Source organism: uncultured Paracoccus sp., from assembly GCF_947496875.1.
Taxonomy (GTDB): Bacteria; Pseudomonadota; Alphaproteobacteria; order Rhodobacterales; family Rhodobacteraceae; genus Paracoccus.
Genome location: NZ_CANMEH010000016.1, coordinates 1 through 52,455, shown reverse-complemented (window position 1 = coordinate 52,455; position 52,455 = coordinate 1). Strand labels below are relative to the sequence as shown.

Genomic DNA, 52,455 nt, shown 5'->3' with positions numbered 1-52,455 from the left:
AGCCCGTGGCCAGGACCAGAACCTCGGCGCGGATCTGCACCGGGCCTTCGGGCGTCTCGACCACGGCGGTCTTGCCGGGTTCCGCCGGGAGGGTCCGCGTCGACGATGACCGTATCGATGCCGAGTTGGCCGGCGCGGATGGCGCAGACATAGCCCCCGGGTCCCGCGCCGATGATGAGCAGCCTGCATTGGATCTCGCGCGTCTCAGCCCTCCACGAAGATCAGCGCCGGGGTCTCCAGCAGCTCCTTCAGCCGCGCGACGAAGACCGCAGCCTCCCAGCCGTCGATGACCCGGTGGTCGAAGCTGCAGGACAGGTTCATCATCTTCCTGGGCTCGAAGGCGGCGCCGTTCCAGAACGGCCTGACCGCCAGCCGGTTCACGCCGACGATGGCAACCTCGGGCACGTTCAGGATCGGCGTGGTCGCGATCGCCCCCAGGGGTCCCAGAGAGGTGATGGTGATGGTCGAGCCGGAAAGCTCGTCGCGCCTGGCGCTGCCGTCCCTGGCGGCTGCGGCGAGCCGCGCGATCTCGCCCGCGGCGGCGCGCAGCTCCAGCGTCTCGGCATGGCGCAGAACCGGCACCATGAGGCCAGAGGGCGTCTGCGCCGCGATACCGATATGGACGGCGCCAAAGCGGCGGATCAGCCCTGCGTCTGCATCGTAATGCGCGTTCAGCATCGGCTGCTCGCGCACGGTACGCACGATGGCGCGGGCGAGGAACGGCAGAAGCGTCAGCCTTGTCTGCTGGGTCGACGCGTTCATCCGCGTCCGCAGCTCCTCGACGGCGGTGGCGTCCACCTCCTCGACGATGGTGATGTGCGGGACCTGGTTGGCCGCCTCCATCCGCTCGGCGATCTTCCGGCGCAGGCCGATGACCCGAATTTCCTCGGTGCTGTATCGGGGCGCGGGGCGGAAGGCGCCGCTCGACACTGCGTACAGCGGCGCCCGGCCCGACCAGCGAGCGAACGAGCGAACGAGAGGAGAGGAGAGGAGAGGAGAGGAGAGGAGAGGCGCACGTCCTGCGGGGACACGCGAACCTCATTTGTGCCTGCACCGACATCCTTGCGGAACCTATTGGGGGGCTAACGGGCAGCCATGCCGCGGACATCTCCCGGCGCGCCCCTGGCTGTTGGGGAGCAACCCGCGCGTCCTCGGCAATGTCACCGCCAGCCTCCTCCAGCGCATGGATGGTCACACTTGCAGGGTGGCGATGGCGTTGCCGCGTGGCCACTCGGCGGCCGGCCGCTTTTGCCAGGTCGATCCGCAGACTTCAGGATCGGATCGAGGGCTGAAGCAGCTCAGCTGGCACAAGCGACGAGCAGGTCATCGTGAAAGCACTCGCCTCGCTGCTCATGCGCTGGACGAGTCTGCGCGCCGCGCACACCCAGTGACGTGTGGAATAGCGTGGCTGGGCGCTCGCGATGCATGCCCGCTCAACTGGATGAGCCATGCGGGGAGCGACAAAAGACTTCGCAGTTGGACAAGAAGGTCGACGAGATTGACCATCGTCTCGACCGCCAAGCAGCAAAGTCGCGGCAGGCAAGAGAAGCATCCCTACGCGTAGGTTCGTCGCTGGGATTGCGACCCAGAGGAGAACTCCGCACCCGGACAATGCGGTCCACCCGCCATCTCGGCTACGTCCTGATCGGGGGGATAACCTGGGGGGACAGATCCCTGACCCTCCGATATTTACCCATCGCACACCAACACTTACACGTATGACATGGTGCGGTCGAGAAGACTCGAACTTCCACTCCGGTTAAGGAACAGCGACCTCAACGCTGCGCGTCTACCAATTCCGCCACGACCGCAATCCGTGGTGCCGCTGACATAGCGAGCCTGCCCCGACTTGAAAAGATCTATTCCGCAGCCGCCCGCTCGACCGGGTCGTAGTTGAGGACCGGGGCCAGCCAGCGTTCGGTCTCGGCGACGCTCATCCCCTTGCGGGCGGCATAATCGTCGACCTGATCTGCCTCGACCTTGGCGACGCCGAAGTAGTACGCCTCGGGATGCGCCAGATAGAGTCCGCTGACCGACGATCCCGGCCACATCGCCATCGACTCGGTCAGTTCGACGCCGGTTGCCGCCGTCGCGTCGAGCAGGTGGAACAGCGTGTGTTTCTCGGTGTGGTCCGGCTGGGCCGGATAGCCGGGCGCAGGCCGGATGCCGCGATAGGGTTCGCCCACCAGTTGCTGTGGCGTGAAGGCCTCATCGGGCGCATAGCCCCAGTATTCCCGGCGCACGCGCTGGTGCAGCAGCTCGGCCAGCGCTTCGGCGAAGCGATCCGACAGGGCCTGGACCAGAATGGCCGAGAAATCGTCATGCGCGTCACGGTAGGCCTGAACCCGCGCCGTCTCGTCCCCCGCCGTCACCACGAAGCCGCCGACCCAGTCGGGCTGGCCGGCAGGCGCCACGAAATCGGCCAGCGCGACGTTGGGTCGACCTTCTCGCTTGGTCACCTGCTGACGCAGGGTGTGCAGGACGGCTCGGGTTTCGCTGCGGGTCTCGTCCGTCCACAGGCGGATGTCGTCGCCGTCGCGGTTGGCGGGCCAGAACCCGACCACGGCCCGCGGGGTGAACCACCGTTCGTCGATGATCCGTGTCAGCATTGCCTGCGCATCGGCAAACAGGGTCCGCGCGGCCTCGCCCTGCACGGGATCGTCGAGCAGCTTGGGATAGACACCCTTCATCTCCCAGGTCTGGAAGAACGGAGTCCAATCGATATAGGCGGCAATCTCGGCAAGGTCCCAGTCGGGAAGCGCACGGGTTCCCGTGAACTGCGGACGCGGCGCATCGTAGGACGACCAGTGCAGTCGCACCGCGTTCTGACGCGCGGCGTCCAAGGACAGCCGCGACCGGTTGTCGTCGCCGCGCTTGTAGCGCTCAGCCATTTTCTGATATTCGCCCCGTATCTCGCTGATGTAGCTCGCGTTGTCGTTTGACAGCAGGCTCGAGACCGCACTGACCGCGCGGCTGGCGTCGGTCACGTAGACGGCCTGGCCCCTGTTGTAGCGGGGATTGATCTTGACGGCGGTGTGGATGCGGCTTGTCGTGGCCCCCCCGATCAGCAGGGGGATGTCGAAGCCGCCCCGCTCCATCTCGGCGGCGACATGGACCATCTCGTCGAGGCTCGGCGTGATCAGTCCCGACAGTCCGATGATGTCCACCTTTTCGGCGACGGCGGTTTCCAGGATCTTGGTCGCCGGCACCATCACGCCCAGGTCGATGATCTCGTAGTTGTTGCAGGCCAGCACGACGCCGACGATGTTCTTGCCGATGTCGTGCACGTCGCCTTTCACCGTCGCCATCAGGATCTTGCCGGCGGAACTTGAGGCTCCGTCCAGCTTTTCGGCCTCGAGATAGGGAAGCAGATGGGCGACGGCCTGTTTCATGACGCGGGCGGACTTGACCACCTGCGGCAGGAACATCTTGCCCGCGCCGAACAGGTCACCCACGACGTTCATGCCGGCCATCAGCGGCCCTTCGATCACGTGCAACGGACGCTCGGCGGCAAGCCGCGCCTCTTCGGTGTCCTCCTCGATGAACTCGGTGATGCCGTTCACCAGCGCGTGTTCCATGCGCCTGTCGACCGACCATTCGCGCCAGGCCAGATCCTTCTCCCGCCCCTTGGCGCCGCCTTCGCCCTTGAACCGTTCCGCAAGCTCCAGCAGGCGCTCGGTGCCGTCGGCGCGCCGGTTGAGAACGACATCCTCGCAGGCCTCGCGCAGCGGCGGATCGATCTGGTCATAGACGGCAAGCTGACCGGCGTTGACGATGCCCATGTCCATGCCCGCCTGGATCGCATGATACAGGAACACCGCGTGCATGGCCTCGCGGACCGGCTCGTTGCCGCGAAAGCTGAAGGACAGATTGGAGACGCCGCCCGAGACATGGACATGCGGCAGCAACTGCCGGATCCGGCGTGTTGCGCCGATGAAATCGACGCCGTAGTTGTCGTGTTCCTCGATTCCCGTCGCCACCGCAAAGATGTTGGGGTCGAAGATGATGTCCTCGGGCGGGAAACCGATCCCGGTCAGCAGATCGTAGGCGCGGCTGCAGATTTCGACCTTGCGGGTTTCCGTATCCGCCTGCCCCCGCTCGTCGAAGGCCATGACGACGACGGCTGCGCCATAGCGGCGGCACAGCCTCGCCTGATTCAAAAAGGACTCCTCGCCTTCCTTCAGGCTGATGGAGTTCACGACCGACTTGCCCTGCACGCATTTCAGCCCCGCCTCGATCACCTCCCATTTCGAGCTGTCGATCATCACCGGTACGCGGGCGATGTCGGGCTCGGCCGCAATCAGGTTCAGAAAGGCGGTCATGGCCGCGGCGCTGTCGATCAGCCCCTCGTCCATGTTGATGTCGATGATCTGGGCGCCGTTCTCGACCTGGTCGCGCGCCACGTCCAGCGCGCCCGCATAGTCGCCGCTGGTGACCAGCTTTCGGAACCGGGCGCTGCCGGTGACGTTCGTGCGCTCGCCCACATTGACAAAGGGGATCTCGTCGGTCTTGACGAACGGCTCCAGCCCCGAAAGCCGCAGCCGCGGCGTGATGTCGGGCACCTGACGGGGCGCCTTGTCCGGGACGGCGGCGGCGATCGCGGCGATATGGTCGGAGGTCGATCCGCAGCAACCGCCCACGATGTTGACCAGCCCCTCATCCGCGAATTCCGCAATCTGGGCGGCCATTGCAGCGGCCGATTCGTCGTATTCGCCCATCTCGTTGGGCAGCCCGGCATTGGGGTAGGCACAGATCAGGGTGCCGGCCACCTCGGACAGCTCGGTCAGATGCGGCCGCATCGCGCTGGCCCCCAGCGCGCAGTTCAGCCCGACCGTCAGCGGTTCGGCATGGCTGACGGAATGCCAGAAGGCGGTCGGCGTCTGACCCGACAGGGTGCGGCCGGACAGGTCCGTGATGGTGCCCGAGATCATCAGCGGCAGGCGGCGCCCGCCTTGTGCAAACACCTCTTCGGCGGCAAAGATCGCCGCCTTGGCGTTCAGCGTGTCGAAGATCGTCTCTATCAGGATCAGGTCCGCGCCGCCGGCGATCAGCCCGTTGATCTGCTCGGCATAGGCCTCGCGCAGCTGGTCGAAGGTCACCGCGCGGAACCCGGGGTCGTTCACGTCCGGGCTGATCGACGCGGTGCGGTTCGTCGGCCCCAGCGCGCCGGCGACCCAGCGCGGCCGGCCGTCCTGCGCCGTCGCCTGGTCCAGCGCCGCGCGCGCCAGCCGTGCGCCCTCGCGGTTCAGCTGGAACACCCGCTCCTCCATCCCGTAATCCGCCTGCGCGATCCGGGTGGACGAGAACGTGTTGGTTTCCACGATGTCGGCGCCGGCCAGCGCGTAGCGCAGGTGGATGGCCTGGATCGCCTCGGGCTGGGTCAGGTTCAGCAGGTCGTTGTTGCCCTGTTGCGGGTGATCGGTGTGAATGTGGCAGGCGCAGCCCCCGGCGCGGTTGGCGTCGCCCACGAAGTCTTCCTCGCCCAGCCTCAACTGCTGGATCTGGGTGCCCATCGCACCGTCCAGGATCAGGATTCGGTCGCGGGCGGCGGCCCGGATGGCCTGGGCCGCGGGGGCAAGGGGCAGTGTCATGGTCGGTTCGTCCTTTCGCGGGTGCCGCCTTATACCCCCGGCCGGCACATAAGGGAAATTCATGTTCTTCACCGAAAACATGCGCGCGGCTCATGCAGGCTTGCGCGACCGCTACGCTCCCGGCAATCGGGTCGGATGATCGAATGGACGTCCCGGCCCGCCCTGACCCCCTATCCCGACGCCGTTGCCGCGATGGAGGCGCGGGTCGCCGACATTCTCGCTGGCCGGGCGCCCGAGGCCGTGTGGCTGGTCGAACACCCGCCGCTCTACACGGCCGGCACCAGCGCCAGAGCCGCCGACCTGGTCCAGCCGGACCGCTTCCCCGTGTTCGCAACCGGACGGGGCGGGCAGTTCACCTATCACGGCCCGGGCCAGCGGGTCGTCTATGCCATGCTCGACCTGAACCGGCGCGGGCGCGACGTGCGGTCTTTCGTCGCGGCGCTCGAGGGCTGGGTGATCGACGCGCTTGCCGAGTTCGGCCTGCGTGGCGAGATCCGCGACGGTCGTGTCGGCGTCTGGATCGCCCGCCCCGAAAAGCCCGCCCTGCCCGACGGGTCGATGCGCGAGGACAAGATCGCGGCCATCGGCGTCAAGCTGCGCCGCTGGGTGAGCTTTCACGGGCTGGCGATCAATGTGGAACCGGACCTGTCGCATTACGCGGGCATCGTGCCCTGCGGCATTCGCGGGCACGGCGTCACCAGCCTCGTCGATCTGGGCCTGCCGGTCACCATGGGCGATCTGGATGCCGCGTTGCAGGCGACCTTTGCCGCGTGGCTGGACCCGGACAGTCGGGCGACCGCGAAATGGGACGCTGACGAAGTTGTCAGGACCTAATCCGGCTTGTAACCGTTATACCCTGCACATATCCCGGACGGCGAGGGAAACGACCCCTTGCCCCCACTCCGACGGTTGAGAGGACATCATGATGAAGACCAGCATTTTCGCCACGTTCGCCGCGCTTGCCCTGGCCCTGCCCGCTGCCGCGCAGGACGGCGACGCCGCCGCCGGTGAAAAGGAATACAACAAGTGCAAGGCCTGCCACATGATCCAGGACGATGACGGCGAAGACATCGTCAAGGGTGGCAAGACCGGCCCGAACCTTTACGGCATCGTCGGCAGAAAGCCGGCGTCGCAGGAAGATTTCAAGTACGGCGACGGCATCCTCGAGCTGGCCGAAAAGAACCCGGACATGGTGTGGGACGAGGCTTCGCTGGCCGAGTACGTCACCGATCCGGCCGCCTATCTGAAAGAGAAGACCGGCAACGACAAAGCCAAGACAAAGATGACCTTCAAGCTGAGCAAGAATCAGGCCGACGTGGTCGCGTTCCTCGCGCAGCACTCGCCTGAGGCCGGCGAGAACGGCGATGACGACGACAACGGCGACGACGATAATGGCGCGGCCGCGGCCCCCGCAGCCGACACCCCGGCCACGGACGCGGATACCGCCCCGGCGTCGAACTGATCCGTCTTGCCGGTCGCCCCGACGGGGTGACCGGGACGATGAGCGCCACATGATCGACCCCCGGGTGCCCTGCACCCGGGGGTTTTCTCTTGCCCGAACGGTCCGACGCATTGCCCGGCTGGAATTCGTCGGCTAACAATCGTGAAAGTCCCGCGGCGCTGCCAGCCGGGCTGGCGCTGATTCTGAGGAGAGCATGACATGGCTGACGCCGCCGTTCACGGCCACGGTGAGCATCATGACACTCGCGGGTTCTTCACCCGCTGGTTCATGTCCACCAACCACAAGGACATCGGTATCCTTTACCTGTTCACCGCAGGCCTGGTCGGCCTGATCTCGGTGTCCTTCACCGTCTACATGCGCATGGAACTGCAGCACCCCGGTGTGCAGTACATGTGTCTGGAAGGGGCGCGGCTGTTTGCCGACGCGGCCACCGAGTGCACGCCCAACGGGCATCTGTGGAACGTGCTGATCACGTATCACGGCGTGCTGATGATGTTCTTTGTCGTCATCCCGGCACTGTTCGGCGGCTTCGGCAACTACTTCATGCCACTGCATATCGGCGCGCCCGACATGGCATTTCCGCGGCTGAACAACCTGTCCTACTGGCTGTATGTCTGCGGTGTGGCGCTCGGCGTCGCCTCGCTGCTGGCCCCTGGGGGAAACAGCCAGCTCGGGTCGGGCGTCGGCTGGGTGCTGTACCCGCCGCTGTCGACCACCGAAAGCGGCTACTCGATGGATCTGGCGATCTTCGCGGTTCACGTGTCGGGCGCCTCGTCGATCCTGGGGTCGATCAACATCATCACCACCTTCCTCAACATGCGCGCCCCGGGGATGACCCTGTTCAAGGTGCCGCTGTTCGCATGGTCGGTGTTCATCACCGCCTGGATGATCCTGCTGGCGCTGCCGGTTCTGGCCGGGGCCATCACCATGCTGCTGATGGACCGCAACTTCGGCACCCATTTCTTCAATCCGGCGGGCGGCGGTGACCCTGTGCTGTACCAGCACATCCTGTGGTTCTTCGGTCACCCCGAGGTCTACATCATCATCGTGCCGGGCTTCGGCATCATCAGCCACGTGATCTCGACATTCTCGCGCAAGCCGATCTTCGGCTATCTGCCGATGGTGCTGGCGATGGCGGCGATCGGTGTCCTGGGCTTTGTCGTGTGGGCGCACCACATGTACACGGCCGGGATGAGCGTCACGCAGCAGGCCTATTTCATGTTGGCGACCATGACCATCGCGGTGCCCACGGGCATCAAGGTGTTCAGCTGGATCGCGACGATGTGGGGCGGCTCGATCGAGTTCAGGGCGCCGATGATGTGGGCCTTCGGCTTCCTGTTCCTGTTCACCGTCGGCGGCGTGACTGGCGTCGTCCTCGCGCAAGCCCCGCTGGACCGGGTCTATCACGACACCTACTACGTCGTGGCGCACTTCCACTATGTGATGTCGCTGGGTGCGGTGTTCGCGATCTTTGCCGGGGTCTATTACTGGATCGGCAAGATGAGCGGGCGGCAGTATCCCGAATGGGCCGGCCATGTCCATTTCTGGATGATGTTCATCGGGTCGAACCTGCTGTTCTTCCCGCAGCACTTCCTGGGACGCCAGGGCATGCCGCGCCGCTACATCGACTACCCGGTGGAGTTCGCCTACTGGAACAACATCTCGTCGATCGGTGCCTACATCACCTTTGCGTCGTTCCTGTTCTTCATCGGCGTCGTGTTCTACACGCTGTTCGCCGGGCGTCGGGTCACCGTGCCCAACTACTGGAACGAACACGCCGATACCCTTGAATGGACGCTGCCCTCGCCGCCGCCCGAACACACGTTCGAGCAGCTTCCCAAGCGCGAGGACTGGGATCACGCGCACAACCACTGAGCCGCGTCGACATTGATGCAAGCGGGCTCCGGAGCAATCCGGGGCCCGTTTTCCGTAAGCACCCGAACGGGGGACCACCGAGCCACATGCCCTATGCATGGCACGACACCAGCCCCACCGACCGGCGGCTGATGATCTGGCCTCACCGGTCGCTTCCCGTCACCGGCTTCGTGTGGGTGATGGGGCTGACGGCGCTGGGGCTGGCGCTGCCCATGCTGGCTGTCGTGGGCAATGCCGTGCTGTGGGGGCTGCTGCCGTTTGCCGTGCTGGTTGGGGCCGGGCTGTGGATGGCGATCCGGGTCAACAACCGCGCCGGCCAGATGCACGAGCTGGTCGAACTGACGCCGGACCGAATTACGGTCACGCGGCACGATCCCGGTCGCGCCGACCGGCAATGGCAGGCGAACCCCTACTGGGTCCGCCTGTCGCTGCGCAGCAAGCCGGTCGAGGATTACCTGACCTTGACCGACGGCGGCCGCGAGATCGAACTGGGCGTCTTTCTGGCGCCCAAGGAACGACGCGCGCTGCGCGACGACCTGACCCGCGCGTTGGAAACGCTGCGCAGCTAGAGGCGGACTGGCCTGGCCGGTCTGGGGCGCGGCGCCATCCCGACGCCTGACCCCGGCCGTGACCGCCTTAAGCCACGTTCAGCGCGTGGCCGACCTGACCATCTCGATCGTCTCCTTGCCGATCCGGGACTCCATCTCGGCGTAAACGCTTTCGAGCTCGGCCATCCATGCCTCGCGCTCTTCAGGCGTCTGCTCGTGCACCTCTGTCGTACCCGCGTCGCGGATCGCCTGCAGCGCGGCGGCATTCTCGTCCTGGGCGATGCTGTTGGCATACTCGCTGGCGTCGACCATCGCGCGATCGAGCTGTTCGCGCACATCGTCCGGCAGGCCGTCCCAGAACGCCTTGTTCACGATGACCGCATAGCCGATGTAGCCGTGGTTCGACACGGTGGCGTGTTTCTGAACCTCGTGCATCTTCTGTGTGTAGACGTTCGACGGGGTGTTTTCGGACCCGTCGACGACCCCGGTCTGCATGGCCTGGTAGACCTCGGAAAACGCCATCACCTGGGGAACGGCGCCCAGCGCCTGGAACTGCGCCTCCAGCACCTTAGAAGACTGGATCCGCATCTTCTGTCCCAGGAAATCCTCCGGCATCCGCAGTGGACTATTCGCCGTCATGATCTTGAAGCCGTTGTCCCAGTACGCCAGCCCGGTGATCCCCTTGGGTTCCAGCTTGGCCAGCAGCGCGTCGCCCACCTCGCCAGAGGTCACCTTCTGCAGCGCCGTGCGATCCGGGAAGATGTAGGGCAGGTCGAACACCTCGAAGTCCCCGACGCCCAGTGGCCCGAACTTTGCCAGTGACGGCGCCAGCATCTGGACCGCCCCCATCTGCAACGCCTCCAGCTCTTCCTTGTCCTTGTAGAGCTGGCTGTTCGGGTACACGTCGACGGTCACCCGTCCATCGGTGTACTCCTCGGCGAGTTGCTTGAACTTCTCGGCGCCCTTCCCCTTGGGCGTCTCCGGCGCGACCACGTGGCTGAACTTGATCACGATCGGCTCCTGCGCGCGCAGCGGCATCGCGGTCAGGGCGAACGCTGCGGCGCTTGTCGCCATCAGCATGCGGCGGGTCAGTGTCATCGTCCTATCCTCCCGTTGGACGTGGCTGGACAGGGCGTGACCTGTCCCGGCCCGCCGTGATGCGGCGCAGCCTGCGGCCCACAATAGGATCAGTTGGCGCTTGCGTCCGCCATTTTGTGTCCTTGGGACGCTGGCACTTCGCTCGGCGGAATGATGCAGTAGAGGTCCGCTGCGTCCACCGGATCCACGTCGCCGGGGTTTTCAGGCCAGCGTCGCGGTGGCATCCATCGCCAGCGCGCCGTCGTGACGGCGCACCCACAGGCGCATGCTACCGTCATCCTGACGGGCGCCGTGCACCGTGAAATCCTCGGTGTCGATGATCGTGGCCAGGGCGCGGAACGCGAATGTCGCCACCTCGGCATCCGGCATCTGGCGCCGCAGCAGGTCCATCAGCAGCGTCGCCAGCAGCGGCCCATGAACGACGAGCCCGCCATAGCCCTCGACGCCGGTGGCATATGGTCGATCATAGTGGATCCGGTGACCGTTGAAGGTCAGCGCCGAGTACCGCATCAGCAGCACCGGATCGGGGTGGACGGCGCGAGTGAAATCCGACGTCTCGGGGGCGGGCTGAGGCGCAGGTGCCGGCGCCCCGGCGGCAGGTTCCTCACGATAGACGATATCGTGTTCCTCGGCGATGCAGTGGGTATCTCCATCGAACAGGTCGTGCTGCACGGTGACGAAGCACAGGGCGCCGCTGCGCCCCTCCTTGGGACGGACACTGGTGATGCTGGACACCCGGCGCGCCGCGGTCCCGATCCGCAGGGGCGAGCGGAAGCTGAACCGGCTGCCCGCCCACATCCGCCGCGGCAGCGGCACGGGCGGCAGGAAATTGCCCTTTGCCGCATGCCCGTCGCGACCGCTGTCGGACAGCTTGTGGATCGGCAGGAAATACAGCCAGTGCCACAAGGCGGGCAGCGCCGTGCCGTCGGGATGGCGCTCGTCCCGGTCCAGTGTGGCCGCCATCGCGTCGGCCGGGAACGGGCGCAGGATCTCGTCCCGGCTTTCGGTTCGGCCGATCCAGTCGGTGAGATCCGGCCGGCGCTCGGGTGTGTCGATCATGAAATCCTCCTGCGCACAGCCCAGGCCAAGGCAGGGCCTTCGGAGATCGATTTTCGCGGGTGAGCTCCCGTTCCGCAACCGTGCGATCGGGTGCCAATGGGGTCACTCGGCCGGGCTGCCCTGAACCTGCATCCGTCGTGCGCCCGTCATGCGACGAACCGCGACGTAGAAGCCGGGCACCATGAAGATCCCCAGAAAGGTGGCCGCGATCATCCCGCCCATCACCCCAATGCCGATGGAATTCTGCGCCGCTGCCCCGGCCCCGCGTGCAATCGCCAGGGGCAACACCCCCAGGATGAACGCCAGCGACGTCATCAGGATGGGGCGCAGGCGCAGACGCGCGGCCTCGACGGCGGCCTCCTCGGGGCCGCGGCCCTGCTGTTCCAGCACGCGCGCGAATTCGATGATCAGGATCGCGTTTTTGGCCGCCAGCCCGATCGTCGTCAGCACCCCCACCTTGAAATAGACGTCATTCGACTGACCGAACAGCAGCGCCGCGAGGACCGCGCCGAGCACCCCCACCGGCACGGCCAGCATGACCGAGAACGGCACCGACCAGCTTTCGTACAATGCCGCCAGCGACAGGAACACCACGAGGGCGGACAGCGCATACAGATAGGGCGCCTGGTTGCCGGCCTGCCGTTCCTGGTAGGACAGGCCGGTCCATGCCGTGCCATAGCCGCCACCCGGCAACCCCGCGACAAGTTCTTCCATGGCGTCCATCGCCTCGCCCGAACTGGTTCCCGGTGCCTCGCTGCCGGCGATCGATATCGCGTCCGTCCCCTCGAACCGCGCCAGTCGCGGCGACACCGGAACCCAGCGCGTCGACATGAACGCGCTGAACGGCACCATCTCGCCGGCGCTGTTGCGGGCGTACCACGCCTCCAGATCCTCGGGCTGCATCCGGAACGCGGCCTCGCCCTGCACCAGCACCGGCCGCAGCGTGGCCCCGAGCGCGAAGTCGTTGACCTCGCGCCCAGCGAAGATCGTGGACAGCATGCCGTTGACGTCGCTGAGGTTCAGCCCCAGCGCCTCGGCACGCTGGGTGTCGATATCGAGGCGCAGGGCGGCGTCATCCTCGTCCCCCCGGCCAAACACGCTGGTGACGCGCGGATCGCTGTCGGCCCGGCGTTGCAGTTCCATCGCCGCTTCCTGCAGGGCCGGTACGCCACGCCCCGATTGGTCGATGAGGAACATGCTGAACCCGGCGCTGTTGCCCAGCCCCTGAATCGGGGGCGGCTGCATGAAGGTGACGCGGCCGGCCCGATGCGACCCGAACCGGGCGTTGGCGCGTTGGACCAGTGCCGCGGCGGCCTGATCCGGTTCCGGCCGTTCGGCAAAGTCCTTGAGTCGGACGAACAACATCGCCCTGCCCTGCCCGCTTCCCGAAAAGCCGAACCCCAGCGCGCCGAAGGTCGAGGCGACGGACGGTTCCTCGGTCAGCAGATAGCTCTCGATCTCCTCCACCACGGCCCGGGTCTGCTGCGCCGTCGAGCCTTCGGACAGGTTGATCTGGGCCATCAGCACGCCCTGATCCTCGGTCGGCAGGAAGGTCGAGTTCATCCGCGTGAACAGCTGCCAGACCGACACGCTGATCAGCACCAGTACGAGGAGCACGAGGAACGGCCGGCGCACGATCCGGACCACGACACGCGCGTAACCTTCAGTGATCCGATCGAAGCTGCGGTTGAACCATCGCGCCGGGGCAAAACCCGACGGGCCATGATGCGGACGCAGCAGTGTCGCCGTTTGCGAGGGGGTCAGGATCAGCGCCGCGGCCAGCGACAGCATCATCGCGGTGATGATGGTGGCCGAGAACTGGCGATAGACCACGCCGGTCGACCCCGCCATGAACGCCATCGGCAGGAACACCGCCGACAGGACGACAGCGATCCCGATCAGCGCGCCGGTGATCTGGCGCATGCTGCGTTCCGTCGCCTGGACCGGGTTCAGCCCGTCCTCGCGCATCACCCGCTCGACATTCTCGACGACGACGATGGCGTCATCGACCAGAAGGCCGATCGCCAGCACCATCGCGAACATGGTCAGCGTGTTGATCGAATAGCCCAGCACCGCCAGCACCGCGAAAGTGCCCAGCAGGACCACGGGCACCACGATCACCGGGATCAGCGTCGCGCGCCAGTTCTGCAGGAACAGCAGGATCACCGCGACGACCAGCGCGATCGCCTCCAGCAGCGTGTGATAGACCTTCTCGATCGACTTTTCGACGAAGGGCGAGGTGTCATAGGCGACCCGAAGTTCGACCCCGTCGGGCAGCGCCGTCTGCAGATCGGCCAGCACCGCGCGGACCCCCGCTGCGGTCTCGACGGCGTTGGCCCCGGTTTCCAGATTGACCCCGAAGCCCGAGGCATTCAGCCCGTTGAAGCGGCTGTCGACACCATAGCGTTCCTGACCGATCTCGATCTGGGCCACATCGCCCAGCCAGACCGACGCGCCGTCCTCGCCGGTTTTCAGCAGGATGCGGCGGAAATCGTCGACCCCGGTCAGCTGGCTCTGGGCCGTGATGGTCGCCGTGAACTGCTGACCCGGCAGCACCGGCTGGGTCCCCAGCGCGCCCACCGACACGGTCACGTTCTGCGCCGCGACCGCCGACACGATGTCGGTGGGCGTCAGCTGGTACTGCGCCAGCCGCAGCGGGTCCAGCCAGATGCGCATCGCATAGCCGGACCCGAAGATGTTGATCCCGCCCACGCCCTGGACGCGCTTGACCGGTCCCTCGACCACCTCTTCCAGCAGGTTGCCGAGTTCGACGGTGCGATAGCGGTTGTCGGTGGACACCAGCGAGCCGACCATCAGGATGGATGAGGACGAGCGACTGACCGACACGCCAGCGGTCTGCGCGGGCGAGGGAAGCCGCGACTCGACGCTGCGCACCCGCGACTGGACATCGTTCAACGCGTCGGTCGGATCGACGCTGTCATCGAAGGTGAGGGTCAGTGAGGACCGGCCCTGGGACGAGTTCGATTCGAAATACAGCAGTCCATCGATGCCGGTCAGCGAATCCTCGATCGGCGTGGTGACCGAGTTCTGCACCGCCTCGGCCGTCGCGCCCGAATAGCTGGCGCTGATCCGGATCGTCGTGGGGGCGATATCGGGATATTGCGACACCGGCAGCCCAAGCAGTGCGTAGACACCCACCAGCATGGTCACGATCGCCAGCACCCAGGCAAAAACCGGACGGTGGATGAAGAACTGCGCCATGGCCTATTCGGCCCGGACCGCCGGCGCGGGCTGCCCGCCCGGCGGGCCGACCGACCGCAGCGCGTCGGCAGCGTCAGCCGATCCAGGGCCGCCGGACGGGGACCCGTCGGCTGGCGGCGCGCCCAAGAACGCGGTCGTCCCCGCCTCTGCCGCCAAGCCTGCGGGCTGTGCCCCGGCGCTCTGCGGCCCCGGAGTGCCGCTCCCCTCGGCCGCACCGTGCTCGTCCGTGTCGCTTTCCGCAACGTCGCGCACCACGCCCTCGGCGTCGATCATCACCGGAACCGGCGCGACCTCGGTGCCGTCCCGCAGGTTGGTCAGACCGTCCAGCACCAGCTGATCGCCAGCCTCGACCCCTTCCGTGACGATCCAGGCGTTCTGATGGGTTCCCGCCTCCGTCAGGACAACCTCCTCGGCCTTGCCGTCGCGCACCAGGAAAGCGGTCAGCGAGCCGTCCGCGGCGCGGCTGGTCGCCCGCTGCGGCACCAGCACCCCGTCGACCAGTCCGATCTGCAACTGCACGCGCACGAACTGCCCGGGCAGGATCAGCCGGGCCGGGTTCCCGAAGCGCAGCCGGAACGGCACGGTGCCGGTGGTCGGGCTCACCGCAAGGCCGGGGCTGACCATATAGCCTTCCTGATCATAGACCTGCCCGGTTTCCAGGATCAGCTGTGCCATCGGTCCCTCGCCGGGACGCAGCGTGCCGGCGTCCTGCCGTGCCAGGTTGCGCAGGAACCTGGCACGGGATTCCGCCACGTCCACGTGGATCGGATCGAGCTGGGTCACGGTGGTCAGTGTCGTCTGGGGCCCCGCCGACACGATGTCCCCGATGCTCACCGACGGCACGTCAACTATCCCGTCGATCGGGCTGCGGATCTCGGTGCGACGTAGCGCCAGCTCGGCCAGTTCGCGGCGAGCCTGCGCGCCGCTCAGCGCCGCGCGGGCGCTGGCCAGCGCCACCTGAGCGTTTTCCAGCTCGGCCTGGCTGACACCCGATCCCTGCAGCCGTCGATAGCGGTCGACCGTTGCCTCGGCACCCTCTACCGCAGCCTCCGTCGACACGACGGCGGCCTCCTCGGCGGACAGCTGGGCGGCCAGGGTCTCGTCCTCCAGTCGGAACAGCACCGTCCCGGCCGTGACCTCGGTCCCCGGCTCATAGGCGATCTCGGTGATCTTTCCGCCGACCTCGGGGGTGATCGCGGCCTGTTGAAAGGCGACGGCGCGGCCCGGCAGAGTAACGGTGACCGGCACCGCCTGCCGCGACAGTTCCAGGACCCCGACGCTGGTCGGGGCGGCGGGGCTGTCCCCTCGACCACCGCTTGATCCGGCTTGGCCGTTGGCGACGGTCGCCCCGTTCAGGACGAACATGGCCGCCACGACCGACAGCGACAGGACTGCAGCAAGGATGGCGGCATATCGCGTGCGTCGGTCCGTCATCGTCGCCCCAGTACCGCGACGGCCCACGCCGCCAGCCAACCTCATCCCCATATGGGTGCGGTAACGCCAGCATAACAAGCCGGAAGGCTGGCCCACCGGGTTCAGAAAGCCTCGGGAACGGACAGGGTCAACCGGGTCGAACCTGCCGCATGTTCTCGGGCAGCCAGGTGGCGAGCGCCGGGAAGGCGATCAGGAGCAGCACCATCAGCACCATGATCCCGAACATCGGCAGGGCTGCCCGGGTGATGTACCCCATGCCGTGCCCCGTCATTCCCTGCAAGACGAACAGGTTGAACCCGACGGGCGGGGTGATCTGCGCCATCTCAACCACGACAACAACAAAGATCCCGAACCAGATCAGGTCGATCCCGGCCTGCCGGACCATCGGCTCGACCACCGCAATCGTCAGCACGACGGACGAGATCCCGTCCAGGAAACAGCCGATCACGATATAGAAAACCATCAACGCCAGCAGCAGCTGCAGCCGGCTCAGCTCCATCGCCCCGATCCATTCGGCCAGCGCCCGGGGCAGCCCGGTGAACCCCATGGCCAGCGACAGGAACGCCGCGCCTGCCAGGATCAGCGCGATCATCGCGGATGTGCGGGTCGCGCCCATCAGGCTGTCGCGAAACGTCGCCCAGGTGAGCGAGCGCTGCACAAGGGCCAGCCCCAGGGCGCCGAGAACCCCGAAGGCCGCAGCCTCAGTCGCGGTGGCGAGCCCCAGGTACATCGACCCGATCACCAGCGTGATCAGCAGCATCACCGGGATGAGAAACCGTGAATTGCGCAGCTTGTCCGCCAGCGTCATCGCCGGCTCCGGATCCGGACGATAGGTTCGCGACAGGGTCGAAACCAGCACGATGTAGCCCATGAACATCGCCGCCAGGACAAGGCCCGGCAGGACTCCCGCCATGAACAGCCGGGTGATGGATTCGTTGATCGTCACGCCATAGACGATCAGGATCAGGGATGGCGGGATCATCAGCCCCAGCGTGGCGGCGCCGGCCAGCGTGCCGATGACCTCGCGTTCAGGATAGTTGCGCCGGCGCAGTTCGGGGATCGACATCTTCCCCACCGTCGTCAGCGTGGCGGCCGAGGATCCCGAGACGGCCGCGAACACCGTGCAGCCGACCACGTTGGTGTGCAGCAGACCGCCGGGCAGCCGTGCCATCCACGGCGCAAGGCCCCGGAACATGTCCTCGGACAGGCGAGTTCGGAAAAGGATCTCGCCCATCCAGATAAAAAGCGGCAGTGCGGTCAGGGTCCAGGACGACGACGACCGCCAGATGATCGTCATCATCGCGTCGCCGACCGGACGGCTGGTGAACAGTTCCATTCCGACCCAGGCCACGCCCATCAGGGCCAGCCCGACCCACACACCGGCACCCAGCAGCGTGAACAGGGTCAGCAGGAACACCGCAATCGGGATCATCTCGGCAGACATGGCGCCTCGTCACTCGGCCTGAATCTGTTTGGCCACGCCGTCGTCCCGGATGTTGTCACGCCCGGTCCGGACCAGCGAGATCAGATTGTCGACGAAGGCCACGGCCAGCAGCATCGCCCCGATCATCACCGGCGTCTGCACGATCCACAGCTGCGTCATGTCCTGCCCCTGGCTGACATCGCCCAGCTTGCGCGACCAGAACACCATGCGCGCCGCGTACCACGCGAGGTAGAGGGCGGCGGCACTGCCGACGATCAGGCAGAACAGCTCGCCCCAGAACCGGTGTCGCCCCAGCGCCGTCAGGCCCAGTCCGACGCGGATATGCGCGCCGCGGTTCAGCGTGTGCGCATAGGCCAGAAAGGACGCAGCGGCCATCAGATAGCCGGCGTATTCCGGCCCGCCCCGGAACATCTGTCCGGTCCAGCGGGCCACCATCTGCGCCACGATCACCGCCAGCAGCGCCACGAGGCTCAGCGCCGCCAGCGCGGCACCGGCATCGTAGACAAGGTTCAGCCCGCGCCGCAGCGGGCCGGTCGGCGGGGCCGATGCCGTCTGGTCCATGTTGCGCGCCGATTCTGGTGCGGGGCAGGCCGAGGCGGGCCGCGACCCGCCGCGGACCTCACTGTTTACGATACGCGTCGATGATCGCCTGCCCGTCCTCGCCGGCGGCGGCGATCCATTCGTCCGTCATCGTCTGGCCGAACCCTTCGAGATCCGCCTTCAGGGCGTCGCCGGGCGGGGCCACGGTCATGCCGTTGTCGGCCATCGTCCGCAGGTATTCCGAGGTCAGGACCTTGGCGCGTTCCGTCCCGCGCTCGCGGGCTTCGCTCCCGCAGTCGGTCAGGGCCGTCCGGGTCCCCTCGTCCAGCCCGGACCACGCATCCTTGTTCACCAGCACGGAGTTGCGGGGAATCCAGGCCTGCGCATCATAGAAATGATCCACCTGTTCCCAGACTTTGCTGTCCACCCCCGTCGCACCCGAGGTGATGAACGCCTCGGCCACGCCGGTCGCCAGCGCCTGGGCCAGTTCGGCCTGTTCGATCTGCACCGGCACCATCCCGGCCAGTTCGGCGATCCGCGACGTCGCCGCGTTATACGCCCGGAACTTCAGGCCCTCCAGATCGGCGGCCGAGTTGATGGGCTTCTTGGTGAACAGCCCCTGCGGCGGCCAGGGCACGGAATACAGATGGACGAGGTTCTGTTCGTCCAGTGCCGCGGCCAGCTTGTCGCGCGCGACTTCCCACAGGCGGTCGCTTTCGTCGAACGACGTGACCAGGAACGGGATCGCATCGACACCGAACAGCTTGTTCTCGTTCTCATGCGCGGACAGCAGCCGTTCGCCGATCGGAGCCTGGCCGGTCTGCACCGCCCGCTTGATGTCGTTGCCGGCGAACAGGGCGCCGTTGGGGTGGATCTCGATTTCAAGCGCGCCGCCCGACCGCTCGGCCACGCAGCTGGCGAACTCGGTCAGGTTCTCGACATGATAGTTGCTGGCCGGATAGGCGGTGGGTAGGTCCCAGGTTTCGGCCTGCGCGCCGGCGGCGGTGGCCATCAGCGCCGAGGCGGCAATGATCGTGGCTTTCAATTCGGCTCTCCCCTTTTCTGTTCGTTGGGCCGAGCCTAGGAGACAACCGGCCGCCCCGTCCAGCACCATGTCTGCCGTCCTCCGCCAGTTCCCCACATCCGGTGGGCCGCTGAAGACGTGCGGCGCTTGACGGCCCCACGAACTAGGAACGGGGTTGCGGCGCGCGTATTCGCCGGCATCTCCCTTTCGCGGCCAGCGCTGCTGCGCTATCCCGCCGGTGTGAGGGAAATGACCATGACCGACCTGACCGCCACCGACGCACCGCAGCTTTACCTGATCGCGCCGACGCGCGTTCCGCTGTCCGATCTGTCTCGGATGCTGGCGGCGGTGCTGGACGCGTATCCGGTGGCGTGCCTGCGCCTGCGCGGGGCGGGCGAGGAAGCCGAGCTGGGCCGGCTGGCCGACCTGGCACGCGATCTGGCGCATGAACGCGACGTGGCGGTGGTCATCGATGACCATGTCACACTCGCGGCACGCCACGGCCTGGACGGGGTGCACCTGACCGATGGCCCACGGGCGGTGCGGTACGCGCGCAAGGAACTGGGGGCCGATGCCATCGTCGGCGCCTTTTGCGGCAGTTCGCGCCACGACGGGTTGAACGCGGGAGAGGCGGGCGCCGACTATGTGAGCTTCGGCCCGTGCGGGTCCACGGCACTCGGCCATGCCGATCCAGTCCGGATGGACTTGTTCCAGTGGTGGTCCGAGGTGATCGAGATCCCTGTCGTTGCCGAAGGTGCGTTGGACGCCGCCCTGATCCGCGACCTGTGGCCAGTGGCGGATTTCATCGCGCTGGGACCGGAAATCTGGACGGCCGCGGACCCTGTCGGCGCCCTGTCGTCGCTGTGGCCCGGCTGAAATCGCCGACCCGCTTGCCGCCCGGATGCGGGTGGCTTAAGCGCTGCGCATGACCGAGCATCAGCGCCTTCTAATCATCGATTTCGGCAGCCAGGTAACCCAGCTGATTGCGCGCCGCCTGCGCGAACTGAACGTCTTCTGCGAAATCCGCCCCTATCAGACCCTGACCGACGCGGCGCTGCACGAGCTGCGCCCCCAGGCGGTGATCCTGTCCGGCGGACCCGACAGCGTCACCCGTCCAGGCAGCGCCCGCGCACCGCAGGCGGTGTTCGACCTGGGCGTGCCGGTGCTGGGGATCTGCTACGGTCAACAAGTGATGATGGCGCAGCTGGGCGGAGAGGTCGAGGCAGGGCATCACGCGGAATACGGTCGTGCCTTCATCGGGCCAACGCCGGGGCATCAGCTGGACGGGATCTTTGCGGGACTCTTTGCACCGGAACCGAACTCGGCCGGCGAGCCGGGTGTGGCCGGACGCGAAGAGGTCTGGATGAGCCACGGCGACCGCGTCACCCGGCTTGCCCCCGGGTTCGAGGTCATCGGCACCTCGCCGAACGCGCCGATGGCGATGATCGCCGACGAGGCGCGGCGGTTCTACGCCGTGCAGTTCCACCCCGAGGTGCACCACACGCCGAACGGCCGCCGGCTGCTGGAGAATTTCGTTCGCCTGGCCGGGTTCACCGGGGACTGGACGATGGCCGGATATCGCGATGAGGCGGTGCGCCGCATCCGTGAACAGGTCGGCTCGGCCCGGGTGCTGTGTGCGCTGTCCGGCGGCGTCGACAGTTCGGTTGCCGCGGCGCTGATCCACGAGGCCGTGGGGGATCAACTCACCTGCGTGTTCGTCGATCACGGACTGATGCGGCAGGGCGAGGCAGAGGAGGTCGTGGGCATGTTCCGCGACCACATGAACCTGCACCTGATCCACGCCACGGAATCCGACCGGTTCCTGTCAGCCCTCGAGGGGGTCAGCGACCCCGAAAACAAGCGCAAGATCATCGGGCGCCTGTTCATCGAGGTATTCGAGGAACAGGCACACGAGATCGGCGGCGCGGAGTTCCTGGCCCAGGGGACGTTGTACCCGGACGTGATCGAGTCCGTCAGCTTTTCCGGCGGCGCGTCCGTGACGATCAAGTCGCACCATAATGTCGGCGGCCTGCCCGAGAAGATGGGGATGACCCTCGTCGAACCGCTGCGCGAACTGTTCAAGGACGAGGTGCGGGCGCTGGGGCGCGAACTTGGCCTGCCCGCCAGCTTCATCGGCCGCCATCCCTTTCCTGGCCCTGGGCTCGCGATCCGCTGCCCCGGCGAGATCACGCGCGAGAAGCTGGACATCCTGCGCAAGGCCGATGCCGTCTTCATCGACCAGATCCGCCGGCACGGGCTCTACGACGAGATCTGGCAGGCGTTCGTGGCCATCCTGCCGGTCCGCACCGTCGGCGTGATGGGTGACAGCCGCACCTACGACTATGCCTGCGCCCTGCGCGCCGTCACCTCCGTCGACGGGATGACGGCGGACTTTTACCCCTTCACTCATGCATTCCTGGGAGAGACGGCGACCCGGATCATCAACGAGGTGCGGGGGATCAATCGCGTCACCTATGACATCACGTCCAAGCCGCCGGGGACGATCGAGTGGGAATAGCTGTCCGCAAGAGGACAGGTCAGATGTTCCTCTGCGCCAGATTACCAACGGGGACCTGCAGGGCATGATGACCTGGGGCGCGACATCGGACGGAAGGTTCCACTCCGCGGAGGCCCACATGGTGGCCAAGCCGGCCGTAGGTCAGCGTCGGTACGAAGTCATCGAGGTGCTGCGATTCATCGCTGCCACGGCTGTCGTGTTCGTGCACATTCCTGGTTTCGGGCGTGGAAACTTCGGAGTCGACATCTTCTTCATCATCAGCGGCTTCGTGATGATGCTTTCGACGGAGGTCAGTGCCGACAACTTCTTTCGCAAGCGGCTCATTCGAGTACTTCCAACATACTACCTGTTTACCGCAGGGGTATTTATCGTTGCGATATTGGCCCCGGGACTTCTAAACAATACCACCGCCAATGCCGTCCATCTCGTCAAGTCGCTTCTGTTCATTCCGTTCGACAAGAACGGATCGGGCCACTTCCCGGTCCTGTTTCTCGGCTGGACGCTGAACTACGAAATGTTCTTCTACGCGGTCTTCGCGCTGGCCCTGATGGCGACACTTCGTTATCGTGCGCTGGTCGCGACCGGCCTGTTGACGGTGATCTTCACGGCGTGCTTGGGGTCGAGGGAGTTGCCGTTGGCGGCCTACGGAGATCTCATCGTTTTCGAGTTCGTCATTGGAATGATGCTCTACGAACTGGTCGTCAAGAAGAATGTCGGGCACTCATTAATCATGGGTGGCGTTGTCGTTTTCGCGATCATGACCGTGAATGGCGCATTCGACCACAGGCTGGTAAAAGCGGGATTGCCTTCTGCTGTACTGGTTACCAGCCTCTTGCTTGTGTTCGGGCGAAACAGGTTTCCCCGGATTCTTCTCACCCTCGGCGGTGCCAGCTATGCGCTTTACCTGACTCATCCGTACGTCATTCAGTTCTTCGAAAAGATCACGGGAGTGTTTTCGGGCGGCGCGACCGAAGCGGCGCTTGCGCTAGTTTCAAGCCTGGTTCTCGTGAACCTCGTCGCCGTCGCCATTTACCGGTTCGTGGAAACACCGATACGACATCACCTTCGGGCCAAGCTCCTTTGACGTCTGCACCAGAGTGCGTAGACTGATTTGGCCTTGGGCGTTGATCACGCCCCCTGCAGCGGGTGAGCGGGGAGAAACAGGATTCATGGCAAACCGAAGCAGTCGGATCCGCATCGGCGTGGGTGGCTGGACCTACGAGCCGTGGAACGACAGCTTCTATCCTGCCGATCTGCGCAAGAAGGATCAGCTGTCATACGCCGCAGGGCAGTTGAGCACGATCGAGATCAATGGCACCTTCTAACGGACGCAGAAGCCGGAAACGTTTCAGGCATGGCACGATGCGGTGCCTGCGGACTTCATGTTCGCGGTCAAGGCGCCGCGTTACACCGTCCAGAAGCGGACCCTGGCCGAGGCGGGTGAATCGATCAGCCGCTTCACCGACAGCGGGCTCGACAGGCTGGGCGGGCGGCTCGGCCCGATCCTCTGGCAACTGCCACCCACCAAGCAGTATGACGATCAGGATTTCCCGGCGTTTCTGGACCTGCTGCCGGACCGAGCGGGCGATCTGCCGCTGCGGCATGCGATCGAACTGCGCCACCCTTCATTCGCCAGGGCGGAGGTGGTGGCCGCCTGTCGGGACCGCAACGTCGCCATCGTGCTGGCGGGGGACAGCGACTACCCGATGATCGCGGATCAGACCGCCGATTTCAGCTATCTGCGGATCATGGGCACCAGCGCGGATGAGGCGGCAGGCTATGCACCCGAGATGCTCGACCAGTGGGCTGCACGCGTGCGGGAACTCGCCGCCGGTCAGCAGCCGGAGGGGCTGAGCCCGTTGGTGGAACCGCTGTCGGACGGAGTTCCACGGGATGTCTTCTTGTACGTGATTTCGGGACACAAGGCGCTGAATCCGCGCGCCGCGATGGAGTTGATCAGGCGCGTCGACTAAGCGCCCGGTCCGCTGCGTCGCGCAGGCGCGGTCGTGCCGGGATCAGCCGGACGGCGCGTTAACATCCGGTACGCGCAGACGGACACGTTTTATTCGCCGGGGGTCTGCGTCAACGACTTCGAACTGCACGCCACTGTCATGCGTCACGATCTCGCCCCGCGCCGGGACGCGGCCGGCCAGCATGAACACCAGCCCCCCCAGAGTGTCGATCTCGTCGTCGTCCGCGACCGAGGCCAGCCGCAGCCCGGTCTCCCGCTCCAGCTCGTCCAGCGGGGTTCGCGCGAGGACCATCCACTGACCCGGCCCCTCGGCGATCCACATCGCCTCGTCGCTGTCGTCATGTTCGTCCTCGATCTGGCCGATGACCTGCTCGATCAGATCCTCGATCGTGACCAGCCCGTCCACACCGCCATACTCATCTATCACCAGCGCCATGTGGATCCGCTTCTGCTGCATCTGCTGCAGAAGAGCGCCGATCGGCATCGAGCCGGGCACGTACAGCAGCGGCCGCAGCAGCGGACGAACCGCGAACCTGGCCGCCGGCGTACGCACCCCGAAACCGTGCTTCATTGCAAGGTCCTTCAGGTGAACCAGGCCCAGCGGATTGTCCAGATCGCCGCGATAGACCGGAACCCTGGAATAGCCGTGTTCCCGAAACACTTCGACCAGTTCCGGCAACGTCACGGTCACCGGCACCGCCACGATGTCGGCCCGGGTGATGGCCACGTCGTCGACCGATTTGCGCCGCAGGTTCAGGATGCTGGGCGCATGGCCCGCCACGGCAGCCTCCATCATCGAGGCGGGTGCATCGTCGTGGTCCGCCCCCCCTGTCCCGAGCCGTCCGAAAATCCGCCCCAGAAAGCCGCGTGCTTCGGGCAGATCCCGCCCCTCGCCCCCCACGCCGTCGGCCCACCCGGCCGGGTCGTCGGAAACGGGGGTGACGGGACTTCGGGGGTCGTTCATCGGGTTACCACGCTCATCGATAGGGATCGGGGATGCCCAGACCCGCCAGCACGGAACGCTCCGCCTGCTCCATGGTTTCCGCGTCGGCGTCAATCTCATGGTCATAACCGATCAGATGCAGCGTCGCGTGAACCAGCAGATGCACCACGTGATCCGCCATCGGCTTGTCGTGGTCCTTCGCCTCACGCGAGCAGGTATCGTAGCTGATCGCGATGTCGCCCAGTTCCGGCACGGCCGGGGGCGCAGGGCTGGCCCCGTCGGCACGGGGTGCGGGCGAGACGGATGGCCAGCTGAGCACATTCGTCGGCGTGGGCTTGCCGCGGAAGTGGTCGTTCAGCCCCGCGATCCGCTGGTCGTCGCAGCCCAGAACCACCACCTCGACCCCGTGCAGCCCCAGATATGCGGCAGTGGCGCCGACGGCCCGGTTGGCCAGATCTTCCAGCCCGACGTCCAGCCAGCGCTCATCCTCGATGACGATGTCGACGGGCCTGTACGGCTCTTCCGCACCCTCGCCGGGTTCCTCGGGGGACATGGTCACTCGTCCTCTCCCCCCCGTCCCGCCACAGCATCGCGCGCGCCTTCGAAGGCATTCTTGCGGGACGGATAGACCCCCCGCTGCCCTTCCGGCTCGCCGCGCCCGCGGGCGGCATCGTCCGCCGCGCCGTAGGCCTGGATCACGCGCGCGACCAGCGGGTGGCGCACGACATCGCTGGCGGTGAAATAGCTGAACGAGATTCCGGGAACGTCCTTCAGGATGCGTTCGGCGTCGGCCAAGCCTGACGTCACCCCGCGGGGCAGGTCGACCTGAGTCCGGTCGCCGGTGATGACCATCCGAGAACCTTCGCCCAGACGGGTGAGGAACATCTTCATCTGCATGGAGGTGGCGTTCTGCGCCTCGTCCAGCACGACAAAGCTTGACGAAAGCGTCCGGCCGCGCATGAAGGCCAAGGGCGCGATCTCGATCCGCTTTTCCTCCATCAGCTTCTGCATCTGCTTTGCCGGCAGGAAATCGTTCAGCGCATCATACAGCGGCTGCATGTAGGGATCGACCTTTTCCTTCATGTCGCCGGGCAGGAACCCCAGCCGCTCGCCGGCCTCGACGGCCGGGCGGGACAGGACGATGCGGTCGACCTGGCCGCCGATCAGCATCGTGACACCTGCCGCCACGGCCAGATAGGTCTTCCCGGTGCCGGCCGGGCCGATGCCGAAGGCCAGTTCGTTGGCGAACAGCGCGCGAACATAGTCCTTCTGCGCGTCGGTGCGCGGTTCGACGACCTTCTTGCGGGTGCGCAACTCCGTCCGGCCGCGGGCGAACATTTCCAGCTGCTCGGCCGGGGTCGGACCGGGCCCGTCCACGTCCCCGCCCATGCGCAGCGCGGCATCCACGTCACCGGCCTCGACGGGCTTGCTCTGTTCGAGGCGGGCGTAAAGCGCACGCAGCACCTGGGCGGCCTCGGCCTGCGCCTCCGGCGCGCCGACGATGGCCAGCAGGTTGCCGCGTCGCAGGACGTGCACGCCCAACGCGCGCTCGATCGACGCCAGATGTCGGTCGTGCGGGCCACATAGCTCGATGAGCAATCTGTTGTCGGGGAACTCGATCAGCGTTTCGGCCGACCCGGCGGAAGCAGGGGTGATCGGGGCAAGACCCAAGTCGATCCTCATCAGGTGGGGTCGCGATCCGACCATGGTTGCAAGCGTTCTGGCGAGACGCAAGCGAAAGGCGCGACCCTGAAGGTCGCAGCGGGTGGCCAGGGTGCAGGGGGTGGCAGGCCGGTCACAGCCACCGGCGTGGATAGCGGCTGCCCAGAGACGTCAGGATTTCGTAGCCAATGGTGCCGGCCTGATCGGCCACCGCATCGATACCCTGCCGTTCCGTCAGCAGCGACAGGCTGTCCGGTATGTCGGGCAGGTGGGTCACGTCGACGGTCAGCAGGTCCATCGACACCCTTCCCACGACAGGACAGGACCGGTCCCCGGCCCAGAGCTCCAGGCCCCGTCCGGACAGCGAGCGCAGAATGCCGTCTGCATACCCGGCGCTGACCGTGGCGATGCGACTCGGGCGACCGGCCGTCCAGGCGAAACCATAGCCGACGCCCTCGCCGGGCTGCACGATTCGCGTCTGGATCACGGCCAGGTCAAGCGACACGACCGGCTGCGCGTCCAGAAAGGGCCGCCCACCGTACAATCCGATACCGGGACGGGTCAGATCGAAGTGATAGGCGCGGCCCAGCAGGATCCCCCCTGTCGCGGCCAGGCTGAGAGGCGCATCCACACCCCTGGTTATCGCCCTGAACTGGTCAAGTTGCGCCTGGTTGCCTGGATGGTCCGGCTCGTCCGCATTGGCCAGATGCGACATCACGAGAACCGGCCCCTGGCCCTCGTCCGTCGGCGCCGCCAGCGCCTCGGACCGGATCGCCGCCCATTCGCCCGGCTCCATGCCCAGCCGGTTCATTCCGCTGTCGAGTTGGATGGCAAAGGCAGCCCGGGGATGCAGGGTGCGGCGGCGAAAGAACTGTGCGGCACTGTTCAGCACCGGGATCAGACCGCCAAGATCCTCGCCGGGCATCGCGCCGGACAGAACGAAGATGCGCGCGTCGTCGCCCAGCAGCGGCCGGATCGCCCGCCCCTCGGCCGCTAACGCGACAAAGAAATCCCGCGCACCCGCCGCGTACAGCGCCGGGGCGACCCGATCCGCGCCCAGTCCATAGGCATCGGCCTTGACCACCGCACCGGGCCGGGCCTGCGGCGCCAGGCGCGCAAGACTCCGCCAGTTCTCGACGATCGCAGGCAGGCTGATCACAAGTCCCATGACGCGGACTTGGACCTGCCACATCGGCCCGTCAAGATTGCCGCGGCCCGATTGTTCAGGGAGGACGGGAACCACGGCGGCGATGTGCCTGTGGCGTGGGCCCGAAACTTACCCTTTGCCCTGCCCGTGCCATGTTCTATGGGAGGGCTCGTCTGCCGGCGCCGGAAGGAAATGTGATGAAGGATATCCTGCAAGAACTGGACGAACGTCGGGCCGAGGCGCAGCTGGGCGGCGGTCAGGCGCGCATCGACGCGCAGCACGCCCGCGGGAAGCTGACCGCGCGTGAACGTCTGGAATTGCTGCTGGACGAAGGCAGCTTCGAGGAATTCGACATGTTCGTCCGGCATCGATCCACCGACTTCGGGATCGAGGCGGACCGGCCCTACGGCGACGGCGTGGTCACGGGCTGGGGCACGATCAACGGGCGCATGGTCTACGTGTTCTCCCAGGACTTTACCGTGTTTGGCGGGTCGCTGTCGGAAACCCACGCGCAGAAGATCTGCAAGATCATGGACATGGCAGTGCAGAACGGCGCGCCGGTGATCGGCATCAACGATTCCGGCGGCGCCCGCATTCAGGAAGGCGTCGCCAGCCTTGCGGGCTATGCCGAGGTGTTCCAGCGCAACATCATGGCGTCCGGGGTGATCCCCCAGATTTCGCTGATCATGGGACCGTGTGCCGGCGGCGCAGTCTATTCGCCGGCGATGACCGACTTCATCTTCATGGTGCGGGACACGTCCTACATGTTCGTGACGGGCCCCGACGTGGTCAAGACCGTCACCAACGAGGTGGTGACCGCCGAACAGCTGGGCGGTGCATCGACCCACACGCGGAAATCGTCTGTGGCAGACGGCGCCTTCGACAACGATGTCGAGATGCTTACCGAGATGCGGCGGTTCTTTGACTATCTGCCGCTGTCGAACCGGGACAAGGCGCCCACACGTCCGTTCTTCGATGATCCCGCCCGCGTCGAGGATTCGTTGGACACGCTGATCCCCGACAACCCCAACCAGCCCTATGACATGAAGGAGCTGATCGCGAAGGTCGCGGACGAGGGTGACTTCTTCGAGATCCAGCGCGACTTTGCGGCGAATATCGTGACTGCCTTCATCCGGATCGAAGGCCAGACGGTCGGCGTGGTGGCCAACCAGCCGATGTGTCTCGCCGGCGTTCTGGATATCGATTCCAGCCGCAAGGCCGCACGGTTCGTCCGGTTCTGCGATGCCTTCAACATCCCGATCCTGACGCTCGTTGACGTTCCCGGCTTCCTGCCCGGCACCGGCCAGGAATATGGCGGGGTGATCAAGCACGGGGCCAAGCTGCTGTTCGCCTATGGCGAGGCGACGGTGCCCAAGGTCACGGTCATCACCCGGAAAGCATATGGTGGCGCCTATGACGTCATGGCGTCCAAGCACCTCCGCGGCGATTTCAACTACGCCTGGCCGACCGCCGAAATCGCGGTGATGGGGGCCAAGGGGGCGGTCGAGATCCTGTATCGCAGCGAACTGGACGACCCCGAACGGATCGCCGCCCGCACCAGCGACTACGAGGATCGCTTTGCCAACCCCTTTGTCGCCGCTGAAAAGGGGTTCATCGACGAGGTGATCCAGCCGCACAGCACCCGCAAGCGGGTGGCCCGGGCCTTTGCCAGCCTGCGCAACAAGCAGCTGACCAATCCCTGGAAGAAGCACGACAACATTCCGCTGTGATGCCTGCGCCTGCAACCGTGTTCCTGATGTCGCTCGCGGCGGCGGACAGTGCCCATGTGCTGTTCCCCGTCCCTTCGGGCGCCGAGGTCTGGCTGCAGGAGGTTCTGACCGATCGGGTCGTGGGCATGGGGCTGGTGGGCCGGTTCCGGTTCGTGATGCCGGCGCTCGCCGACCAGGTTCCCCCGATCGAGCTGGACATGCACGAACTGCCGGGCGAGACGCTGACCGACGAGGACATCGCGGCGCTCAACGATGGCAGTCTGTCCGGTGAGCCCCTGGACGAACCGGGGGCGAACGATCCCGAGCCGATCTTCGAGGTGCTGCCGCCGGACACCCCGGCCATCGACGTCGGGCCCGATCCGACCGAGATGCCCGACGCGCAGATGATCCCCGAGGAGCGCTTCGATCTGCCGGCGGAGCCGGTTCCGCCGGGAACGGAGGCAGCCGCCGACGCGGACATCGTCGTTCCCGCGGCGCCGGACATCCTGATGCAGGACCCCAACCATGCAGATGTGGTCTGGCTGTGCGAGAACGTGGCCCTGCCGCGGATCAGGGACATGGCCGAGCGACCACAGCAGGTCGTGATCTCGATCGCCTCCGAGGAAAGCGAATTCGGGACCTTCGATCCGGAGGTGGTCCAGCTGTTCGAAGGCTTCCGGATCCCGCCCGACCGGGACGTCTGTGAATGGGAGCCGTGGTGATGACGGGGGAACCAGTCCGCGCAATCCGACCGACGCGTGATGCAGCCGTGCCACAGGCCAGGCGTGACGCAGGCATCCGCCCGCCACGCGCGCGTGACGCCGCATCCGCAACCAGTATCATCGTCCGTCGTCTGTCGAAGACAGATGATCGTTCGAGCAGTCGGGGAACTGAATCCCCGCACAACAGGAGCTTGCAGAAATGTCCAAGAAACTCGCCTTTGTTCTGGTCCTCGCCGGTGTCGTCGCCGGTTGCGCTCAGCAGCCGCAGCCCGTCGCCGTTCAACCCGCCGTCACCGTCGAGCCTGTGTACCAGGGCAAGTACGGCAACTGATCCGCGCGGCAGCCGGCTGGCGGTCGGGGCTGATCCACGTCTCGCCAGCCTGATCGACCCGGGGGCCGTGCCATGCTGAAGCATCGCGGCTTCCCGGGGCGACTGCCCTCGACCGATTTCCAGTTCACGATCCGGCACGCCAACAAGAAGGGCGCCACAAAGCTGGTCGCTCGCGAGCGCTATCGCGATCGGCTGCCCGCCGATCGTCGCGCCGACGCGGCGTTTCTGGCGGCGTTGATCGACCATTTCGGGGACCAGCCGTTCGAGCGCGGCAACCTGGATGCGGGTCGCCTGTCCTGGCTGCTGGGGCGCGAAGTCGTTGCAGTCGGCACCTTGGACCCAACCAGCTATGATCAGTTGCTCAAGGTCGATCTGAAGCGCGCCGAGGCGTCGTTCCCCCAGCTGTTCGATACGGACCAACTATCGGACGGCGTGTGGGACGATCCGGACGATATGGGGGACGGCCCGACTGACGACGAGCCGGGCAGGACGGGTGACGGTCGATGATCGGGTCCGCGCCATCCCTTCGTGACGGCTCACCGGCCGGGCGGATGCGCAAGCCCGTGCCGATCGCAGCAGCTTCACCCGCTTGTCAGTTTGATCTTGCGGTGCTGCATGCGATAGTTTCGACGTGTTCAAGACTAACGGCTCCAGATCGGGCCCCAAAAACAGGCAAGAGAGAATGCTTACACCAACCATGCTTCGTGTTTCCGGTGCCGTCCTGCTGGCCGCCGGCCTGTCGGCCTGTGCGCAGGGCTACACCACTGGATACCAGACGGGCCTGGCCCCCGACGTCCAGCGGGCCGCGGGCGGGGCGATCGCCGGCGCCGTCGTCGCCAAGGCGCTCGACGAAAAGGTCGCAACCGGGGCCGTCATCGGCGCAGCCGGTGGTGCGCTGTGCGACGACGTGGGCGTCTGCGCGCCCTGATCACCGGTCCGACCGGCGGGTTTTCGCCCGCGCGGACGTTCGCGATCTCACGGTAACGCACCGGCCGTTCACTGCGACCGGGACGGTTCATTTCAAGAAAGTTGATCCATGTCCTACAAACTCATGTTCGCGGCTGGCCTCACAGCGGTCTTGCTGGCCGGATGCACCCAGAACATCCGGCCGACCGATGTTGATCGGGCCGTCATCGGCGCCGGCACGGGCTACGTCGTCCAGAAGGTTGCCGGCAAGGACAACAGCGACCGCCTGGCAGGCGCTGCGATCGGCGCCGCCGGCGGCGCGCTGTGCGACGACGTCGGGCTGTGCCAGTAAGCTGACGCCGCGCACCCGCGCGACCACAGTACACATCCCCTGAATCTGCCGTCCCGGTCTGGCGACCGGGGCGGCGTTTTTCATCCAGCGCCTCCAAGGGACAATCATGTTCAACAAGATCCTGATCGCCAACCGCGGTGAAATCGCCTGCCGGGTCATCAAGACCGCGAAGAAGATGGGGATCGCGACCGTCGCCGTCTACTCCGACGCCGACCGCAACGCGCTGCATGTCAAGATGGCCGACGAGGCGGTGCGGATCGGGCCCCCGCCGGCCAACCAGTCCTATATCGTGATCGACAGGATCATGGACGCCGTTCGCCAGACGGGTGCGCAGGCCGTGCACCCGGGCTATGGCTTCCTCAGCGAGAACAAGAAGTTCGCCGAGGCGCTGGAACAGGAAGGCGTGGTGTTCATCGGTCCGCCCTCGGGCGCCATCGAGGCGATGGGCGACAAGATCACATCGAAGAAGATCGCGCAGGAGGCCAGCGTTTCCACGGTGCCGGGCTACATGGGGCTGATCGCCGATGCCGGCAAGGCGGTGCGGATTTCCGCCGACATCGGTTATCCGGTGATGATCAAGGCCAGCGCCGGCGGCGGCGGCAAGGGAATGCGGATCGCCTGGAACGACGAGGAGGCGCGGGAGGGCTTCGAGTCATCCAAGAACGAGGCCGCGGCATCGTTCGGGGACGACCGGATCTTCATCGAGAAATTCGTCACCCAGCCGCGCCACATCGAGATTCAGGTGCTGGCCGACACGCATGGCAACTGCGTCTACCTGCACGAGCGGGAATGTTCGATCCAGCGCCGCAACCAGAAGGTCATCGAGGAGGCGCCCTCGCCGTTCGTCGACCCCGAGACGCGCCGGGCGATGGGCGAACAGGCCTGCGCGCTGGCACGGGCGGTCGGCTATGCCTCGGCCGGCACCGTCGAGTTCATCGTGGACGCCGACCGCAACTTCTTCTTCCTCGAGATGAATACCCGCTTGCAGGTGGAGCACCCCGTCACGGAACTGATCACCGGCGTCGACCTGGTCGAGCAGATGATCCGGGTCGCGGCCGGCGAGCCGCTGCCCTTCCGCCAGGAGGATCTGCAGATCCACGGATGGGCCATCGAGAGCAGGCTTTATGCCGAGGATCCGTTCCGCAACTTCCTGCCCTCGATCGGACGGCTCACGCGCTATCGGCCCCCGGCCGAGGTCGCCGGCGGCCCCCTGGCGGCCGCAGACCGCTGGGTGCCCGCGCATCCGGGCACAACGCCCCCGGTCGGCCGAACCGCTGTCCGCAACGACACCGGCGTCTACGAAGGCGGCGAGATCAGCATGTTCTACGACCCGATGATCGCGAAGCTGTGCAGCTGGGGTGCGGACCGGGACGAGGCGCTGTCGCAGATGCGCACGGCGCTCGACAGTTTCGAGGTCGAGGGGATCGGGCACAATCTGCCGTTCCTGTCGGCCGTCATGGACCATCCGAAGTTCGTTGCAGGCGATATCTCGACGGCCTTCATCGCCGAGGAATACCCGGACGGGTTCCAGGGCGTCACGCTGCCCGATGAAGAACTGGAGCGTGTCGCCGCTACGGCCGCGGCGATGCACCGGGTCGCCGAGATTCGGCGCACGCAGATCAGCGGCAGACTCAGCAACCACGAACGCCGGGTCGGGGAAAACTGGGTGGTCTGCCTGAACGGCCAGGACTTCCCCGTGCGGGTCCGCGCCGATCGCGCCGGCGCAACCGTGACACTCGGCAACCGGGAACTGCGCGTCGAATCCGACTGGAAGCCCGGCATGTCGCTGGCGACGGTGACTGTCGATGGCCAGCCTTTGGTGCTCAAGACCGACCGGATCGCGGCGGGCTATCGGCTGCGCACCCGCGGCGCCGAGATCAAGGCCCATGTCCGCCGGCCCCGCACCGCCGAACTGGCGCGGCTGATGCCCGAAAAGCTGCCGCCCGACACGTCCAAGTTCCTGCTGTGCCCGATGCCCGGGCTGGTCGTGAAGATCAATGTCGAGGCGGGCGCCGAGGTGCAGGAAGGCCAGGCGTTGGCCACCGTCGAGGCGATGAAGATGGAAAACACGCTGCGCGCCGAACGCAACGCCGTCGTCAAGTCGATCAACGCCGCCCCGGGCGAGAGCCTGAAGGTGGACGATGTCATCATGGAATTCGAGTGACGTGCCGGCGAGCGGCGAACCGGTGCCGCGGCCTGTCCGGGGCTTGAGCGACGGCGGCGATGCCGCTCAGTCGCGCATCTCGTCCTGTCGCATCGGCATGTCGTCGACGATCGCGAACAGGGTCTCTGCGGGAACCGGGTCGGCAAAGCGGCGCTTGACGGTGCCGTCCTTGCCGATCAGCCGCACCTCGAATCCTTGGCCGGCCCGGAAATCGGTCATGACCGGCATGTCGCGTTCCCCCAGACCATGCGCGGCAGCGTTCAGCATCTGCAGCTGCGCGCCGACCCGCGGGTCGAGTTCACGGTCTGCCACGATCACGACCGGCCGTGCCTTTCCGCGCAGATTGCTCATGTCCGTTTCCGCCAGCGGTATCGTGACGATGCGTTCCATCGTGCCTCCTTCAATCGCGGTGCCCCGGCCCGCAGCCCATTGGATTGGGCATGTCCCTGCCGAAGGGCCTTCACCCCACACCCGACGCGCCAGATGGCAAGCGGGTTCCCGGCCGGCCGCGTGAAAGGTGACACCGCCGCTCGACCATATTCTGTCGCCGCAGGCCCAGCAGGCCGTGATAGCGGGGGTCTTTCTCTCGGTCGGGTGGTGGGTCGTTGCCTGGCAGAACCACCGCCGGGATGCCCGCCACCGGGCCGAGCGCGTGCGCGACGTGCAACGGGCCCTGTTTGCGGAGATCCGCGCCTATCTGGCCGCCCTGCAGCGCGACGACATCGCCCGATATGGCGAGGATATTGCGCAGAAGATCCTGTTGCAGGCGGGATACTTTCCGGTAATTCCCACCGAAAGGAACGACGCGATCTTTCGGGCGATCGTCGGTGAGATCCACGTTCTGCCCCGCGACACGGTGGACCCGATCGTGCTGTACTACAGTCAGTTGAACGCCATTGGCGCGATGATCGACGATTTGCGGGCCCTGGATGTCGGGCGGATCGGCGCCGAACGGGCGGTTGCGATGTACCGGGATTATATCGCCATGAAGATCGAGGCGATGATCATGGCGGAAACCGCGCTGCAATCAATTCGCAACAACATGGACGGGCGTGGCACCCCCACGCGGTCCGTCAGTAACCCGGCCGCGGGCCGGTCCGGCCGGTGATCGGTGGGGGGTTATAGGATGTGGTGCTCATCGCACGGCTCCTTGTCCTGCAAGCTCAAGATAGGGACAGCGGGGGCAACAATCAATCGTCATGCGTCACCGGTCAGGCGGGCGAACCGCTGCTGGCGTCACCGACCGCCGCGTGCCTGCATCATCTCGTTCCGCCGTCCAGGGGTCTTGTCGATCGCCCGGCCGATCTCGCGCGAAGTCCACGGTGCCGGCTTGCGTTCGATAACGCCCCCTTCCTTGTCCAGCACCACCAGGGAAAACCCGCGCGGCCGCAACTTGTCGCGCCAGGCCGAACCTGCTGCGGGGTCGGTGTCGGTCACCACCACCACGTCGCGCAGGACCAGCGTTCGCGGATCGCGCCTGAACTCGTCGAGCTGCGTGACGAACAGCGGATCGGCCGGGGTGTCGGCGAACACCACAACCGGCCGCGCCTGCAACAGGAACTCCTGGGGATCCGCGTCGGCGGCGTTAAGGATCTGCAGATCGACCGTGACCGGCGCAACCACCGGGCGCGGCGGGTCAGGCGGACGCGGCAGCGAGACGGGCGGGGGTGGCGGTGTTCCCGCGCCCATCCCCGCAACTGACATCGCCGCCGCCAGAACCATCCACCGCTTGAACCTCATCACCGCCTCGCCAAGTTTCTCTAGATATAGCGACGTGCCCGACTTCTGAAAGGACCTGACGATGACCGATCCCAATCCTTCGCTGGACGACTGGCGCGCGCTGGCCCGCAAGGACCTCAAGGGCAACGACCCTGAAAGCCTGACATGGGACACGCTGGAAGGCATCCCGGTCAAGCCGCTTTACACCGAGGCGGATACCGCCGGGCTGGATCACATGGGCAGTCTGCCCGGGATCGCCCCATTCACGCGCGGGCCCCGCGCCACGATGTATGCGGGGCGACCCTGGACGATCAGGCAGTATGCCGGCTTCTCGACCGCCGAGGAATCCAACGCGTTCTACCGCCGCGGGCTGGCTGGTGGTCAGCAGGGGGTTTCGGTCGCGTTCGATCTGGCGACGCATCGCGGCTATGACAGCGACCATCCCCGGGTCGAGGGCGATGTCGGCAAGGCCGGCGTCGCGATCGACAGCGTCGAGGACATGAAGATCCTGTTCGACGGCATCCCGCTGGACAAGGTCAGCGTCAGCATGACGATGAACGGCGCGGTCATCCCCATCCTCGCCAGCTTCATCGTCACCGGCGAGGAACAGGGCCACGATCGGTCGGTGCTGTCGGGCACGATCCAGAACGACATCCTCAAGGAGTTCATGGTCCGCAACACCTACATCTATCCGCCCGAACCCAGCATGCGGATCATCGCCGACATCATCGCCTTTACCTCGCGCGAGATGCCGCGGTTCAACTCCATCTCGATTTCCGGCTATCACATGCAGGAGGCCGGCGCGAACCTGGTGCAGGAACTGGCCTATACCCTGGCCGACGGGCGCGAATATGTCCGCGCAGCCATCGCCGCGGGCATGGACGTGGACGATTTCGCCGGGCGGCTGTCGTTCTTCTTCGCCATCGGCATGAACTTCTTCATGGAGGCGGCAAAGCTGCGTGCCGCCCGCCTGCTGTGGCACCGGATCATGACCGAGTTCGGGGCAAAGAAGCCGGCCAGCCTGATGCTGCGGACGCATTGCCAGACCTCGGGTGTCAGCCTGCAGGAACAGGACCCCTACAACAACGTGATCCGAACCGCCTATGAGGCGATGTCGGCGGCGCTCGGCGGCACGCAGTCGCTGCACACCAACGCGCTGGACGAGGCGATCGCGCTGCCGACCGACTTCAGCGCCCGCATCGCACGGAACACCCAGTTGATCCTGCAGGAGGAAACCGGCATCACCCATGTCGTCGATCCGCTGGCCGGGTCGTACTACGTCGAAAGCCTGACGGCGGAACTGGCCGACAAGGCGTGGTCCATCATCAAGGAGGTCGAGGAGATGGGCGGCATGACCAAGGCCGTCGCCTCGGGCCAGCCGAAGCTGCGGATCGAGGAAACGGCGGCCCGGCGGCAGGCGATGATCGACCGCGGCGAAGAGGTGATCGTCGGGGTCAACAAGTACCGCAAGGACAAGGAAGACCCGATCGACATCCTGGACATCGACAACGTTGCGGTGCGGGCGTCACAGATCGCCCGACTGGAACGGATCCGGGCCACCCGTGACCAGTCCGCGTGTGATGCGGCCCTAGCGGAGCTGACGCGCCGGGCCCGGGATGGTGGCAATCTGCTGGAAGCCGCGGTCGAGGCAGCGCGGGCCCGCGCCACGGTGGGCGAGATCAGCATGGCCATGGAGGAGGTGTTCGGCCGGCACCGCGCCGAGGTCAGGACTCTGGCCGGCGTCTACGGCGCTGCCTACGAGGGCGACGAGGGCTTTGCCCAGATCCAGAAGGATGTCGAAAGCTTTGCCGAAGCCGAAGGCCGCCGTCCGCGCATCCTGGTGGTCAAGATGGGTCAGGATGGGCATGACCGCGGTGCCAAGGTGATCGCCACGGCCTTTGCGGATATCGGCTTCGACGTCGATGTGGGACCGCTGTTCCAAACCCCCGATGAGGCCGCCCAGGACGCGATCGACAACGATGTGCACATCATCGGGATCTCCAGCCAGGCGGCGGGTCACAAGACGCTCGCGCCGCAACTGATCCGCGCGCTGCGCGACAAGGGGGCGGACGACATCATCGTGGTTTGTGGCGGGGTGATCCCCCAGCAGGACTATGCGTTCCTCAAGGATGCCGGCGTGGCCGCGATTTTTGGGCCCGGCACGAATATCCCGGCCGCGGCACGCGAGATCCTCGACATCGTCCGCAGGTCTCGTGCGCCGGCCGAGGCCTAGACCAGCCCCGCGCTCTTGATCGTGGCAAAGCAGGCGGTGCCGGGGGCCAGCCCCAGCGCCGCCACGGACCGGCAGGTGATCCGCGCGAGCAAGGCGCCGCCCCCGTCCAGTCGTACCTGCACCAGCGCGGTCGGCCCATCGGGCTCGATCCGGGCGACGGTGGCTGGCAGGACGTTCAGCGCCGAGCTGTCCTGCGGACGGGACAGCGAGAGGATGACCTCGGCCGCCTTGACCCGCAGCCGCAGCGTCTGGCCAGGCGAGGCGGCGACCATTGGCACCAGCAGATCGCCGTCGGGGGTCGTGATGCGGGTCAGTCCGTCCGGCTCCTGCGCCGTGACATGGCCGGACAGCACCGCGCCGACATCCCCGCCTTCCATGGACCGCGCCGCCAGCGGGTCGGACAGCACCCTGTCGATCGGCCCCGCCTGCGTGACCCGCCCCGCCTCGATCATGACCAGGGTGGTGGCCAACCGCGTCACCTCGGCCATGGCGTGGCTGATATAGAGGATCGGCACCGCCGTGTCGTCGCGCAGCCGCTCCAGGTAGGGCAGGATCTCGGCCCGGCGCTGACCGTCAAGCGCCGCCAGCGGCTCGTCCAGTATCATCAGCCTCGGCCGGGCCAGCAGCGCCCGACCGATCCCAACCCGAGCCTGTTCGCCCCCGGACAGCAGCGCCGGCCGACGGGGCAGAAGGCCGCCCAATCCCAGCAGGTCGACCACGGTGTCGAGCGACGGAGCGACGGCACCCTGCCGTGCGAAACGGGCGCCGTAGAGCAGATTCTGGCGAACCGTGAGATGCGGAAACAGCCGCGCGTCCTGGAACACGTATCCGATCCGTCGCTGCTGGGGGGTCAGGTCAACGCGGGTGGCGCTGTCGAACAGAACCCGGCCGTCGGCGACGATCCGGCCCGCATCGGTGCGCAACAGCCCGGCCACCGCGTTCACGATCGTCGTCTTGCCCGACCCCGACCGCCCGAACAACGCCGTCACGCCGGCAGGTGCGTCGAATGCCACGTTGAGCGCGAACCCCGTAAAGCGATGCCGCAGCGCGACGGTCAGCATCAGCGGCCCGCGATGCGGCGCGCCACCGCGCGCGACATGACCTCGGACAACGCCAGCGCCACCAGCGCAACCACGATCGACAGGATCACCAGCCGCGCGACAGTGACGTCGCTGCCCGGCACCTGCAGCGCGGCGTAGATGGCGGAAGGCAGCGTCTGGGTCTGCCCCGGAATGTTCGACACGAAGGTGATTGTCGCTCCGAATTCACCCATCGCCTTGGCGAAGGCCAGCACCGCGCCCGCGATGACCCCCGGAAGGATCAGCGGCAGGGTGATCGTCGCGAAGATCGCCGCGCGCGACGCCCCCAGCGTGGCAGCCGCTTCTTCCAGACGCGGGTCCACCGCCTCGATCGCCAGCCGCATGGCCCGCACCATCAGCGGGAACCCCATGATCGCGGCCGCCAGGGCAGCCCCTGTCCAGCGGAACGCGAACACGATCCCCAGGGATTGTTCCAGCCAAGCCCCGACAGGGGCACGGCGGCCAAGAACCACCAGCAGCAGATAGCCGGTCACGACCGGCGGCAGGATCAGCGGCAGGTGGACGAGGCCGTTCAGCAGCCCCCGGCCCCAGAATCTTCCCCGAGCCAGCGCCATCGCACAGATCAGACCCGGCGGCAGGCTGACGAGCGTCGCCCAGAACGCGACCTTCAGCGACAATGCCAGTGCCGTTGCCCCATCGGGTCCCAGCCATTCGGACAGCGCAGCCCCCATGGGCGACGTCAGTGCCGCGGCAGAGGGTCGAACCCCTCTTCGGCAAAGATCTTCCGGGCATCCTCGTCCTGCAGGGCGGCCATGAAGTCGCGCGCAACCGGCCGGTCGGCCGACGTGGCCACCAGCGCCGCGGGATAGATGATGGGGTCGTGGCTGGCTGCGGGGAAGGTGGCAACCACGGCGACCCTTGGCTCCGCCAGGGCGTCGGATCCGAACACGATTCCCAGCGGCGCCTCACCCGACGCGACAAGGGCCAGCGCAGCACGGGCACTGTCGCCCTGGGCGACGTCGTCCGCGACATCGTCCCACAGCCCCAGGCTCGACAGTGCCTGTTTGCCGTACACCCCGGCCGGCACCGCAGCGACGAGGGCCATCGCCATCATGCCGCCGTCCAGAAGCCCCGAAAACTCGACATCAGTGATGGCTTGCTCCGACGGCAGCGTCGCTGCCTCGGCAACGGGCGCGATCAGGACCAGATCGTTGCCGAGCAGATGGACCCGGCTGTCCGCCTCGATCAGGCCCGTGTCGGCCAGCTCATCCATCCATTCCGGCGCGGCCGAGATGAAGATGTCGGCGGGTGCGCCCTGCTGAATCTGGCGGGCGAGTTGCGGACTGCCCGCATAGGACACCGCGACCGTGTGGCCGCTTTGCGCCTGCCATGCGTCGGCAACCCGATCAAGCGCGGTTTTCAGGCTGGAAGCAGCAAAGACCGTGACCTGATCCGCATCGGCAGGGCTGCCGACGATCGAGATCGACAGCGCCAGCGGCAGCGGCAGAACAGCGGAACGGAACCGGTATGCCACGCAGCGGCCTCACCCTGACGACCGTGCCAGATAGCCAACACGCCGCCACCGCCGCAAGCGCTATTTCCGGCGGGACATATCGAAGGCGCGGCGCAGTGCGGCTATGTCAGCGGCGCCGGCGCGTTCTGCCGCCTGTTCGATGGCGCGATAGCGGGTCAGGACCTCCTTTCCCAATGGAGTCAGGACCGCGCCGCCACCCTGCGCCCCGCCGCGCATCCGTTCGACCAGCGGATCGCCGAACATGGCATTCAGACCCTCGACCAGTGTCCACGCCCGCTTGTAGCTCATCCCCATCTCCCGGCCCGCGGCCGAAATCGAGCCGGTCTCGGCGATCAGCGCGAGCAGGTCGGCCTTGCCCGGGCCGATCCACGTCCGGTCGTCCAGATAGATGCGCAGTCGCACCGCGCCGCGCTGACTGGTTCGGACGTCGGGCATGACAATGTCAGCTCATCATCCGGTCAGCGCCCGGATTGCAGGGGTCAATGCCACCGGCTTGGGGTACTGCGGGGCAACCGAAGGAGCCCGGTCCAAGGCATCGCGGATGGTGAAGCCGTCGGCGCCGTCCAGCCCCTCCAGCACCTTCCACGACACCGGAACAGCCACCGTCGCGCCGGGGCGGGCGCGCAGCGAGAATGGCGTGATCGCAGTCGATTGAGGCTGGTTCCTGAGCCAGTCGATGAAGATCTTGCCGCTGCGCTTGGCCTTGGACATGACCGCGACAAAGCGATCCGGCTCCTCGTCGGCCATCAGCGACGTCAGCGTGCGGGCAAAAAGCGTCGCGGTATCCCAGGGCACGGTCCGCTTGATCTCGCACACGACATGCACGCCCTTGCCGCCGGTCACCATCGCCCAGCTGGGCAGGCCCAGCCGCTCCAGACGGTCGTGCAGGTCGAATGCGGCGCGCTGCACCTCGCTCCAGCCCAGCCCCTCGTCGGGGTCGAGATCGAACACGAGGCGATCCGGGCGATCCGGCCTGTCGCGATGGACCCCGCGGATGTGGAACTCGATCGCCCCCATCTGGGCCGCGGCGACGATCCCCGAAGCGTCCGTGACGTACAGCGCCGGAGACGATTCACCCTCGATGGCGGTTTCGCGGATCTGCTTTGGAAACCCCTTGCCCGCATGCTTCTGAAAGAACGCCTCGCCCCCGAGCCCTTCGGGCAGCCGGACCAGCGACAGCGGGCGGTCGCGCAGATGGGTCAGCATGGGATCTGCGGCCGCCGCATAATAGGCCGCGACATCGCCCTTGGTGACACCTGCATCGGGGTAGACGATCCGATCCGGGTTCGAAATCGTGATTCCGGCCACTTCGACCGTGTTGCCGGACGGGCCCGACGCGATGCGGACGACCGGCTTTTCGGTTTTGCGGGAAGTCGGCATCTTGTCCTCGCGCAGGCCTTGGAAGCTGGCGTGGCGCAGGCGGCCATCGCCGGTGATGTCGGCATAGCGGATCTCGGCACTCAGGACCGGCTCCAGCCATTTCGCCCCGCGTGCCTCCGCGCGGGGGACCGGCAACGCAGGCTTCGCGCTTTTCAGCGGGGCCAGCGCCGCCGCGACCTGGTCCTGTGTGGCGGTATCGAAGCCGGTTCCCACCTTGCCTCGGTAGAACAGCGTCCCGTCATCAGCCTGGTCGGCGAGCAGCAACGATGCGAAGGGGCGCGACGGCGACGTGCTGGGCAGCCAGCCGACGATCAGGAAATCGTCCCGATGCTCGCATTTCACCTTGCGCCAGCTGTCTCCGCGACCGGATCGATAAGGCGCGTCGACGCGTTTCGACACGATGCCCTCGCCGCGGGCGGCGCAGATCGCCGCCAATGCCTGGCCGCCATCGCCCTGCACGGCCAGCGACTGTTCGATCAGGCCCATCGGCGGGACATCGGCCAGCAGCCTCGAAAGTGCAGCTTGGCGTGCGTGCAACGGCTTTCCGGTCAGGTCCTTGCCGTCCAGATGCAACAGGTCGAACGCCACGTAGGCAAACGGCCCGCCGGCCGCGATTGCCTGCTGCAGGGCGGTGAACCCGGCCTGCCCGGCGCCCGCCACGATCTCACCGTCGATCAGCGCGGATCGCGCCGGCAATTCGGCAAAGGCCGGCAGCAGCGGCGAAAACCGGTCCGACCAGTCCAGCCCGTTTCGGGTGCGGATCAGCGGTCCCTCGGCGCCGATCTCGACCAGTCCACGATAGCCGTCGATCTTGATCTCGTGCTGCCATCCCCGACCTGCCGGTGCCGCATCGACCAGCTTGGCGAGCATCGGCTCGACCGGTCGGGGCCGGGGCAAGCGGCGCGTCGGCCCGAAGGGCACGGGGGGACCATCCTTGGCAATCGCCGCGAAGTCCCGATTGGTTGACACGCTGGTACGATAGCGCTCGACTGGGTCGGGCTGGTGGGCGGCGGCGTCCTCCTGCTTGATCAGCAACCAGTTCTCGCGCTTTTCCGCCGGCTTTCCCTTGATCCGCACCAGATCCCAGGCGCCGGTCAGGCGGCGACCGTACAGCTGCAGGCGCAGATGCCCCTTGGACAGACCATGTTCGACATCGATGTTCGGTCGCCATGACCCGATGTCCCAGAGCATGACGGTCCCTGCCCCGTACTGCCCTTTCGGGATCGTTCCCTCGAAGGTGAGATAGGGGATCGGATGATCCTCGGTTCTCACCGCCAAGCGTTTCTCCTTGGGAGAGAAGGACGGCCCGCGCGTGACCGCCCAGCTCAGCAGGACGCCGTTCCACTCCAGCCGCAGATCCCAATGCAGCCGGGTCGCGTCGTGGTTCTGCATGGAATAGCGCAGCGCCCCGGAAGAGGGTGTGCCCGCATCGAATGGTTCGGCCGTCCGGGCCGGGTCGCGCTTGGCGCGATAGGTGCCAAGCCGGTCCAATCAGCTCGCCTTGCGGGCCGACCCGGCGCGGCGCGATGACGCGGGCGCCGCCTTGTCGCCCGCGTCATCCCCCGTCTTTGCGGCGGTCTTGCGCCCCGAGGACTTGGTCGCGGCGGCCTTCGTACCGGAAGACTTTGTCGCCTTCGAGGTGGAGGACTTTGCATCCGCCGACTTTGCCGTCGGCTTCGCCGTGGATGACCCTGCCGAGGCACCGCCGAACGCTTTCGCCGATGAGGCGCCGCCGGACGCCTTCAGACTGTCGCGCAGCGCCTGCATCAGGTCGACGACGTTGTCACCCGACGGGCGCGCGTCGCCCTCGGTGCTAACCCGAGGGGCGCGGCCCTTGCGCTTGTCCTCGATCAGCGCCCGCAGCGCCTTGTCATAGTTGTCGGTGAACGCCGCCGCGTCGAACGGCGCCGTCTTCTTCTCGATCAGCTGTTCGGCCACGGTCAGCAGGTCTTGATCGACCTCATCATCCTCGATCGAGGCGAACAGCGGATCGGCATCCTTGATCTCGTCCGCGTAGAACAGCGTTTCCATCAGCAGCCCGTCGCCGCACGGCCGGACCGCGCACAATTTCTCGCTGCCATAGATTGTCAGCTGACCCAGACCGACCTTTCCCGACCGGCGCAGCGCGTCGCGCACCACGCGATACGCATCCTCGGCCAGCTCATCGGTCGGAACGATGTAATAGGGCTGATCGTAATAGAGCGGCGAGATCTCGTCATGCCCGACGAACTGCACCATTTCGAACGTCTTCTTGGTTTCCAGCTTGATGGCATCGATCTCTTCCGGATCGATCAGCAGATACTCGTTGTCGCCGAGTGCATAGCCCTTCATGATCTCGTCCTTGTCGACGGGTCCGATGCCCGCGACAGTCTTCTCGTAACGGATGGGCTTGCCGCTGGGGCCGTGGATCTGGCGAAAGCTGATGCGCCGCGCGGTCTTTGTCGCGCTGTGAATCTCGACCGAGATCGAGACCAGCGACAGCCGCAACTGCCCCTTCCAGATCGCCCGTGACGCCATGGCCATTTCCCTTGCCTTCAGGCGGGAACGCGCCCCTGCCCCGCAGGGTTTCGCAAAAAGCCGGTGTTGTCTGCAGTTTGTACCCTAAGGCAGTCGTTCAGCGCGGACCGTCGGCGCTGTCGAGGACGTCCTCTGCCTTGTCGGCCAGCGCTTCGGCACGGGCGGCGAGCTCCGCCATCACCTCACCGACCTCGATCGGAATGACAGGCACTTCGACGCGGGGCGGGTTCGATTTCAGGCGCGTCAGCTCGCGTTCCGCCGCGGCCGCACGATCCTCCGTGGCCGAGGCGCGGTCGGCCAGCATGAGCCCTGCGAGCAGCAAGAGCCGCGGTTCGGGAACCCGTCCGACCTGTTCCAGGATCTGGCGCGCCTCGGCATCCAGCATCCCGGCCGCGCGGCGCAGCAGCTTTTCCTCGCCCTCCTGGCAGGACAGGGAATATTCCTTGTGGCCGATCCTGAATTCGACTGTGGCCATCAGCGGCGCCCCCCTTCAAGGTCATCAGGTGCGTCATCGTCGTCGCTGTCGCCCCGGTCATCGACGTCGTCGACGCCGTCGAACAACGACATGTGGCTTTCTGGCAGGTCGTCGCGTTCGCCATGGAGCTCAGGAATCGGGGCGTCCGGGGAGGCGTTCATGGCAGAATCGGAGCTGTCCGCGGCGGTTTCTTCGTCATCCGCAGGGCTGCCGACGCCAGTGTCTGGTCCCACGGCCTCAGAGGGGATCACCGCGTCGGAAACCTGGTCCGAGGACGGCGCCGCAGAGTCGCTTTCGCCCGGTTCGGCGCGACGTTTGCCGTCCGTTCCCTCATCACCATCACCGATCGCCGGCTTCGCAGGCATCTCAGCGGCGCCGAGCTTCGCCTGCTTGCGCGGCTTCGGCTCAGGCGTTCCCAGCATCCGGTCCAGCGCATCCAGAATGTCGCCCATCTGGGCGATCTCGGCCGCGCGGGCGGCACGCAGGGATTCGATCTCGGCTTCAAGTGCGCCGCGAACCGCCGCGTCCCCGCTGCCCGCCCCTTCCGCCGCCGCATCGATCAGCGCGCGATTGGCCGCCGCCAGCCCGTCATTTGCCGCGGCGATACGAGCTGCATGGGCGCCGGCCCCGGCCAGCCGCTCCTGCGTTTCGGCCAGCCGTTCGCTCATCGCCCGCAGCGTGGCGGCCTGGCGATCGTGCAGCGCCGCCAGGTCGTCCGACAGCTTGCGGTTCTCGGCCTGCATCTCGGCCAGCCGCGCCTGCGCGTCGGGCCCGATGGCTCCAGCCGCAGGCTGCGCGCCAAGAGCAGGCCGCTGCCGCAGCCTGGCCAGATCCTCGGCAGCGCGATCCATGCAGTCATCGAGCCGATCCAGCGCCGCAATCAGGCGGCGTTCGCTTGCCGAAAGGTCGGTCATTGGCAGATCTCCCTTGTCGCCCGTGTTTCTGACACCCAAGCGGCGGGCTTGGCAAGCTGTTGCCGACCGCTCGGGCAGTGCCGCCCCTGCGAACCGGCGCAACTGCAACCCGTTTCCTCTTGCGCGCTGATCCACGTTTGTCTAAATCGCCCCGGTCGGCCCAGACGGGCTGCATCGGCGCTGCGGTAGCTCAGTGGTAGAGCACACCCTTGGTAAGGGTGAGGTCGAGAGTTCAATCCTCTCTCGCAGCACCATATTACAACGATAAAGCTTTGTTCCAAAATAGAAAACTGTCCAATAAATCGACTCAGTCTCCCAATTTATCCCCCCGACTACCTCCTAGCTCCGCTGGGTCTTGGATTGGCTTGCCAAAAGGTCGGACTTCTCGATGGACAGCATTAGCGCATGGTAATGGAGGAGCGTCGCTCAACTCCGCCCTCCCGAATCGCTAGAGTCTACGGCGCATTTTACTACGAGATCCCATCGCCTCACAGCTTGTCCAGCTGGGGGGAATGCGTCGTACTTGCCAGCAACGGCCAGCTCATGTCTCACCGGCTGGTCACAATGCGCCCAACCTGGTCCAGCGCTTGAGCAGCGAGGTGAGCGCACTGACAGCGAGTTGCTCCTTGGCTTGCGCGGGCACGAACTGCTTTAGCACCTCCTCTCTGCGGATCGGCACGGGACTCGACGGACGGTCGTCGTAGTATCACGTGGCGATGCCACCCCAATACGTTTGTGCGACCATCCCTCCGCTGGAGTAGAGTTGCGATCTTGCCGCTGAGGTCGCCCAGATTGCTCTCGACAGCCAAGAGCGCGCCGGAGACGTGCGTCCGCACGGCTGCCGGCATCTCTAGCTGCGGCGTTCGATTGTCAGTGGCACCGCGATTGCGGTTCGCGCGTCCCCGAAAGGCGTGCACTTCTCCTATCGCTCACCGCTCAGGCCAAGCGCTCTAGTGCTGAAGGTCCAGCGGCAGGCGCGCAGCTGCGGCAGGATGGCCGCTGTTCACGGCCATCCGGTTCTCACTTGTCTTCGCCTACAGGCCCTCGAACTTCTCCGCCCCGAACATCGGAATGAGCATCCGCCCGGTCTCCGTCCAGCCGTCGCTTTTCGAGAGATGTTCCTGCTCTTGGTCACCTGGCGACCGGGCTGTCCAGGCTGGAAGCCGCGAAGACTTAGCGAGACGAGATTTTTCTGTGTGGACGTTGATGCAGGCACGCCGCAGTGATCGGTCGACCGGTTAAGCGAGCAGGGTCCTCGCCATGCTCGGCTTCAAGTCGATCGCAGTCGTTCAGAGCCTCCGCGCCCGATCCATAATGGATTGCGGCACGGATCCACGGCATGCGCAGATTGGCACGTTCGCCGATGAGTTGCTGGACTGAGGCGCCCCCCCCGTCCTCGACCTGAAGGGTACGGCCGAGTCGCGAGATCACCTCTTCATCGAGGCGGAGTTCGTCGGCCTGCTCGCCAGCGGCGGCGAGTTCGTGCGCGAGCAGTCTCATGCCGTTGGCGACCGGAGATAGTTCGATCGCCTCGCAGATCGCCGGCAGGCAGAGTTGAAGCGCGCTCCAGGTGAGGGAGGAGTCGCCGACCCGGCTCACGAGAATGGCGGACAGGCCCGAGCGTCGAAATACATAGGCCGGCCGGTCGCCGGGAGCCAAAATGCGCTGATCGTTGATCTCGAAAGAGACGTCCTTCGCCGCAACGAATGCGACATCGCTCAGGCGTCCGAGAACGAGCCCGCGGTCCGATGGAAGCTGACCGGCGTCCGTTCCTCTAAGCCCCTCCATCGCCACAGCGAGCATGACGCGGAGCCAAGGACATTGATTGAGCACCGTTTCACTCGTCTCAATGTCATGGAGCGCCACGTCATTGATCTTCACGTCATAGCGCATAGTCGACAAGCGGCTCACGTTCTTACCAAACAGCGCCTCCGCTGACGAACCCACCCGCGCACGGTCGGCGCCCTTGATGTCTAGGAGCAGGCCGTCGATTGACGCCACAAGGCTCGGCGCGACATCGTCGTCGCTGTCCCGAACATAAAGGGGAGCGGTCTCCTTTCCCGGAATAGCAACGACGAGGTCCCCGCGTCGGCGGACCAGGATCGGCATATCGTTCCCCGCCTTCTCGGCGGCACGCGGTTCGGCTGCGTGTTTGTCGGCAAGGACCTTCCAGGTTGCATTGTAGAGGTTCGTGAGTTGAGGCTCATAATGCGGTCTAACCGTCCCCGCGGCATATTGGGATGCGAGAAAGCGGGCTTGTTCGATGGCGGTTGCGGGATCGTTGAGCACGCGGAGCTGGCCGAACGTTCGCAGCTTCCGTATTGCGTCAGGCTGCCGACGATCGATGATCTTGGCGACCGAGACGGCCACCTGTCGGAGGTAGAAAGGAAAGCGGTCGTTCGCCGCGCCGAGACCCAGACATCCGCCGGTCTATAGAGGCCGCGAACTGGCCCCTCGGATGATGGATCGTCTGCGGGCAGCCAGGCACTGCTTCGGATGAAGGCGCCCGCCGGTGTCGACCAAGTGTATTGGTCGCCAGCGAAGTGTTCATGCCGAAGCTCACCGCTGAGCAGTTCCTTGCTCGCTCCGGCCAGCCACTCGACTACCAGACACGCGTAGATTTCACGGCAATCATCTGAGAAGCGGTGGTGATCGCTCTGACCCGGCACGTACCAGAGCGGATTCATGAATTTGTAGTTCGTCGAATAGGTGAGATTCAAGCTCTCTTTGGTGAAGGTGCTGACGTCACGTTTCCAATCATTGACCGCACTTTCGCTCAACCCCAGCTTCTTCGCGAAGTCGAAGCTCGTCACCTCATAGGCCCGAGTCAGCGGCATCGTGGGCAAAGCGAGCGCTCGCAGCCCAGTCCGACCCCCAATCCACGAAGGAACTCCGCCCAAAGTGCCGTCTGCCCCTTAAAAGCCCTGTGGCTCGTCGGCGCGAGGAGACGCTTCCGATACGCGGCAAAATCGGCCACGTCCGGCGGCGCTGCGCTGAAAAGCGCATTCAACCGCCGGCCGAGCAGCTCTTCAGGCCATGTCTCCGAAAAGACAGCGTCGGTTGCGCGGATCATGCCGTCGGCCGTTGGGACGAGGAGGCGGTACGAGGCATCCACCTTGATCGACCGCGTTGACTGAGCACGGCGCCAGATGGCGAACGCCCAGCGCAGCCCGGCCAGCGCCTCCTCAACGGAGGCACCAGTGTTGACCACTTGGGAGATACGACTGAGAACGGTTTCGCCGTCGTAAGCCGACACCTGGCCGCGCTCAAGAAACTCGCGCGCCTCACGAAGCTCACCCTGCCATGGTAGCGTGTTCGCGGCGAAAGCGAAATGCGCCGCCAGCGGCGCCGGCACACTGAGCTGTTCGAGCGGGATCTCATCATTCTCACCCGCTTGGCGTGTCGCGGGCGGGAAGAACAGCGACGGCTCGACCTGCTCACCTTTGCGGCGGCGGCGGCGAACGCGCGGGAGTTCCGGTTGGGGCTGTATGTCCGCGCGCCCGGCCCTGACCGTTCCGTCATCGCACAGGATAACCGGTAGCCCGGACAACATCTCCGGACCTTCTTTCATGAAGGCCGGTAGATCTCGGTAAAAGGCGGTCCACTGCGTGATCGCCGGACGCCGACCAGCTCTCAGCGTCCCGGCGACACTTGCCGCGATCCGCGCACACTCTCTCGCAGCACAGCGCCACTGGGAGGTCAGCGCCTGAGATGAGGGCAAAGCGGTCGGCTCCCCAAGGCAAGAGACGGAGGAAATGGGCGCGGGTCCAACCCGGCATGATGCGACCATCGACATAGCCAACCTCCCTGCCTTTCAGGTCAGCCGACATCGTGACCCGGCAATGACTGCCGCAACATCAGCGAAGGCACAGTTTCGTGACCTGCCTCCGAATGGTGCAGTCTACCCAAGTAGTTGCCACTCTCTGCAATCTGGACGCAGAAGACCGAATACTGAACGAGATGGGCGGCGCCACATGGCGGCGACCACGCATATGGGAGCCCTGCATGACATTCGACAGCCTAGTTGCTGCGTTGCGCGACACCGACGTGATGCTGCCTCTGCTGTGCAGCGTGTTGGCCGGGGCGCTGATCGGCGCAGAGCGCGAGTTCCTGCGCAAGCCGGCCGGACTGCGCACGCATACGCTCGTCTGCCTCGCGTCCGCCCTGATGACGTTGCTGGGACTCAGAATGGCGGAATGGACAGCAACCTTTCCGGCAGGCACGCAGATTGTGTCGGATATGGCGCGGATGCCGCATGCCATCCTGACCGGCGTCGGATTCCTGGGCGCCGGCGTGATCTTCCGGGCCGGGGTGTCCGTGCAGGGCCTGACCACCGCTGCCTCGCTCTGGTTGACGGCGTCACTTGGGATCGTCTTCGGCGCCGGTCTCATCGAGCTGGCGACGATTTCCACGGGGATTGCGCTGGTCGTCCTGGTTTCCCTGCGGGCCTTGCGCTACGTCGCCCCGCCGCAGCCGGTCGTCCGGATCGAGTTCGCGGTCGGCGGAGAGACCGGCTATGACGGGGCTCGGCTCGAAACCCTTCTGGCAAGCCATGGGCTGCAGGCAGGCCGCCCCGCGATCATGCATGACCGTGCGAGTGGGCTGCGACGCTACACGCTTCTGGCCTCTGCGCATGATCTGCAGGTCGACAGCGAAGCCCTCGCCCGGGCGTTGCAGGCCGACGCTGCAGTGCAGGAGTTTTCCGTCACCCCGCTGGAAAACGAAAGCAGCTGACTTCATTTCGCGTGGACATCCGGGTGGGGCCAGCGCGCTCGCCAGGTTTAACTGGCCATCACCACTGTTTCCCTACCGGCAGCAATCATCTTCCCCGTGGCCAGATAATCATGCAGCCCGGCACGGGCTATCTTCTCATCATCAGCGACGCACCCCCGCGCTCGCCCTGAGGAGACCCGACATACGACCTCTACCCCGAGGACCTGCGCGGCGACATCGAGGCGCTGAACGACGAGATCTATCCCCGGCTGAACAACGGCGTCTATCGCGCCGGTTTCGCCACCACCCAGGAGGCCTATGAGGAGGCGTTCCACGAAGTCTTCGGCATGCTCGACACGCTGGAGGCGCGGCTGTCGGACGGGCGGAACTTCATGCTGGGCGACCGTCTGACCGAGGCCGACATCCGCCTGTTCGTGACCCTGGTGCGCTTCGACCCGGCCTATCACGGCCTCTTCAAGTGCAACCTGCGGCGGCTGTCGGATTATCCGGGGCTCAGCGCCTATGTGACGCGGATGCTGGCGCTTCCCGGCCTGCGCGAGACGGTCAGCATCGACCACATCAGGCGCGGCTATTACTCGATCAAGGCACTGAACCCCACCGGCATCGTCCCGGTCGGGCCGGACCTGCCGGACTGCCTGCGCCAGCCGGAGCCCGCCACGACGTAAGCGCGACGCAGACCCGACCCCCGCAGGCAGGGGCATGTCGCTGGCTGCGGTAGTCCGTCTGGCTGAGGCCACGATCGACATCTCGGCTCCTGGGCGGGATCGGGCGGTTGCATTTTGGAGTGCCGAAAAGAGCAGGATCGACTTCGGCACGCGCGCGAGACCTCCCGGTTGCAGCGAGGCTGCGCTTCGTGATCAAACGTCCATGATCCGCAGCAAAGCGCCGCCGCGGGTGCTCTGTGGCCTGACGCAAGGGAGGTAGGCCTCTCATGTTGACGCAGAACTGACGGCGGACACGCGAGGCTTTGCAGCAAAGCCCAGTATGGAAAAGGAGAGCACCAATGAGCGAGACATTTCGGGCGCTGATGATCGTGGACCAGGACGGCAAGCCGAAGGCCGAGTTCCGGGAACTCACGCGGGAGATGCTGCCCGATCACGAGGTCCTGGTCGAGGTTGCCTACTCCACCGTCAACTACAAGGACGGGCTGGCCGTGTCGGGAAAGGGCCGGATCGCCCGGCGGCTGCCGATGGTGGCGGGGATCGATCTTGCGGGGATCGTGGTGGAAAGCCGCTCGCCGGACTGGGCACCCGGCGACAAGGTCATCGTCAATGGCTGGGGCCTGTCGGAAACCGAATGGGGTGGCTACACGCGGTTCCAGCGGCTGAAGCCGGAGTGGCTGACCCGCTTGCCGGAGGGGTTCACGCTCGAGCAGGCGATGGCAGTCGGCACTGCCGGCTACACGGCCGCGCTCTGCGTGGATGCGCTGGAGGACTGGGGCGTCATCTCGGCCGATGGGCGCGAGGTGCTGGTGACCGGGGCGGCCGGTGGCGTGGGCTCGACCGCGGTCAGCCTGCTGGCGGCCAAGGGCTACCGGGTGACGGCTGCGACCGGGCGGCCGGAAACCCATGACTATCTGTCCGAACTGGGCGCCACGGGGTTCGTCGAACGCGCGGCGCTCGCCGAGAAGGGTCCGGCACTTCAGAAGGAGCGCTGGTCCGGAGCGGTGGATTCGGTCGGCTCGACCACACTGGCCAATGTGCTGGCGCAGACCGCCTATGGCGGGGCGGTCGCGGCATGCGGGCTGGCAGGCGGCATGGACCTGCCCGCCACGGTTGCGCCCCATATCCTGCGGGCGGTCGCGCTTCTGGGCGTCGACAGCGTGTTTGCGCCTCTGGCCAAGCGGAACCGCGCATGGGCCACCCTGGCGCAGCACCTGGACCAGGCGCACCTGGCCCGCATCGCCCGGACCGAGCCGCTGTCCGCCCTGCCCGCACTCGCCGACGACATCGTGGCGGGCCGGATCCGCGGCCGTGTCGTGATCGACATCGCGAGCTGAGGCACCGAGGTCCCGGCCGCACTGCAACCAGCAACGCGCCGCCGCCCGGCTTCGGCGGGCGGACGCCAGCGCCGGCGGATCCGGTTCAGCGCCCCAGGGTGTAGAACTCCTCGTTCGGCCGCATGCTGGTGACGTTCGCCATCCGGTTCGACATGCCGAAGAAGGCCGAGATGGCGGCGATGTCCCA

General features: G+C 66.2%; 45 protein-coding genes, 2 tRNA genes and 3 pseudogenes. 22 read left to right on the top strand and 28 right to left on the bottom strand.

Annotation, left to right across the window (positions count from 1 at the left end; translation table 11 throughout):
* The 4 genes and pseudogenes from Q0938_RS19460 to metH form a co-directional block, all read right to left on the bottom strand.
* Nucleotides 1–194, bottom strand: a pseudogene (locus Q0938_RS19460) (FAD-dependent oxidoreductase); the annotation flags it as partial.
* A gap of 10 nt (nt 195–204) precedes the next feature.
* Nucleotides 205–930, bottom strand: coding sequence for a dihydrolipoamide acetyltransferase family protein (locus Q0938_RS15235; protein ID WP_366942768.1), 726 nt, complete (start codon nt 928–930; stop codon nt 205–207).
* A 794-nt stretch (nt 931–1,724) separates the two neighbouring features.
* Nucleotides 1,725–1,811, bottom strand: a tRNA-Leu gene (locus tag Q0938_RS15230).
* A 48-nt stretch (nt 1,812–1,859) separates the two neighbouring features.
* Nucleotides 1,860–5,591 (bottom strand): methionine synthase, encoded by a 3,732-nt coding sequence (gene metH, locus Q0938_RS15225; protein WP_299364014.1) that lies wholly within the window; start codon nt 5,589–5,591, stop codon nt 1,860–1,862.
* 21 nt (nt 5,592–5,612) lie between these two features.
* Between metH and lipB the strand changes: the two genes are divergently transcribed.
* The 4 genes from lipB to Q0938_RS15205 all read left to right on the top strand — a co-directional run bounded on the left by lipB (nt 5,613) and on the right by Q0938_RS15205 (nt 9,497).
* A complete protein-coding gene (lipB, locus tag Q0938_RS15220; RefSeq protein ID WP_299364012.1) occupies nt 5,613–6,425 on the top strand; it encodes a lipoyl(octanoyl) transferase LipB in 813 nt (270 codons plus the stop codon).
* Nucleotides 6,426–6,516: 91 nt separating this feature from the next.
* Nucleotides 6,517–7,053, top strand: coding sequence for a cytochrome C (locus Q0938_RS15215; RefSeq protein ID WP_299364010.1), 537 nt, complete (start codon nt 6,517–6,519; stop codon nt 7,051–7,053).
* A gap of 198 nt (nt 7,054–7,251) precedes the next feature.
* A complete protein-coding gene (locus Q0938_RS15210; RefSeq protein WP_299364008.1) occupies nt 7,252–8,928 on the top strand; it encodes a cytochrome c oxidase subunit 1 in 1,677 nt (558 codons plus the stop codon).
* Between the two features lie 86 nt (nt 8,929–9,014).
* Nucleotides 9,015–9,497 (top strand): DUF2244 domain-containing protein, encoded by a 483-nt coding sequence (locus Q0938_RS15205; protein ID WP_299364005.1) that lies wholly within the window; start codon nt 9,015–9,017, stop codon nt 9,495–9,497.
* A 78-nt stretch (nt 9,498–9,575) separates the two neighbouring features.
* Here the strand turns inward: Q0938_RS15205 and Q0938_RS15200 are convergent, their stop codons facing one another.
* From Q0938_RS15200 to Q0938_RS15170, 7 genes are all read right to left on the bottom strand, one after another.
* On the bottom strand, nt 9,576–10,574 hold the full coding sequence (locus tag Q0938_RS15200; protein ID WP_299364003.1) for a TRAP transporter substrate-binding protein: 999 nt from the start codon (nt 10,572–10,574) through the stop codon (nt 9,576–9,578).
* 201 nt (nt 10,575–10,775) lie between these two features.
* Nucleotides 10,776–11,633 carry a MaoC family dehydratase N-terminal domain-containing protein gene (locus Q0938_RS15195; RefSeq protein ID WP_299364000.1) on the bottom strand — a complete coding sequence of 286 codons (858 nt, stop codon included), beginning with the start codon at nt 11,631–11,633 and terminating at the stop codon, nt 10,776–10,778.
* 102 nt (nt 11,634–11,735) lie between these two features.
* Entirely contained in the window at nt 11,736–14,855 is a 3,120-nt protein-coding gene (locus tag Q0938_RS15190; protein WP_299363998.1) for a multidrug efflux RND transporter permease subunit, read from the bottom strand.
* Between the two features lie 3 nt (nt 14,856–14,858).
* Nucleotides 14,859–16,289 carry an efflux RND transporter periplasmic adaptor subunit gene (locus Q0938_RS15185; protein ID WP_299363996.1) on the bottom strand — a complete coding sequence of 477 codons (1,431 nt, stop codon included), beginning with the start codon at nt 16,287–16,289 and terminating at the stop codon, nt 14,859–14,861.
* 127 nt (nt 16,290–16,416) lie between these two features.
* A complete protein-coding gene (locus Q0938_RS15180) occupies nt 16,417–17,733 on the bottom strand; it encodes a TRAP transporter large permease subunit (RefSeq protein ID WP_299363994.1) in 1,317 nt (438 codons plus the stop codon).
* Nucleotides 17,734–17,742: 9 nt separating this feature from the next.
* Nucleotides 17,743–18,294: a TRAP transporter small permease subunit gene (locus Q0938_RS15175; RefSeq protein ID WP_299363993.1), complete on the bottom strand. Its 552-nt coding sequence runs from the start codon at nt 18,292–18,294 to the stop codon at nt 17,743–17,745.
* Nucleotides 18,295–18,352: 58 nt separating this feature from the next.
* A complete protein-coding gene (locus Q0938_RS15170) occupies nt 18,353–19,318 on the bottom strand; it encodes a TRAP transporter substrate-binding protein (RefSeq protein ID WP_366942767.1) in 966 nt (321 codons plus the stop codon).
* 234 nt (nt 19,319–19,552) lie between these two features.
* Between Q0938_RS15170 and Q0938_RS15165 the strand changes: the two genes are divergently transcribed.
* The 5 genes and pseudogenes from Q0938_RS15165 to Q0938_RS15150 all read left to right on the top strand — a co-directional run.
* Nucleotides 19,553–20,173 (top strand): thiamine phosphate synthase, encoded by a 621-nt coding sequence (locus tag Q0938_RS15165; protein ID WP_299363991.1) that lies wholly within the window; start codon nt 19,553–19,555, stop codon nt 20,171–20,173.
* 43 nt (nt 20,174–20,216) lie between these two features.
* Nucleotides 20,217–21,815, top strand: a complete 1,599-nt coding sequence (gene guaA, locus Q0938_RS15160; RefSeq protein WP_299364020.1) for a glutamine-hydrolyzing GMP synthase — start codon at nt 20,217–20,219, stop codon at nt 21,813–21,815.
* Between the two features lie 64 nt (nt 21,816–21,879).
* Nucleotides 21,880–22,899 carry an acyltransferase gene (locus Q0938_RS15155; RefSeq protein WP_299363989.1) on the top strand — a complete coding sequence of 340 codons (1,020 nt, stop codon included), beginning with the start codon at nt 21,880–21,882 and terminating at the stop codon, nt 22,897–22,899.
* An 85-nt stretch (nt 22,900–22,984) separates the two neighbouring features.
* Nucleotides 22,985–23,140, top strand: coding sequence for a hypothetical protein (locus Q0938_RS19455; RefSeq protein ID WP_366942766.1), 156 nt, complete (start codon nt 22,985–22,987; stop codon nt 23,138–23,140).
* A gap of 12 nt (nt 23,141–23,152) precedes the next feature.
* Nucleotides 23,153–23,788: pseudogene (locus tag Q0938_RS15150) on the top strand (DUF72 domain-containing protein); the annotation flags it as partial.
* Nucleotides 23,789–23,830: 42 nt separating this feature from the next.
* On the opposite strand, the gene Q0938_RS15145 reads toward Q0938_RS15150, so the two are convergent.
* The 4 genes from Q0938_RS15145 to alr all read right to left on the bottom strand — a co-directional run bounded on the left by Q0938_RS15145 (nt 23,831) and on the right by alr (nt 27,560).
* Nucleotides 23,831–24,751, bottom strand: coding sequence for a hemolysin family protein (locus Q0938_RS15145; protein ID WP_299363986.1), 921 nt, complete (start codon nt 24,749–24,751; stop codon nt 23,831–23,833).
* A 13-nt stretch (nt 24,752–24,764) separates the two neighbouring features.
* Nucleotides 24,765–25,283: an rRNA maturation RNase YbeY gene (gene ybeY / locus Q0938_RS15140; RefSeq protein ID WP_299363984.1), complete on the bottom strand. Its 519-nt coding sequence runs from the start codon at nt 25,281–25,283 to the stop codon at nt 24,765–24,767.
* Nucleotides 25,284–25,285: 2 nt separating this feature from the next.
* Complete coding sequence (locus Q0938_RS15135) at nt 25,286–26,413, bottom strand: PhoH family protein (RefSeq protein WP_299363982.1); 1,128 nt, start codon at nt 26,411–26,413, stop codon at nt 25,286–25,288.
* Between the two features lie 112 nt (nt 26,414–26,525).
* On the bottom strand, nt 26,526–27,560 hold the full coding sequence (gene alr, locus Q0938_RS15130; RefSeq protein ID WP_299363979.1) for an alanine racemase: 1,035 nt from the start codon (nt 27,558–27,560) through the stop codon (nt 26,526–26,528).
* Between the two features lie 176 nt (nt 27,561–27,736).
* Here alr and Q0938_RS15125 point away from each other — a divergent pair, with 176 nt between their 5' ends.
* The 7 genes from Q0938_RS15125 to Q0938_RS15095 all read left to right on the top strand — a co-directional run bounded on the left by Q0938_RS15125 (nt 27,737) and on the right by Q0938_RS15095 (nt 33,723).
* Nucleotides 27,737–29,269, top strand: coding sequence for an acyl-CoA carboxylase subunit beta (locus Q0938_RS15125; RefSeq protein WP_299363977.1), 1,533 nt, complete (start codon nt 27,737–27,739; stop codon nt 29,267–29,269).
* On the top strand, nt 29,269–29,970 hold the full coding sequence (locus Q0938_RS15120; RefSeq protein WP_299363975.1) for a DUF6497 family protein: 702 nt from the start codon (nt 29,269–29,271) through the stop codon (nt 29,968–29,970). Before Q0938_RS15125 ends, Q0938_RS15120 begins: the two co-directional genes overlap by 1 nt.
* A 199-nt stretch (nt 29,971–30,169) precedes the next feature.
* Nucleotides 30,170–30,301 (top strand): hypothetical protein, encoded by a 132-nt coding sequence (locus Q0938_RS15115; protein WP_299363969.1) that lies wholly within the window; start codon nt 30,170–30,172, stop codon nt 30,299–30,301.
* 72 nt (nt 30,302–30,373) lie between these two features.
* Nucleotides 30,374–30,808, top strand: coding sequence for a hypothetical protein (locus tag Q0938_RS15110; RefSeq protein ID WP_299363967.1), 435 nt, complete (start codon nt 30,374–30,376; stop codon nt 30,806–30,808).
* Nucleotides 30,809–30,983: 175 nt separating this feature from the next.
* Entirely contained in the window at nt 30,984–31,229 is a 246-nt protein-coding gene (locus Q0938_RS15105) for a hypothetical protein (protein WP_299363965.1), read from the top strand.
* A 108-nt stretch (nt 31,230–31,337) separates the two neighbouring features.
* Nucleotides 31,338–31,559: a hypothetical protein gene (locus tag Q0938_RS15100; RefSeq protein ID WP_299363963.1), complete on the top strand. Its 222-nt coding sequence runs from the start codon at nt 31,338–31,340 to the stop codon at nt 31,557–31,559.
* Between the two features lie 106 nt (nt 31,560–31,665).
* Complete coding sequence (locus tag Q0938_RS15095) at nt 31,666–33,723, top strand: acetyl/propionyl/methylcrotonyl-CoA carboxylase subunit alpha (protein ID WP_299363960.1); 2,058 nt, start codon at nt 31,666–31,668, stop codon at nt 33,721–33,723.
* A gap of 66 nt (nt 33,724–33,789) precedes the next feature.
* On the opposite strand, the gene Q0938_RS15090 is transcribed toward Q0938_RS15095, so the two are convergent.
* Nucleotides 33,790–34,113 (bottom strand): DUF4174 domain-containing protein, encoded by a 324-nt coding sequence (locus Q0938_RS15090; RefSeq protein ID WP_299363957.1) that lies wholly within the window; start codon nt 34,111–34,113, stop codon nt 33,790–33,792.
* A gap of 127 nt (nt 34,114–34,240) precedes the next feature.
* On the opposite strand from Q0938_RS15090, the gene Q0938_RS15085 reads away from it, so the two are divergent.
* Nucleotides 34,241–34,831, top strand: a complete 591-nt coding sequence (locus Q0938_RS15085) for a hypothetical protein (protein WP_299363954.1) — start codon at nt 34,241–34,243, stop codon at nt 34,829–34,831.
* 128 nt (nt 34,832–34,959) lie between these two features.
* Here Q0938_RS15085 and Q0938_RS15080 read toward each other — a convergent pair whose 3' ends face one another.
* Nucleotides 34,960–35,463 carry a DUF4174 domain-containing protein gene (locus tag Q0938_RS15080; RefSeq protein ID WP_299363952.1) on the bottom strand — a complete coding sequence of 168 codons (504 nt, stop codon included), beginning with the start codon at nt 35,461–35,463 and terminating at the stop codon, nt 34,960–34,962.
* Nucleotides 35,464–35,524: 61 nt separating this feature from the next.
* On the opposite strand from Q0938_RS15080, the gene scpA reads away from it, so the two are divergent.
* On the top strand, nt 35,525–37,675 hold the full coding sequence (gene scpA / locus Q0938_RS15075; RefSeq protein ID WP_299363950.1) for a methylmalonyl-CoA mutase: 2,151 nt from the start codon (nt 35,525–35,527) through the stop codon (nt 37,673–37,675).
* Here the strand turns inward: scpA and modC are convergent.
* From modC to Q0938_RS15035, 8 genes are all read right to left on the bottom strand, one after another.
* Nucleotides 37,672–38,739: a molybdenum ABC transporter ATP-binding protein gene (gene modC, locus Q0938_RS15070; protein WP_299364018.1), complete on the bottom strand. Its 1,068-nt coding sequence runs from the start codon at nt 38,737–38,739 to the stop codon at nt 37,672–37,674. The genes scpA and modC overlap by 4 nt on opposite strands.
* The gene (gene modB / locus Q0938_RS15065; protein WP_299363948.1) at nt 38,736–39,446 is read right to left on the bottom strand and encodes a molybdate ABC transporter permease subunit; all 711 of its coding nucleotides are present in this window, start codon (nt 39,444–39,446) and stop codon (nt 38,736–38,738) included. Before modB ends, modC begins: the two co-directional genes overlap by 4 nt.
* Nucleotides 39,447–39,454: 8 nt before the next feature.
* Nucleotides 39,455–40,249 carry a molybdate ABC transporter substrate-binding protein gene (gene modA / locus Q0938_RS15060; protein ID WP_299363946.1) on the bottom strand — a complete coding sequence of 265 codons (795 nt, stop codon included), beginning with the start codon at nt 40,247–40,249 and terminating at the stop codon, nt 39,455–39,457.
* A 60-nt stretch (nt 40,250–40,309) separates the two neighbouring features.
* The gene (locus Q0938_RS15055; protein WP_299363945.1) at nt 40,310–40,684 is read right to left on the bottom strand and encodes a winged helix-turn-helix domain-containing protein; all 375 of its coding nucleotides are present in this window, start codon (nt 40,682–40,684) and stop codon (nt 40,310–40,312) included.
* A 15-nt stretch (nt 40,685–40,699) separates the two neighbouring features.
* The gene (gene ligD / locus Q0938_RS15050; protein ID WP_299363943.1) at nt 40,700–43,120 is read right to left on the bottom strand and encodes a DNA ligase D; all 2,421 of its coding nucleotides are present in this window, start codon (nt 43,118–43,120) and stop codon (nt 40,700–40,702) included.
* Nucleotides 43,121–44,146 (bottom strand): Ku protein, encoded by a 1,026-nt coding sequence (locus Q0938_RS15045; RefSeq protein ID WP_299363941.1) that lies wholly within the window; start codon nt 44,144–44,146, stop codon nt 43,121–43,123. It lies immediately after the preceding gene.
* 97 nt (nt 44,147–44,243) lie between these two features.
* On the bottom strand, nt 44,244–44,621 hold the full coding sequence (locus Q0938_RS15040) for a cell division protein ZapA (RefSeq protein WP_299363938.1): 378 nt from the start codon (nt 44,619–44,621) through the stop codon (nt 44,244–44,246).
* Nucleotides 44,621–45,535: a hypothetical protein gene (locus Q0938_RS15035; RefSeq protein ID WP_299363935.1), complete on the bottom strand. Its 915-nt coding sequence runs from the start codon at nt 45,533–45,535 to the stop codon at nt 44,621–44,623. Before Q0938_RS15035 ends, Q0938_RS15040 begins: the two co-directional genes overlap by 1 nt.
* Before the next feature lie 179 nt (nt 45,536–45,714).
* Here Q0938_RS15035 and Q0938_RS15030 point away from each other — a divergent pair.
* Nucleotides 45,715–45,789: transfer RNA gene (locus tag Q0938_RS15030), tRNA-Thr, on the top strand.
* 919 nt (nt 45,790–46,708) lie between these two features.
* On the opposite strand, the gene Q0938_RS15025 is transcribed toward Q0938_RS15030, so the two are convergent.
* Nucleotides 46,709–47,905, bottom strand: coding sequence for a hypothetical protein (locus Q0938_RS15025; RefSeq protein WP_299363933.1), 1,197 nt, complete (start codon nt 47,903–47,905; stop codon nt 46,709–46,711).
* A 457-nt stretch (nt 47,906–48,362) separates the two neighbouring features.
* Nucleotides 48,363–49,106 carry a hypothetical protein gene (locus tag Q0938_RS15020; protein WP_299363931.1) on the bottom strand — a complete coding sequence of 248 codons (744 nt, stop codon included), beginning with the start codon at nt 49,104–49,106 and terminating at the stop codon, nt 48,363–48,365.
* A 434-nt stretch (nt 49,107–49,540) separates the two neighbouring features.
* On the opposite strand from Q0938_RS15020, the gene Q0938_RS15015 reads away from it, so the two are divergent.
* The 3 genes from Q0938_RS15015 (at nt 49,541) to Q0938_RS15005 (ending at nt 52,268) form a co-directional block, all read left to right on the top strand.
* Nucleotides 49,541–50,269 (top strand): MgtC/SapB family protein, encoded by a 729-nt coding sequence (locus Q0938_RS15015; RefSeq protein WP_299363928.1) that lies wholly within the window; start codon nt 49,541–49,543, stop codon nt 50,267–50,269.
* A gap of 203 nt (nt 50,270–50,472) precedes the next feature.
* Nucleotides 50,473–50,934, top strand: a complete 462-nt coding sequence (locus tag Q0938_RS15010; RefSeq protein WP_366942769.1) for a glutathione S-transferase family protein — start codon at nt 50,473–50,475, stop codon at nt 50,932–50,934.
* A gap of 338 nt (nt 50,935–51,272) precedes the next feature.
* Nucleotides 51,273–52,268 carry an MDR family oxidoreductase gene (locus tag Q0938_RS15005; RefSeq protein WP_299363925.1) on the top strand — a complete coding sequence of 332 codons (996 nt, stop codon included), beginning with the start codon at nt 51,273–51,275 and terminating at the stop codon, nt 52,266–52,268.
* Nucleotides 52,269–52,353: 85 nt separating this feature from the next.
* On the opposite strand, the pseudogene Q0938_RS15000 reads toward Q0938_RS15005, so the two are convergent.
* Nucleotides 52,354–52,455 (bottom strand): annotated as a pseudogene (locus tag Q0938_RS15000) (alkylhydroperoxidase); the annotation flags it as partial.

Bases quoted from the DNA above. Each gene is read 5' to 3' on its own strand.
- Q0938_RS15175 (WP_299363993.1), bottom strand. From the start codon at position 18,294: ATGGACCAGACGGCATCGGCCCCGCCGACCGGCCCGCTGCGGCGCGGG.
- Q0938_RS15040 (WP_299363938.1), bottom strand. From the start codon at position 44,621: ATGGCCACAGTCGAATTCAGGATCGGCCACAAGGAATATTCCCTGTCC.
- Q0938_RS15125 (WP_299363977.1), top strand. From the start codon at position 27,737: ATGAAGGATATCCTGCAAGAACTGGACGAACGTCGGGCCGAGGCGCAG.
- Q0938_RS15135 (WP_299363982.1), bottom strand. From the start codon at position 26,413: ATGAGGATCGACTTGGGTCTTGCCCCGATCACCCCTGCTTCCGCCGGG.
- Q0938_RS15195 (WP_299364000.1), bottom strand. From the start codon at position 11,633: ATGATCGACACACCCGAGCGCCGGCCGGATCTCACCGACTGGATCGGC.
- Q0938_RS15185 (WP_299363996.1), bottom strand. From the start codon at position 16,289: ATGACGGACCGACGCACGCGATATGCCGCCATCCTTGCTGCAGTCCTG.
- Q0938_RS15190 (WP_299363998.1), bottom strand. From the start codon at position 14,855: ATGGCGCAGTTCTTCATCCACCGTCCGGTTTTTGCCTGGGTGCTGGCG.
- metH (WP_299364014.1), bottom strand. From the start codon at position 5,591: ATGACACTGCCCCTTGCCCCCGCGGCCCAGGCCATCCGGGCCGCCGCC.
- Q0938_RS15165 (WP_299363991.1), top strand. From the start codon at position 19,553: ATGACCGACCTGACCGCCACCGACGCACCGCAGCTTTACCTGATCGCG.
- Q0938_RS15210 (WP_299364008.1), top strand. From the start codon at position 7,252: ATGGCTGACGCCGCCGTTCACGGCCACGGTGAGCATCATGACACTCGC.
- ybeY (WP_299363984.1), bottom strand. From the start codon at position 25,283: ATGTCCCCCGAGGAACCCGGCGAGGGTGCGGAAGAGCCGTACAGGCCC.
- Q0938_RS15115 (WP_299363969.1), top strand. From the start codon at position 30,170: ATGTCCAAGAAACTCGCCTTTGTTCTGGTCCTCGCCGGTGTCGTCGCC.
- Q0938_RS15205 (WP_299364005.1), top strand. From the start codon at position 9,015: ATGCCCTATGCATGGCACGACACCAGCCCCACCGACCGGCGGCTGATG.
- Q0938_RS15020 (WP_299363931.1), bottom strand. From the start codon at position 49,106: ATGAAAGAAGGTCCGGAGATGTTGTCCGGGCTACCGGTTATCCTGTGC.
- Q0938_RS15200 (WP_299364003.1), bottom strand. From the start codon at position 10,574: ATGACACTGACCCGCCGCATGCTGATGGCGACAAGCGCCGCAGCGTTC.
- Q0938_RS15005 (WP_299363925.1), top strand. From the start codon at position 51,273: ATGAGCGAGACATTTCGGGCGCTGATGATCGTGGACCAGGACGGCAAG.
- Q0938_RS15055 (WP_299363945.1), bottom strand. From the start codon at position 40,684: ATGCCCGACGTCCGAACCAGTCAGCGCGGCGCGGTGCGACTGCGCATC.
- scpA (WP_299363950.1), top strand. From the start codon at position 35,525: ATGACCGATCCCAATCCTTCGCTGGACGACTGGCGCGCGCTGGCCCGC.
- alr (WP_299363979.1), bottom strand. From the start codon at position 27,560: ATGGGACTTGTGATCAGCCTGCCTGCGATCGTCGAGAACTGGCGGAGT.
- modB (WP_299363948.1), bottom strand. From the start codon at position 39,446: ATGGGGGCTGCGCTGTCCGAATGGCTGGGACCCGATGGGGCAACGGCA.
- Q0938_RS15180 (WP_299363994.1), bottom strand. From the start codon at position 17,733: ATGTCTGCCGAGATGATCCCGATTGCGGTGTTCCTGCTGACCCTGTTC.
- Q0938_RS15145 (WP_299363986.1), bottom strand. From the start codon at position 24,751: ATGAACGACCCCCGAAGTCCCGTCACCCCCGTTTCCGACGACCCGGCC.
- Q0938_RS15015 (WP_299363928.1), top strand. From the start codon at position 49,541: ATGACATTCGACAGCCTAGTTGCTGCGTTGCGCGACACCGACGTGATG.
- Q0938_RS15105 (WP_299363965.1), top strand. From the start codon at position 30,984: ATGCTTACACCAACCATGCTTCGTGTTTCCGGTGCCGTCCTGCTGGCC.
- Q0938_RS15045 (WP_299363941.1), bottom strand. From the start codon at position 44,146: ATGGCGTCACGGGCGATCTGGAAGGGGCAGTTGCGGCTGTCGCTGGTC.
- Q0938_RS15035 (WP_299363935.1), bottom strand. From the start codon at position 45,535: ATGACCGACCTTTCGGCAAGCGAACGCCGCCTGATTGCGGCGCTGGAT.
- Q0938_RS15100 (WP_299363963.1), top strand. From the start codon at position 31,338: ATGTCCTACAAACTCATGTTCGCGGCTGGCCTCACAGCGGTCTTGCTG.
- Q0938_RS15110 (WP_299363967.1), top strand. From the start codon at position 30,374: ATGCTGAAGCATCGCGGCTTCCCGGGGCGACTGCCCTCGACCGATTTC.
- Q0938_RS15215 (WP_299364010.1), top strand. From the start codon at position 6,517: ATGAAGACCAGCATTTTCGCCACGTTCGCCGCGCTTGCCCTGGCCCTG.
- Q0938_RS15095 (WP_299363960.1), top strand. From the start codon at position 31,666: ATGTTCAACAAGATCCTGATCGCCAACCGCGGTGAAATCGCCTGCCGG.
- Q0938_RS15120 (WP_299363975.1), top strand. From the start codon at position 29,269: ATGCCTGCGCCTGCAACCGTGTTCCTGATGTCGCTCGCGGCGGCGGAC.
- Q0938_RS15155 (WP_299363989.1), top strand. From the start codon at position 21,880: ATGATGACCTGGGGCGCGACATCGGACGGAAGGTTCCACTCCGCGGAG.
- Q0938_RS15090 (WP_299363957.1), bottom strand. From the start codon at position 34,113: ATGGAACGCATCGTCACGATACCGCTGGCGGAAACGGACATGAGCAAT.
- Q0938_RS19455 (WP_366942766.1), top strand. From the start codon at position 22,985: ATGGCAAACCGAAGCAGTCGGATCCGCATCGGCGTGGGTGGCTGGACC.
- Q0938_RS15080 (WP_299363952.1), bottom strand. From the start codon at position 35,463: ATGAGGTTCAAGCGGTGGATGGTTCTGGCGGCGGCGATGTCAGTTGCG.